The following is a 57,671-nucleotide window of genomic DNA, read 5'->3' on the forward strand; positions in this document are numbered from 1 at the left end:
AAAATTACTTCCCACCCACGATATACCGGTAGATTAGCCTTATTTTTGCAGCTTTAATACCGCACATGAACAATCAAGATACCATTATTGCTTTATCTACTCCTTCCGGTTCTGGCGCCATTGGCGTTATCCGTTTATCTGGTCCGGAGGCTATTTCCCTTACCAATACCGTTTTTGCAGGAAAAGATTTAGAAAAGCAGGCCTCGCATACTTTACACTTTGGCTTGGTTAAAGATGGCGATCATATTGTTGATGAAGTAGTGGCTGGTTTATTCGTAGCGCCTAAATCGTATACTAAAGAAAACGTGGTAGAAATTTCCTGTCATGGTTCTAACTATATTATCCAACAGATTATTAACCTGTTGATTAGCAAAGGTGCCCGTGCCGCCAAACCTGGCGAATTTACCTTACGCGCTTTTTTAAATGGCGCTTTCGATCTTAGTCAGGCAGAAGCAGTAGCTGATCTAATTGCCTCAAATTCCAAAGCCTCCCATGATGTAGCCATGCAACAGATGCGGGGTGGCTTTGCCAACGAATTAAAAGGATTACGCGAACAATTGATCCATTTCGCTTCGATGATCGAACTCGAACTTGATTTTGCAGAAGAGGATGTAGAGTTTGCCAATCGCGAACAGCTAAAAAACCTGGTGAACAAAATTAATTACGTTTTACAGCGTTTGATCTCTTCTTTCGAAATGGGAAATGTAATTAAAAATGGGGTTCCCATTGTTATTGCAGGTAAACCTAATGTGGGTAAATCTACCCTATTGAATGCCCTCCTTAACGAAGAACGTGCTATCGTTTCTGATATTGCGGGAACCACACGCGATACCATTGAAGATGAACTGACCATTGGTGGCATTGTTTTCCGTTTTATCGATACGGCCGGAATCCGCGATACAGCCGATATTATTGAAGCTTTAGGGGTAGAACGTACGCTAGAAAAAATGAAACAGGCCAAACTGATCATTTACATGGCCGATGCCGCTCAAAGTATTTCAGAAATCGAAGAACAGGTACGTGGCTTGGAACAGTTGGCTATCCCCTATTTAATTTTGGTAAACAAAGCCGACCTCATCGCTGATGCGCAGCGTAAAGCTTTCGAAGCTTTAAATGTTGTTTTTATTTCTGCTAAAGAAAAACAAGGTATCGACGAACTTAAAACTACGCTACTAGAGCAGGTTAACTTGCACCACATTAATACCAGCGAAACCCTGGTTACCAATATCCGCCATGTAGAAGCTTTAAAACAAACCGAACATGCCCTGCAAAGGGTTTTGGCTAATGTAGATAATCCGGTTACCTCTGATTTCTTAGCAATGGACATTAAACAGGCGCTACATTATCTTGGTGAGATTACGGGTACAGTTACTACTGATGATTTGTTGGAGAATATATTTACGAAGTTCTGTATCGGTAAATAGTTGTTTGTCAGGTTTTTAAATGTATTATCGTATATTGTGACGACCTAGGTTTTTAACTTTTTTTAGTTTCATTTAATATATTTATTCTCTAAATTTTCAGAGTATGAATTTTGAGTCGTTATCGGAAAATCCCCTGCCGGATAATGGCCTGAAATGAACTTCCTGCAACTCCTTGACAGTCCGTACCAAACAGCCGTTCATTACTTTGATCAATGCTTTTTTGGGCTTAAAATCTGTCTCTGAAATAGCCAGTATGGCAGATTTAGGAAGATAATGTAGATGATATTTAATCTCTCTTCGTTGTAAAAAAAATGCAAGCTAATCTTAACCACCAAATTTACGCACCCTATAAATCAATGATAACATGAAATACCTTCCCAATCGGTTAACTTGTTTATCTACAATTTCGTTATCGAATACATCTCTTGATATCCCTGAGTTCTGATCAAAAAGATCGAATCCTTCTACACGAATAGCAGCCATATCGTTCTTCATAAACTTATATTCCATTGATAAACGAAGCAATGTTGGATTTCGTACCGCACCGTTATCGAAACCTGAGTTAATCTGTTTAGTGAAATCGTAGCCTAGGGTAAGGTCTTTAAAGAAATAATTACGGCCTTCTATACCACACTCAAAACGGTTAGATTGGCGGTCGGTAAATGAATCATTCGAATACCTGGTCAGATTTTGGGAATAGGAGGTTTCTATTTCAAAGTTGACAATATCTTTCAGGTCTACCCTAAATTCGAGCTCCTGGCGCCAGGCCATATTGCGGGCTTCTATTCTGCTAGCATCGGTAAAAGTAATGTTATTGTTCAGCTGACCCGAGCCAGAATAGCCAATGGTAAACTTTCGTTCTGCCGAAAGCGGTTTGCTAATGTCGTAATCGCCTTGCAGGGTGTAGTATCCATCGGTGTTAATATAACTGGTAAGCTGATTAACCGTGCCAGGTACACGCTGTTTAGTGGTTACAATCCTATCGTTAGTACGTTCGTACTTGAAATTGGCTATGATCACTTTTCCTACACTCCAATCGGCTTGCTTGTAATGGGCATTGATACTGTGTATAAATTCAGGTTTAAGATTCGGGTTTCCGGTAACCACGTTCTGCAGGTTCGAATTGTCGGATATAGGTTGCAATTGTAAAAATCCAGGTTGGTTATTTCTTCCCCAATAATTAACATCTAACGATTGCTGGTTAGAAAATTTATAGGAAAACCGGCCAGAAGGGATGAGGTTAAAAGTTCGGTTAAGGGTTTCAACATTATTACTTAAATTCTGTCCCTGAAGCAATGCAGGCTGCGCGTTAATACCGAGGGTATAATTCAGTTTTTCGCCGATATAGCGGTAATTCAGGCCCACTTTATTGGTAATGAACTGATAATCATAAATATTGCTGAGTTTTGGGTTAAATACTTCATTGCCTTCAACTACGTTATAAGTATCTCTTAAATTATTTGTCGATGATCGGTTCCAACTGTAATTTACTTCTAAAAAGGTTTTTTTCCAAAGTGGCTCCATGTATGATGCTCCAATGTTAAGCCCTAAATTACGGCTATTCTGGTTGTTCAGCAGGTTTTGTGCCGAATCGACTCCTTTGCCCTCGAAATTGAAATACTTGTTATATACATTGCCAAAATTTCCGCCATTGGTATAATTGATGTTGCCCCAGGAGCTCAGGTTCCGTCCTTTCTTCTGAAATTTATGATTGTAAAATACATTGGTACGGGCATTCAGGTTATTGGAATTACTGAAATTATTGCTTTCTCTTCTGGTAGACAAGGTATCCTGGGTAATAAGCGAGCTACCCGTATTATTGCCACTATTGGTATTGTAAGAAAAGTTTGGAGAAATTTTAAGGTAATTCATCGTATCTATTTTATACTCCAAATTACCACCAAACCAATGGCTATAGTTGTCGCTCTTACTGTTGTTTCGGGCGTCCTCAAGTCTGTTCAATGGATTTTGCCCTGCATCTTGTAAAACACTCTGTGTATAGGTAGAACTAATGGTGTTATTTTTATTGTTGTTAAAATTATATCCCGCATCTGCAGAGAGTTTGCTGCTAAACTCATTTTTATAGTTAAGTCCGGCAACATTTCTCGTTGTAATGCCATCACCGCCGCCGCCGCGCATATTGGCATTGGCCGAAGTTCCATCGAATGAAATCTGTTGTTCACCTTTCATACTATTTCCCCGTATATTGGTATTGTAGCGATCGGAGTTACCCACACCTGCAGAGGCCCTGGCAAAATAACCCTTCTTTTTATCTTCTTCAATGGTAAGGTTCAGCACCTTTTCTGGCTCACCTGTTTTAATACCTGTAAGTTTGGCCTGATCGCCATAATCGTCGATAAACTGAAGGTTTTTTATAATATCGGCAGGAAGATTTTTGATGGCTGTGGCTACATCTGTTCCGAAGAAATCTTTACCGTTAACACGTATTTTGGTTACAGGCGAACCCTGACTGGTTACATTACCATCCTTATCTACCTTAATGCCCGGTAGTTTTTTCAGTACTTCATCAACGGCATCACCATCTCTAACCGGAAAGGCTTTGGCGCTAAAACTCACGGTATCTTCAGTTACCTTAACAGGGGGAACACCCGAAATCACTACGCCCTCTAGTGTGTTCGACGATGGTTTAAGTTTGATATTGGTAATGTTTAAGCTATTGCCTTTTTCGATCAGATACTGTTTAATAAAGGTGTCGTAGCCTATAAAAGCGGCAGATAAAGTAAATTGTTTAGCTTTAATTTTGTCTAATGCAAATGTACCATCAGGATTGGCAGAGGTGCCTATACTATCCGCGCCAAATTTAATCCTGACTACCGCACCAGGTAGCGGTAAGCCTGCAGTATCTAACACGATGCCCTTTACGGTATAATTTTGTGCATTACTGCTTGTAAAAATACCTGCAAAGAGCAGAAGTAGAAAAATCGATTTAGTAAAAGCCCTCATGAATTTATTTGTGTGTGGCATAAAAGTACGGAGCAGCATGTTAACCCAGTTCAGCGTAATCAACATGTTACCGATTTTGGTTGTTTTACCTATTAATGGGGTGTCTTTTTGCTTCCTTTCACTTGGGTATCAGGCCAAATGGCAGACCTAAGCTGGTGGCGGATGGTATTTAAGATTGAACTACCATCTTATTTCAGGTATTTTTATTTTGTATGCTCTTTTTGTACTACATTCCTGCAAAGGGTTTTAAACCTAACCGCATTGTCTTGTTCAACAGTAATGGTAATGTGACCTGTTTTACTGGTATTTATATCGCTTACCTTGCCAGACTTACCGATATGCGTTCCTTTAATCACAACGCAGTAGTCGCCATCTTTTAAACTTGTTGTCTCCATTTAGCTTTTTGCAGGCTTTAATTTATTTCCGAGCTGCGTAATTTTATTTCGGCATTGAGCTGATTTAATTTAATTGCTGCTGGTAACAAGGTTAATGCACAACCTGGAATAACGGCAAGAAGTACAAAGTTTTGTTTTTTAATAATGAGGAATAAAAGTGCACCAAACAAAAACAGCATTACCATAGTAAATCCAATTAACAGACCACTTAATTGCTTTTTCTGTTTATTTAATTCGGTTAGGGTAAGTTCGGATAGTTTGTTGTTTTTCATAGCGTGTAAATTAGGTATACTATTAAAATTATGAAATTATTAATGTTTTTAAAATCCTGAGGGATGAAAGATGTAAAATGATAGTTATTCAGTATTATCTAAGCACAAATTCCATTATCTTGTAAACGTTCGGTTTAATAAATCCAAAACCTTTATTGAGTGGTGGGAAATTGACGCTGTTTTTAATGCTAATACCAAATATATCATGATTAAAAGATTAATGCCGTTATTGTTGCTATTGGTTTCTTACGCGGGCTTTTCGCAAGAAACGACCAAGACCTATCTTTCCGGAACAGATAAAGATCATACCAAACAATGGGATTTTTATTGTACTGCCGGACGTAAAAGCGGTATATGGACTAAAATATCTGTACCATCTAACTGGGAATTACAAGGCTTTGGAAGCTACAATTATGGCCACGATAAAGTTAAAGCCAACGAACAGGGGATTTATCGATATGAATTTCTGATGGGTAAAATAACAGGAAAAAAAGTATTCCTGGTTTTTGAAGGCGCAATGACCGATACTAAGGTAAGCATTAATGGAAAGCTGGCCGGAGATCTGCACCAGGGCGGTTTTTATCGTTTTAAATATGATATTACCACGCTATTAAAACCTGGAGAGAAGAATTTACTGGAAGTTACGGTTGATAAAGTTTCGGCAAATGCCTCCATTAATAAAGCCGAAAGAACGAGCGATTTTTGGATTTTTGGTGGCATCTTCCGGCCGGTTTACCTGGAAACGGTTCCAAACAAATTTATAGAAAGAGTTGCTGTTAATGCAAAGGCCGATGGTACCTTTCAACTTGATGTTTATGGCCAAAATTTAGCTGCTGACGATATTCTTGAAGCCCAGGTAAAAAAAATAAATGGTGAAAACGTAGGCAAAGCATTTGCTATGAAAGTGAATTTAGAAAATGGCCTACAAACCCTGAAAGCTACTTTCTCAAAACCTTTATTATGGAGCAGCGAAATCCCCAACCTATATCAGGTGGTGGTGCGGATCAAAAATAAACAGAATGTTATTCATCAAGTGAAACAAAAGTTCGGTTTTAGAACCCTTGAACTGCGAAATGGCGACGGTTTTTACGTTAATGGGGCGAAAATGATTTTAAAAGGTGTTAACCGCCACAGCTTTTGGCCTGAAAGCGGGCGTACCTTAAGCCCTGAGGTACACTTAATGGACGTGAGGTTAATGAAAGAAATGAATATGAACGCCGTTCGCATGTCGCATTATCCACCAGATGCAGAATTTTTGGATGTTTGCGACTCATTAGGTTTATACGTGATTAATGAGTTAACTGGCTGGCAGGCAAAATACGATAACACCGTTGGGCACAGGCTAGTAAAAGAACTTGTGATCAGGGATGTAAACCATCCTTCTATTATTTTTTGGGCCAATGGTAACGAGGGAGGTTTTAACACCGATCTCGACAATGATTATGCCTTATACGATCCGCAGAAACGTACAGTAATCCATCCTTGGGAGAAGTTTAACGGAACCGATACCAAACATTATCCAGATTATAATTATATGGCTAAGGCAGCTACTTCAGGCAAGGAAGTTTTCTTTCCGACTGAATTTATGCACGCGCTTTATGATGGTGGTGCTGGTGCCGCTTTAGATGATTTCTGGAATCAAATGTTAGTTCATCCGCATGGTGCTGGTGGTTTCATTTGGGCCTTGGTTGATGAAAACGTAATCCGGACAGATAAAAATGGTATTTACGATGGTGATGGGAACCATGCACCTGATGGAATTGTTGGGCCACATCGCGAAAAGGAAGCCAGTTTTTACACCATAAAAGAGATATGGTCTCCTGTTTTTATCGATCTGCCAAAAATTGATAGCGATTTTACAGGTAAAGTATCTATTGAGAACCGTTTCAATTTTACCAATCTTGATCAATGCACTTTTAAATGGAAATTAGTTACTTTTCCATCGGCTAACGCTGAAGGAACAAAGGCTATAATAAATAGCAGTGGAGCAGCAATTGCTAAGCTTAAACCTGGTGCAAAAGGTACGCTAGATCTGGCTTTGCCAAAATTGTGGGCCCAAAGCGATGCCTTATGTTTAACTGCTTATGGGCCAGATAAAAAAGAAATATTTACCTGGAGCTGGCCGATAAAAGCTGCCCGTTTAATTGCTGAGAAGCAAGAAACTATCCTATCCAATTCAGGCATAAAAACCCAAGAAACTAACCAATCGCTCCTCATTAAACAGGATGATGTTACCTATTATTTTGAAAAGGTTACAGGTTATCTGGAGAAAGTGCTTAAAGGCAATACGGTTATTTCTTTGTCAAAAGGTCCGGCCTTAGCGGGTATAAATACCGAATTGAAAAATTTTAGTTATAGGGCAGAAGGTGCAAAGTATATTGTCGAGTCTGACTATCAGGGTGCTGGTAGTTTGCATGCCAAGTGGATATTTGAAACCGGAAAGCTGGTAAAACTCGAATACCAATTTAACCAACAGGGCGAGGCTGATTTTATGGGCATAACCTTTAATTACCCCGAGGATAAAACTACTGGAATGAAATACCTTGGCCGTGGTCCGTACAGGGTTTGGAAAAACAGATTAAAAGGGCAGCAGTTTGGGGTTTGGCATAAGGATTATAATAATTCGATCACTGGCGAAACCTGGGGATATCCTGAGTTTAAAGGTTATCATGCAGAAGTGAACTGGGTGACTGTAGAAAATAAGGAAGCCCCATTTACGGTTTATATACCCGATCAGGATACTTATTTGCAAATGTTCCGGCCTGCACGTGAAGCTGCGGCACTAAGTAATAACAATGTAGAACCTGCTTTTCCAGAAGGGAGCATTGGTTTCTTAAAAGGGATAAGTGCCATTGGTACCAAGTTCCAGTCGGCTTTATTATTAGGGCCTCAGAGCCACAAAAACAAAACAGATGGCAAAACTTTTAAGGGGACGCTATTATTTGATTTTGGGAATAAACATTAGGAACCATAAGTTAAAACAGCACATCAAAACCATATTTAATCCGTATTTTTAACGATATGAAGATTGTGTTTTTTTCTGCGAAGCCTTACGACCATGAATTTTTTGAAAGCTGTAACAAACGTTATGATTTTGAATTGGAATTTTGGGAAACCCATCTCGGTCCTCATATTGTCGACGCGATAAAAGTAGGTACCGATGTTGTTTGTGTATTTGTAAACGATAAACTAACTGCAGAGGTTATAGCCATATTGGCACAGAAAGGGGTGAAAATTATTGCTTTACGTTGTGCTGGCTTTAACAATGTGGATCTGAATGCAGCCAAACAATACGGGATTCGCGTTTGCCGTGTTCCGGCTTATTCGCCACAAGCAGTTGCAGAACACGCCGTGGCCATGTTGCTTACACTAAACCGTAAAACCCATAAAGCCTATAATCGCGTACGTGAACAGAATTTTTCGCTCTCTGGTTTAATGGGTTTCAACCTTTTTGGTAAAACAGTAGGGGTAATTGGCACAGGGAAAATTGGCGCTGCTTTCTGTAAAATTATGCTTGGTTTTGGCTGCAGTGTACTAGCTTCTGATCCTGTTGTGAATAAATCATTACAAAGTGCGGGAGTGAAGTATTTGCCTTTTCATGAAGTTATAAAAGAAGCTGATATTATTTCGCTGCATTGCCCACTTACACCAGAAAACCATTATCTTATTGGATCGAATAGCTTATTAACGATGAAAAAAGGTGTGACGTTAATAAATACAAGCAGAGGGGGATTGATTAATACACGTGAGGTAATTGAAGCACTAAAAACCGGGCAACTTGCTGCACTGGGAATTGATGTGTATGAGCAGGAAGAACAGCTCTTCTTTAAAGATCTTTCCGGAAGTATTATTGGTGATGATGATATCCAGCGACTAATCAGTTTTCCGAATGTTTTGCTTACCGGGCATCAGGCTTTTTTTACACAAGAGGCTTTAACAGAAATTGCAGAGTCTACCCTAAAAACGGTTAAAATATTGTTGGAAGATAATGCTGAAGAGATAGTTTCAGATGCAATATTGGTGTAACCAGGTAGGTTGTTTGATGCTTGAGAATAGAAATGTTCTATAATGAACGCAGGGAGTTTTAAGGAGATTTAATCACCACAAAATCTCCATGCGTTCGTTGTATGCTATTTAGTAATAAGAAGTATTGAGGTTGCTGTTCTGCTTTTCTGCGGCCTCGATAGGGGCATAATTCGAAAGAATAAGTGCTTCTCCTTTTTTAATGCATACATCATGTTCAAAATGCACAGATGGACTTCCATCCGCTGTTCTGATCGTCCAACCGTCTTCATCTAGAAAAACATCTTTTTTGCCCATATTTATCATAGGTTCTATGGCCAGCACCAGATTTTCTCTTAATAGTAAACCATTACCTTTCCTTCCATAATTCGGCACCTGCGGATCTTCGTGCATATCTTTACCTAAACCATGGCCTACCAGATCTCTCACTACGCCGTAACCCTGCTTTTCGTTATGACTTTGGATAGCTGCACCAATATCGCCAATGCGTTTGCCCACAACAGCCTCTTTAATTCCAAGAAAAAGTGATTCTTTAGTTGTTTTAACCAGGTTTAATACCGCTGCCGATACCTCGCCAATGATAAAGGTATAAGCATGATCGCCATGAAAACCGTTTTTTATGGTACCCACATCTACTGAAATAATATCGCCATCTTTCAACTCATCTTTAGTTGGAAAGCCATGTACTACCACATCGTTTACCGAGGTAATAATATGAAAAGGAAATCCATTGTAGTTGTGAAAGGAAGGTACAGCGCCATTATCAAGTATAAATTCGTTAGCTATCTTATCAATCTCGAGGGTTGTAATACCTGGCTTTAATATTTTAGCTACTTCTGCAAGGGTATCGCTCACCAGTAAGGCACTGATCTGCATCAGTTCTACTTCTTCGTTGGTTTTATATAAAATCATTACCGCAAATTTAGTAAAAGAAGCGGAAAGGAAAAAAGATGAAAGAATTGAGGAGGTAAAAGGATTGAATGTTAGAATGATTAAATGTTAAACGCTAAATTAAGAACACAACCTGTAATCGAGTGTTAAAACTTTATTTCTGATTCTACTCAGCGTTTCTAAACGCATGCCGAGGTAGCTGGCCAAATAACGCTGCGGTATTCTGTTGATATCCAAATTACTTTCTTGGAGTTTGCGGTACCTGCTCATTGCTTTTGGTATCCTGGCCAGGATTGATCTTTCTGACGCTGCGTAATAATGAAGCGCCAATAGTTTTCTACCAATGAGGTTGGCCTCCGGATAGTTTGCGTACATCGAATCGATTAAAGTATAAGGAATACAGATGAGTTGACATTCTTCCAGGGCCTGAAGATACTCTATAGAATGACCAAGCTGTTGATCGGGATGACGTATGGCACCGATTAATTCATTTCCAAAGCTAAACCAGGTGCTGATATCTTTTTTGCCATCGCGTACGAAGCCACGAACGAGCCCGTGTACCAAAAAATATAACGAGGCATTACTGTCTATTGGTGAAAGAATGTGTTTATTCTTTTTAACATGGATGAGTTTGCAAGATTTTTCATGTTCTGCCTTAAATGATTCAGATAAGGGGTAGAACTGCTCAAGGTAATCGAAAAGCGGGCGTAAAAATGATGTTGAATAGGGCATAGTTAAGGCTTGTTAGAATTTTTTAGAATGGTTTAAAGCATACTCATTTGCAACACCATACTCGTATAATTATCCTAGCCCAAAAATATCTGCTATTTCATTATTCAGTGAAATACAGGGCGGTTGTGGCCTCTAACGATACGATCGTTAGACTAAAAAATGTGTTATTAACAGGTTAACGGCTTAATTCCTGCGTAAAATAGGTGGTAGGCATTAAGCCTGTTTCTTTTTTAAATGCATTGTAAAACGTAGCCAGACTTTTAAAGCCAGCTTCAGAAGCGATAGCTTCGATGGTTATTTTATCCGATTTGAGGGGATACTGTTTTAAAAAATGATCTACCCGGTAGCTGTTTATCCAGTCGCGGAAATTTTTTCCGATGTGTTTGTTAATTACAAAAGAGCAGTGGTGTATCGGGATGTTTAGTTTTGCTGCCAGATCGATAATCTGAAAATCGTGAAGCAGGTAAAGTTGTTCTACTTCCATTATTTCTTTCATGGCAAGGGCATAGTCAGACAGCTGTGCATCCAAAAGATTAATTTTTTTGACTGTTGTAAGTGTGCGTTTTGAATCTTCTTCTGATAAGGGAAATGGTGTGGCATTAGTTTCCCGTTGATCGGTTTCTATTTTCTTAATTGAAGGTTTTTTAGTCCAATCTACAGCCACCAGCAAATAGCCATAAAAAATATAGGGTTTGTGGAGCGCGTACAATAAAATGATTAGTAGGGCCAAACAGTTGAGCACAATAAACGAAGCATTAACATAAGGGATGTGTAAGCTTCTTAAAATAATGGGCACCAAACTAAACAACTGAAAGAAGGTAGCAATCCGAAGAAAAAAGATGATCCATTTTCTGCCTTCACCTTCGATTATTTGTTGTGTGTTGTTTTTTAGGCGGAGTACGGCAATCCAGGTAAGGCATAAATAACCAAACACAAGCATCGGTCTAAATAGGTAGTGGAAATATGGTGGAAACAATCCGCTTTTTACTTTTAGTGAGTAATAACCATTTTCTGCAAGCTGGTTTCCTATCATATCCCAATCGGGTATTGTAGAGAAATGCCAGGGAATAACGTGAATAATAGCCAATAAAGCTGGTGCAAAATGAAGCCATTCTATTTTTTTTAAACTTTTACGGTCTTGAAGAAAGCCTGTAATGTAGAGATAAAAGCAGGCTGGGGCGGCATAATAAAACGGGGTAAAAGTTTGATGAAAAAAAGCTAAGGTATTGGGCTGATCTGATTTAAAGAGCAATGAAGTTAAGATCTGACCAAATCGGGCAAAAAATATAACCGAAAGCAGGATGTTAAGCAGTTTATTCCCTTTTTTTGCAAAAAAAAGATGCATAGAGAATAAAAGTAAGAATAAACAACTGGTACTAACGAGAAGGTTCAAAGACTGCATATTTCCAACCAAGATAAAACATAATTGTTAAATTAAATTACCCTAATTATAATTATTCTATTATTAAATGCATCATGCGCAAAATGCTAAAAATTAGACGTTATTTGGTTAAAATAAGGATAATATGGCTGCTATCGTTGTTATATTTTATTTGCATTTATACTATTTGCAATAATGATTTGCCATAAACGTTTGTATAATTTATAAAAAGCAATAGTTTTGCGGCCCGTTTATTGTAGAGCGGAAAGCAATATTATTTAATTGGTGGATGTTTCCATCCCTATAAAAGAAAAACTATGGACAAATTTAAAAAAGTACAAGACCTAATCTCTTCTGTTGAAGCAGATGTAACTAAGTTTTATGATGGTGGTAATGCTGCCGCAGGTACACGTGTACGTAAAGCAATGCAAGACCTAAAAGTTTTAGCCCAAGAAATTAGAGCTGAAGTAACTGATAAAAAAAATAGTGATAAATAATTAGTTATTGCTTTTAAAAAGTAAGCCCGCGTAAAAACGCGGGCTTACTTTTTATCGCCATTTTAGCTTGGCCACTGGATAATTGCGTATTTGTCTTTTCGTTATAGTCTTTGGCTTTTCCTCTTCTTAAACATTTACTTATTGCGTTTACTAGTAATGAGGTTATTGGTAAAGAAATCACGAAAATCATTGTAATAAAGATCGCCAACAGTAAAGCTGGTGTGGTTAGAAAGCGTTATTCTTGTTCCATCTACGTGTAAAATATGATTGATAGAAATAATATAACCCCTATGCAGCTGGATAAAGCCTTTTTTAATGTTCAGTTGTTCTTTAACATCTTTCAAACTTAAATAAGCAATAATTATTTTCTCTTTTGTATGTATTTTAATATAGTTGTGGAAACTTTCAAAAGCAATTATATCTGCATAACGCACTAAAACAGCCTTATGGTCTTCTGATTTATTTTTGACCAAAAAATAACTTTCCTGTGCTATATTTTCTGTTTCTTCTTCAAAAACACGGTTTACCGTTAAGGCAAATTTAGCATAGCCGTAAGGTTTAAGTAAATAGGCATCTGCTTCTGCTTCGAATGCTTCAAAGGCATATTCTTCATGAGAAGTGGTAAATATTAATTTCCTGGTTTTAGAGCGGATTGCTTTAGAAAGTTCAATGCCCGAAATCTGTGGCATTTGAATGTCCATAAATATCACATCTACCTGGTCAATCTTTTTAAGTTCGCTCAAGGCCACCATTGGATCGGTGTAACTCGCCAGAAGCTTCATATTCGGGGTATCCGCTATATATTTTTCAAGACCCGAAATCGAGTTTTGTTGGTCATCAATGGCTATACACTTAATCATTTGTAAATCTTCTTTGTATACATAACGAAATTACACCTTTTCATACCGAAAATAGAACGCTTTATCCTGTTTCGCCTAAAATTTTCTTTCTATTGACTAATTTGAGGTAAAAAAGTGCCTTATGATGTATACGGGAGTGATTAAATGGTATAATCCAATACGTGGTTTCGGATTTATTGCACCAGATGGTGGGAAAGAAATGGTTTATGCAGATAACCAGAAATTGATAGGGATTTACCGTCCTTCTTTAATTGTTGGCACAAAGGTTCGTTTTGATTTAGAACAAGGGCAGGTGGGATGCCAGGCTACTAATATTGTAGTTCTGAATATGGGCTTTGAATAACATTTGCACCGATCCATAACGAAAACAGACCGATCTGTGTAACTGAAAGCTTAAAAATAAATTGTAATGCGATCTTTATTCTCAATAAATGAAAGAATAGAGATTGATTCTTATTGCAATTTTTTAGCTGAACTGCACCTAAATTAATACCTACATCTACCTATTATCTATACCTAATTTAACCCTCTTCCTATCTAAATTGACGCCCTCTTTTAGATAGGATTTATTTTTTTCGGATAACGTTTTTGCTTAAATTCGTCATACTCTTTATGGTACGGATACATTTAAAGCAATTGTTTATGAATTTCAAAACCTTGGTTCTTTTGTTGAGCACAGTTTCTACTGCGCTTATTGGTGGTCTTTTTTATGCATATTCCTGTTCAGTTATCCCAGGCCTTACACGCCTTTCCGATGCTTCCTTTTTACAAGCCATGCAATCAATCAACCGGGCTATTTTAAATCCGTTATTTTTTATTTCCTTTATGGGTACGCTGGTTATATTACCATTAAGTGTCTGGTTTTTTAGAGAACAGCCTATGGTGTTTTATCTGCTTTTAGCAGCAACCTTATTATACTTTGGCGGTGTTTTTTTGGTTACCATAATTGGCAATGTACCCCTTAATAACCTGTTAGACGGGGCCGATCTTGGTAAACTCAGTGCAACAGAACTAAATGTATTGCGCGAAAAATTTGAGCCAGGCTGGAATTTATTTCATCGGATCAGAACCACCGCTTCATTTATATGTATTGTACTGGTCGCTTATGCTGCAATATTAAGCCGAAATGCTTAAAAGCATAATATTCATCGCCTTGTAGTTTTTGCGTTGAAAGATAAGTCTCAATTGACTGTATTGTTTTTTGTGTAAGCATTAGGTTTGTCCGTTTGTAGCCTTTTTCAATGGCAAAATCTTTAAAAAAAATGGCCGATTTCTATTTTTTAGACAAAAAATACACTAATTCTATGTAAAAATGCTGCAAATATCAAGAAATAAGTAAGATAAGTGCTGTTGTGATACAGTGAAACCGATTGTATTTATATTATCTTTGTGTTATCTCTATGCGTGTTTACGGTTCATATTCTGATAGCGAATTGGCATTCTTGTTAACTCAAGGTGATGAGCTGGCCTTTACCGAAATTTACAACCGCTTTTATGGCTTACTTTTTATCCATGCCAGCAAACGCTTAAATGATGATGAAGAAGCAAAAGATGTATTACACCAGTTGTTCGAATCGCTTTGGGTTAAACGTTTGCAGGTAGCACCTGATGGTAATTTATCGGCATATTTATATACAGCCGTGCGTAACCGTGTGCTGGATGTGTTTGCACATCAAAAAGTAGAAAGCAAATACGTTGATTCATTGCAGGATTATATAGATCAGGATCATGTGTTAACTGATTATATGGTTCGTGAAAAGCAAATGGCATTATTAATTGAGCAAGAAATTGATGCTTTGCCGCCTAGAATGCGCGAAATATTTATTTTAAGTCGCAAGGAGAATAAATCGCATAAAGAAATTGCGCTCGAACTTGGTCTTTCTGAATTAACCGTTAAAACACAGGTTAAAAAAGCATTAAGAATCCTTAAATCGAGGTTAGGAGTGGTTATTTATGTTGCTTTTCTTTTGAAAACCTATCGGTAATCAAATGTAATTCGGTTTAAATACATTTTTTATCTCTAAAATTAAGGTGTATTGAAAATATTTTAAAAAAAAATAATTTTCCGATACCCCCAATGCTATACCTTCGCCGTATATACATTAATCAACCAAACTAACTTCTTTTTTAATGGAGATAAATGCGAAAAAACTTTTAGATAAATACCTTGCGGGTAATTGTACGCCAGAAGAGATTGCCATTGTTGAAGATTGGTATCAACAATTCCCTTTTGAAAAAGAGACTCCTAAGCATTCACTTATAGAAACCAGCAAGGTAGAAGTTTGGAACAGGTTAAGTCCGCGCGGAAGGTCTATGAAGTTGGTCGCGACTAAGCGTTTGGCCATTGCGGCAAGTATTATTTTATGCTTTAGTTTAGGACTTTATTTTATTGTACAACGCAATGTAGTACCATTAACTGCCAAAACAGAATTAAAAGATATTCCTCCAGGTAGCCATAAAGCATTGCTAACACTAGCTGATGGTACTGTAGTTAACTTAGATGATGCCAAGAATGGTCAGATCGCCAATCAAAATGGTATTGTAATCCGTAAATCTAAAAACGGCCAGCTTGAATATGTAATCAATGAAGTACAAAATGCTTCACTTAAAGGATCGAATGCAATTAGCACACCGCGGGGCGGACAATATCAGGTGAGTTTGCCCGATGGCACAAAAGTTTGGCTTAATGCAGCCACTACCTTAAAATATCCATATGCCTTTGCTAAAAATGAAAGGGTAGTAGAACTCAATGGAGAAGCTTACTTTGAAGTTTCAAAAGACCATACCCGTCCTTTTAGGGTAAAAACAGAGGTACAAACTGTTGAAGTTTTGGGTACTCATTTTAATATTAATGCCTATAATGATGAAGCCGCTGTTAAAACCACGCTTTTAGAAGGTGCTGTTAAAGTGAGTGCTGCTTCTGGCAGTGTAAACTTACATCCTGGAGAACAATCGCAATTAAATACGAACAATGCCAGATTAATTGTTGATCAGCAGATTGATATTGATAAAGAAATGGCCTGGAAGAATAATATTTTCTCTTTCGATAACGACGACCTGCAAACCATTATGCGACAGATTTCGCGATGGTATGATGTGGATGTAGTTTATCAGGGTAAAATTACATCAGAGAAGTATATAGGCGAAATACCGAGGAACAGTAACCTGGCGGAGGTTTTTAAAATATTAGAACTTAACCATGTTCATATTGATGTAAAGGGCAAAGTACTTACCGTATCTGGAAATTAAATAAGAATGGCTTTTCTTTAAACAGCCGAAAATCAACAAACCAATTTACAAACAAACTAAACTTTATGATGAAAAAACTACCAGAAATTTAGCATTGTACCTTTAAAAAAACCGAAAGCGCGACAACGCTTCCGGTAGAAATTTGGACAAGCAGCTTGCTTCGAAACCCAGCTGCTATTTTTTAACCTCATTCATTACAAAGGTATGAAATTAACTACCCTTTACAACCCCGTGTGCGACATGCGGAGGGTAAAGATTAAATTTTTATTGGTCATGAAATTGACTACAATTTTATTATTGGTTGGTGCCCTACATGTATCGGCAGCCACCTTTTCTCAAACCGTAACCTTATCCCGTAGAAAAACTTCGCTTAAGCAGGTTTTTAAGGAGATAAAAAAGCAAACGGGCTATTTTTTCTTTTACAAAGGTCAGTTGCTTCAGGATAAACCTGATGTTACGGTCGAGTTTGTTAAGGCATCGTTAACAGATGCGTTGAATGCTTCTTTAAAAGATCAAAACCTGAGCTTTAATATCGTTAACAAAACCATCGTAATCAGTAACAAGGAAAATGTAGCTGTTACACCAGAACGTGCAGCTGTAAAAGTTGAAGTCAATGGAGTCGTGTTTGATAAAACCACGGGCGAAACCATTCCAGGCGTTACTATTTCCGTTAAAAATGGTGCAAGTGTAGGCATCACCAACGAAAAAGGCGAATTTAAAGTTAGCGTTGATGAAGGGAGCATGTTGGTTTTCAGTTACGTGGGTTATGAGCTATTTGAAACCAAAGTTACCGGAACGAAAATGCTCAATATTCAGCTGGTTTCTAAAATGACCCAGATGAACGATGTGGTGGTAACGGGTTATCAAACGATTAAAAAAGATAACTATACCGGTAATGCGATTACGATATCTGGCGATCAGCTGAGAAGGGTAAATCCACAAAATTTGCTTCAGAGTATTGGCACGTTCGATCCTTCATTTAAACTGATCGATAATAATCTTGCAGGCTCCAACCCTAACAGAATTCCTTCTATCAATGTTAGGGGAGCTTCTGCACTGCCAAGCGGTGATGGGCAGGTGCTAAGAAGAGATGAAATTCTTGGAACAGCAAATATGCCTGTTTTCATGCTTGACGGATATGAAGTAAGCGTGCAGAAAGTATTTGATTTGGATGTGAATAGGATTGCATCAGTTACCTCATTAAAAGATGCGGCTGCAACGGCAATCTATGGTTCGCGCGCAGCCAATGGTGTAATCGTGATTACCACTAAAACACCCTTAGAGGGGAAATTACGGATAGAATACAACTACGAATTGAATCTTACTGCTGCAGATCTAAGCGATTATCAGGTTTTAAATGCAGCTGAAAAACTAGATTATGAAGTTTTGGCAGGATTATATAATTCTGCGAAACAACAGGTATCTCAAGATCAGCTTGATGAAATTTATTACCACAAAAAAGCTAATGTTGTTGGTGGTGTTAACAGTTATTGGCTATCTCAACCCTTGCGTAATACCATAGGACATAAGCATGCTGTAAATCTGGATGGTGGTTCACAAGCATTTCGATACAATGTAAACCTTCGCTACCAAACAAGGCCCGGAGCAATGAAAGGGTCGGCAAGGGACCAATATTCGGGTGGAATGAGTTTCCAGTATAATGTGAAGAAAATTCAGTTCAGAAATGAACTATCCATAACACAGGTGGGCGCTACCGAATCTCCCTATGGCGATTTTTCTAATTATGTACGGATGAATCCCTATTACCCATTGAAAGATGCCAATGGCATGACGATGAGGATTTCGGATGTATACGAAAAACAAGATCGATCAAAAGAATATGTTTTTAATCCATTGTATGATGCCAGTTTAAGCAGTTTCAATAAATCTAAGTACACCGAAATTATTGATAACCTTTCTGCCGATGTAGAGGTGGCAAGCAACCTTAGGTTAAGGGCTCAAATGAGTGTAACCACGCGGTCAAATTCAGATGATATATTCACCTCTCCCCAGGCAAATAAATATTACCTGTACACCGCAGATAAAATAGATGAAAAGGGAGAATACATGAATAGGGAAATGAAAGAAACCTATTGGGATAGTAATATTAGGTTAACCTGGCTAAAGCAGATCGGGGGCAATTATTTTAATGCTTTAGTAGGTGTGAATGCCCGTACAGAGCTACGCGATCAAAAAGAATTTACGGCTATTGGCTTTGCCAATGATCGTTTTACCAGCATAGGATTTGCCAAGGGTTATGCTGAAGATGGAAAACCTCAAAGCAGGCTCGAAAAAGCACGACTTTTTGGCTCTTTCTTTACGATGAACTACTCATATAAAAACCGGTACCTGATGGATGGAACTGTTCGTATTGACGGTTCTTCAAAATTCGGAGTGAACAATAAACTGGCTCCTTTTTGGTCGTTCGGATTAGGATGGAATGTACACCAGGAGGAATTTCTTAAGGATAATCATGTGATTAGCCAGCTTAGAATAAAGGCCTCTACAGGCCTTACAGGTTCGGTAGAGTTTGATCCTTACTTATCAAAAACCATTTATAAGTATAATACCGGAAATTGGTATTCATCGGGTATTGGTGCGGGGGTAAACAGTTATGGAAATGAAAACCTTGGGTGGCAAAAAACGAGGATGACGGATATTGGTATCGACATCGGCCTGTTTAAAGATCGTATTATGATTACGCCCAGAATATATAAGAAGTTTACCAAAGACATTTTAGCCGATATTACATTGCCGCCATCAACAGGATTTCTATCCTATAAAGAAAACCTTGGAGATATGGAAAACAAAGGGGCTGAGTTGGGGCTGGTAATAGATGCTGTGAGAAGCAAAGACTGGTCGGTAAATCTAAACGCGAGTATGGTTTCCAACAGGAATAAGGTAGTAAGAATCTCAAACGCATTAAAGAAGTACAACGATAGGGCAGATGAACTGCAGTCATTGAAACCAGGAGAAGGTGGTTACCGGGGCATTCCCTTACTTAGATTTAGCGAAGGGCAGCCTTTCAATGCCATTTATGGCGTGCGTTCGTTAGGCATAGATCCGGAAAACGGACGTGAATTATACATCAAAAAAGATGGTACACTTACATACGACTACGATAAGAGAGACTATGTTGTAATTGGAGATCCCAATCCGAAAGTGAGCGGATACTTTGGTGGAACGGTTAACTACAAAAGATTTAGCCTTTATGTGCAGTTTCAAACTTTTTTCGGTGGCGACAAATATAACCTAACACTGGTAGAGCGTGTTGAAAATGCTGATCCAAGATATAACGTTGATAAGCGTGTATTCGAAGAAAAATGGAAGCAGTCTGGCGACCTCTCTTTTTATAAAAACATAGCAGATAATGGTGAGACCGATGTAAGCTCGAGATTTATACAGCCTGATAATCTGATCAACCTTCAATCAGTTAACTTTTCTTATGATATGAATAAAAAAATCGCATCTAAATTATCGATGTCGAGTCTCATATTTCAGATAACGGCCAACGATGTAGTGCATTGGTCATCAGTAAAAGAAGAAAGGGGAATTAATTATCCATTTACCAGGAGTTTAACCTTTTCCGTTCGAGCGGCCTTTTAAGCTATTCATTAACGGATTTAAAATATAAAAACATGAAAATTAGATTGTTAATCTGCCTCATCTTAATAACAGGGTTGTTTAGTTCCTGCAAGAAATGGCTGGAAGTTGAGCCGGAATCAGAAATAGCTGCTCCAATTTTATTCAGTACCGAAAATGGCTTTATGGAAGCAATAAACGGCGTGTATAACCGCAGTACAGAATCAGATCTGTACGGTAAAGAACTTACATTTGGTACAACAGAGGTACTGGCTCAAAATTTTTCTATGCGTGATGACGGACAGGATTATAGGCAGACTTCATTGTACAATTATAAACATGGTGAGTTTATTAAACGTAAGGATAAAATTTGGGCTGGCTTATATAATGCCATTGTAAACTGTAACCTGATCCTCGAAAATGTAGATGCAAAAAGGAACATTTTTAGTGGTAATAATTACACCATTATCAAAGGGGAAGCACTTGCATTGAGAGCCTATTTGCATTTCGACCTGTTGCGTCTTTTTGCGCCTTCTTATTTGAGAAACCCCGCTGCAAAAGGAATTCCCTATGCGAACAAATACACGAAAGATATTACTCCGGTTTCTACCGTTTCGGAAACCATTGATCTCATTACCAAAGATTTGGAGGAGTCGAAACAACTATTAGTGGTCGATCCGATTCGGAGTGCCAGTTATATGGTGAACTATCCCTTAGTTACTGATACGCTGAAAAATTCAGAAGAGAAGAGCTCAAGTCTTTTCTTGCAGAACAGAAGGCATCGCCTGAATTATTATGCTGTATGTGGAACGCTTGCCAGGGTTTACCTTTATAAAAATGATAAGGTTAAAGCCTTACTTAATGCTAAGGAGGTAATCGACTCAAAAAAATTCCCTTGGACAGCAAAAAGTGATTTTGAGGCATTCGAAGATTCCAAGAAAGACCGTATTCTTTATAAGGAACTTGTTTTTGGATGGTATATACCAGGTGCTGCAAAAGAAATAAAAGACAATTGGTTTCAAAGTGGCACCAGGGGCTTTTACCTGATTGAGGACGCTGCAGATTATATTTATGAAAAGGCAACCGCCGGAGCAAGTGATTCTCGTTATAAATACTGGTTATCTGCTACTTCAAGCCAATCATCAAGGTCTTACGACATCGTTAAATACCGTAGAAACCCTTTAAGCGCTGAAGTAAATGCAAATCTACATTACCTGATGGCTCCTGCAATCAGGCTTAGTGAGATGTATTACATCGCTGCCGAGTGTTCATATGCAAATAATCCTGCAACCGCAATCAATTACCTTAAGCAGGTTCGTGAAGCTAGGCAAATAGGCGATCCTTTGACCATAAATAACGAAGAAGATTTATTAAAAGAACTACTCAAAGATGCCCGTAAGGAATGGTTAGCAGAAGGCCAGTTGTTCTATATGTATAAAAGGCTTAATAGAGGTATAGTTGGGCAAACCGGGGTAATCATTCCTGCTTCCGATAATATTTTCGTACTCCCTCTTCCTAACGATGAGATTGTTTATGGCGGCAGGTAAAACAATTTGAAATTTAATAATAGCAAATTATGAAAATATATATATTAATATTCGCAATTATCTGTCTTGTTTCTTGCAAGAAAGCAGAAGAAATGCGGTTTGATCACAGTGCCAATGTCTATTTCGACATTTATAATGGTGATAAAGACAGTATAGTAAGAACCTTTGCCTATAATCCTACACGCGCTCAGGATACCGTATGGTTACCGGTACGTTTATCCGGAATCAGAACAGATGTAGAGCGAAAATTTAGTGCGCGGGTAGACCTTGATTCTTCTACTGCCACTCCTGGAATTCATTATGAAGCTTTGAAGGCACAATATTCAATTCTTCCAAATAGAGGGATAGGATACATTCCTGTTGTTATCTATAACAAGGATAAGGAACTTGAAAACAGATCGGTTTCAATACTGATCAAATTAACCGGTACATCCGATCTGGGCATCGAAAATCCTTATTTGATCAGGGCGAAAGTAGTATTCTCCTCCAAATTGGAAAAACCAGATTGGTGGGATGCCTGGCCTCTTCCTCCTTATTCGAGAACCAAACACGAGTTGTTTATTCTGGTAACCGCACAAACCTCCCTTTCTACCAGCGGACTGGATGCACCGAAAAATCTCTATTATATAGGCTTGTTAACCACTATGCTAAACAATCCATTTAATTGGGTAACTAAAAATCAAGCAAAAGGCTACGTAATTGAAGAGGTAACTGCAGGTAATACCAATAGCTATTATTTCTATAATAAAAGCAATCCGGCCAAAAAAACGCTTTTGAGAAAAAACATGCAGAATGGCAAATATTATTTTATAGATGAAAACGGCAATGAGGTTATTTAAATATAAAAACATGAATATTAAAAAATTAATCTTGTTAATAATGGCTGTGGTTTCTCTAGCCGCATGCCATAAAGACTTAGGTAATTACGATATCGATATGCCTATTGAGCCTAAACTGGCTAACCTCGATTCTGTTTATACTGCAAGTGTAGGAGACAGTTTGATCATCAAACCGAAAATAGAAGGTGCCGATGCTGCAAATGTAGAACTTCAATGGAAAATCAGTGTAATGGAAGGGAATGACGTCCTTTATACCGGTCCGGCCTTAAGGATCATATTCGGTTTGCAGGCTAAAAGATATGCTGCCCGTCTTACCGTCTTCAACAAGGCGAACGGCATGAAATATTTTCATAATTTTTACATAGACGGAGGAACCGAATTTGCCAGTGGTACAACGGTGTTAAGTGTTGAAAAAGGAATCACACAGTTTTCATTTGTAAAACCAGATGGTAGTGTACAGGCACGTTTGTACAGGGCCATGCAAGGGAAAGATCTGCCTCCAAACCCCACGAATTTATTTCTGCTTAGAAATACATTTACTGGTGGTACCTTATTGGGTTATTGGATTATTACAAAAAATGGCGGAACCAGGTTGGAACCAAATACCATGCAGGAAGATCCAAAGTATCCAAATACACTCAAAGATAACTTCTTTACACAGCCAGATGATCTCGAAGTTGGTTCACTGATCTCGCATCCTCAAGGGGTGATGATGGGCGTTGTAAATGGTAAGTTTTACGGTGGAACAACGAGCACATGGGATCAGGCAGCTACTTATGGAATGTTTGGTTTACCAGCTGATGGTGATTATGAACTGGCTCCTTCTTTTGTGATGAGTTTTACGCAGTCAGCTACTTATTTTATTGGCTTCGACAAAAACAGAAAGCAATTTGTCCGGATTAATCTTTATGGAGCGCCTGTTTATTTTGGTACCCAATACTCAGTTACCACAACAAATGCTTTCGATCCTACAAACGTAGGTATGGATCTTGTTCATTTGGAGCAGCTTAATAATGCTGATTGTTTTGCCTATTGTAAGGGAACCGATGGAAAAATTTATGAATTAAAGTTCAATGTTCAGTTTAACGGACCATTCACCTTTACACCTCAACATAAACGTCTTTTTGTGCGTCAGGAATTAATTAATGAAAATACAAAATGGAGCGGTGCTAAAAATGGCGTAATCTATATTGCCAATGGCAGTAAGGTATATCGATATAATCCCGTAAATGAAGAACTGAGAGAATTGGCCACCAGCTTTAGTGGAAAAACGATTACGATGCTAAAACTTACCGAAGATGAAGAAACGCTGATGGTCGCAACAGAAGAAACCGTTTCTTTTCTAAATATATCTACCGGAATGAATGGTGTATTCATTAAAAAGATTGAAGGAATCCCTGGTGCTCCTGTAGATATTGCCATCAGAAAATAACCTTATTCCATGCTTAGGCCGTCAAAAATCTTAAGCATGGATTTAATTAACTCATAAAGAAACATACACATGAAAATCATAAAATTAGCAGTATTGGCCTTTTTATTCCCGGTTTTATGCTGGGCACAAGCGCCAAATTTTAGTTTAACAGGTAAAATAGGCACATTGGGTGCTCCTGCAAAAGCCTATATCGATTATATGGATAATGGCGTTAGCCACGAAGATTCTGTAGCCTTGGTTAATGGAACTTTTAAATTTGCCGGACATATTTCAGGCAATGCCTATGCCCGTATGGCGCTCGATCATACCGGAGGCGGTAAAGGCAAGGCCGTTTATACCGGCGACGTGATTTACTTTTATTTTGGCAAGGAGCAGGTAAGCATTACTTCAAAAGATTCTTTAGAAAATGCAGTTTTTGCTGGCTCGAAAGTGTACCAGGAATATGATGCCTATAACAAAGCCATCGGCGGTACCATTATGGCCCTTACCAAAGCAGTGAATATCGATTTTAACAGCGGTACACCCGAACAGCAAAAAGATACTGCTTACATGAAAGCAGTAGATCTGCGGTACAGGAAAAATATCCAGAACAGGACCGACAAACAGTTTCAATTTGCGAAAGAACACCCAACTTCATACTTCGCGTTAGTGGCATTATCAGAAGCTGCTGGAAGTAAGGTTGATGTAGCTAAAGTTGAGCCGCTTTTTAATGCATTAAATAAAGCGTACCGCGAAACCGATATGGGTAAAGAACTCGCTCAACGTATTGCGGCAAGCGGCATTACTGCGGTCGGAAACATAGCGCCTCTTTTTACGCAGAATAATGTAGTAGGCAAGCCAGTTTCATTGGCTAGTTTAAAAGGAAAGGTTGTATTGGTTGAGTTTTGGGCAAGCTGGTGTGGACCATGCAGGTCAGAAAACCCCAACCTGGTAAAACAATACCAGACCTATAAAGATAAAGGCTTCGAAATTATTTCAGTTTCATTGGATAATGTAAAAGAACGCTGGTTAGAAGCCATTGAAAAAGATGGTTTAGATTGGATCCATGTATCTGATCTGAAAGGCTGGAATAACGAAGTGGGCCGTTTATATGGCGTACGTGCTGTACCTGCAAGTTTCCTGGTAGATGAACAGGGCAAAATCATCGGCAATGGTCTTCGCGGCGAACCTTTGAATAAAAAACTGGCTGAAATATTCAATTAGTGGTTTTCAATAAAATATAGATCATGAAAAAGATGTTAACCGCATGCCTGATGCTGGTTTCGCTGCTCACTTTCGGGAGTGCAAAATATCGGGATAAAATTGCATTAAAGGTTTTATATGTTGGGTATAATCCCGATAAAGCAATGCCGAAAAATGTAGTTTATTATTCAACCACCCCAGCTGTTGTCGAAAAAATATACAAAACCAGAATGGCCGATTTTAAAGCTTTTTTGGCGCAAAGATTTACTGAGGTTAAGGTAGTGGATGTAGCAGATTACAAAGTGGAAATGTCTGGTGAGGTAGATGTAACACTCATGGATGCCGGTCCGGTTAACATGCCGGCAAACTTTAACCGGCCGATGGTTTTAATGCATGCCATGGCACCAAATGTAGGTTTGCCTTTAGGTTTAAAATTCGATTGGTATTGCCAGTGTTTGGATAATGAAGCTTTAAATATTAAAACCAGTCACCCCATTTTTAATACGCCAAATGCTGTAAAACTGAGCATGGTGAAAAAACCGACTCCAGGTTCTTTTTTTAACGGTCATCAAGGAGCTGGTACACCAAAAGAAATGGATATGTGGCAGGTGGTAAAGCAAGGGTTTTCTTCAAAAGAGCCTTATTTAATTGGTATGGTTTCACATGGTGAAGGATTTAACGATTCGCCTGATGCTGAATCTATTTCAGGTGGTGTATGCCTTAAAAATGCTGAAGCTGTAGCGCTTGGTCGCCAGGGAAATTACTTTATGTGGGGTTTTGCAGGCTCGCCAGATTACATGACGGATGAAGCCAAAGATGTTTTTGTAAATACCATCTGTTACATCAAAAAATTCGATCGCCTTTCCGCTATCGTTAAAAAAGTACAGATCGAAACCCGTAGTGGTATAGATGAGCTGATTTATCGGTTAAGCAAAGATCTTTATAATCAGGCTATTGCTTCGCGACGGGAAGGCAATCTTCGCATGCTGAAAATGCAACAGGAATTAAAGGATAAAAAAGCAAAGGGCGAGGATATTGGTCATGGCAATGAGATGTTTCTCAAAATGCCGGTAACTAACGATACGCAGTCTTTTGAAGATTATGTAAAAGGTTACGCCGGAGATAGTTTGTTTGCCATTTACGGCACCAATATCAGTCTGTACCACAAATACTACCGTCAAAACTATGAGTATTTTTATCCTTCAGGTGTATATTCGCTTCAGCTGGATCGCGATGCACAAAAGCTTGGTATTTCTAACCGTAACGTGGTGCTTTTAGATAAATGTGTAAGTTTATTGGAAGCTAACAAAGAGGTAGCGATGGCCCAAAGATTGCTCGAACGTTATACGACCGAAAAGTTTAGTAAAGCTACCGATTGGAGAAAATGGCTCAATGAAAACCGCAATAACCTGTTTTACACCGAATCTGGCGGTTTTAAATTTATGGTGAATACCTATGGGAAAAATGTTCCTGTTGGAGAACAACAAAGCTATCAATTACCAAAATCAATTGTAAGCGGAGAACCCACCGCAGCTGATCCCGTGGCCGTTTCTGCAAGGTTTATTCCAGGTAATGGCAATAAAAAAGACAGTTTACTCATAGAAGCAAAAATTTTAAAAGGATGGCACATTTATGCCTATGTAGCTAAAGATAATCCATTTGTGGTTACCGAAACCCGTCTCGAGCTTCCAGAAGGGGCAGTGGCCGATCAGGAATGGAAAACAACAGCAGCAGTGCCATATCCGGGTAATGATGGGATGTTTATTTTCGAAGGAAAGGTAAACTTTAGGATAATGGTAGATTATAGCAAGGCAAAGGCTGGTACTAAAATTAAATGCGGCTTATACTATCAGGTGTGTGATGAAACAAAATGTTACCCACCCAAAGAGAAAATATTAGAAATACTCATTTAAGCTACTTATGCACACAGTATGGCCAGTAAAATGGCCTTGCTGTTTTACCCCTAAAAGAATATGAAATCTTTTTTCAGGCTCTGCCTATTGACTATGCTGAGTGTAGTCGCATGTACTTCGCTATGGGCGCAATTTCCAGCAAATAAAACCGATTCTCTTCATAACAAACTTCTGGCAGAAATGATTGCGGTGCCTGCACCCAATTTTACTTTAAAAGACCTCGACGGAAATATAGTATCGCTAAAAGACCTAAAAGGGAAGGTAATTGTGCTCGATTTGTGGTCGACATGGTGCGTACCCTGCAAAAAATCTTTTCCGGCTATGCAGGTTGCCGTTAACACCTATAAAAATGATCCTTCAGTAAAATTTTTATTTATCCATACCTGGGAAACCACCAAAACACCACTTGAAGACGTAAGAAAATACATCGCACAATCGGGCTTTAATTTTCAGGTGCTGATGGATCTGAAAGATGGGGCAGGACGTAATGCTGCGGTTGAAGATTATCGGGTGAGTGCTATCCCCGCAAAGTTCATCATCGATAAAACAGGCAATATTGTATTTAAACTCACTGGTTTCACTGGAACCGATGCTGATGCACTCAAAGAAATTTCTGAGCGGATTACATTGGCAAAAAATCATAAATAATAATGAATAACTATAAAAAGGCATTAACACTAACCTTGGTGATACTGCTTAATCTAAATGCCATCGCCCAGAAAAAGCAGGTAGCTAAATTTCAGCATACCATTGCCGAAGCAGTTAAAAAAGCATACCCCGCAAGCGTAAGGATGTGGGGTTTCGATGTGCGGCAGAACCAAAGAACCAGTGGCCAGTTTAGCGGCGTGGTAGTGAGTGCCGATGGCTACATCTTAACTGCTGCACATACCATTTTACCAGGTAAAAATTATAAAGTCTTTTTCCCTGATGGCCGTGAATGTATTGCCCTGGCTTTGGGGAAAATAGAAAACAAAGATACCCCTGGCATTCCTGATGTGGGTATGATGAAAATTACTGATAAAGGTATTTATCCCTTTGCAGAGATGGGTTATTCAGCAAGTTTGCTTAAAAACGAACCTTGTATCAGCATTTCTTATCCCGAAAGCTTAAATCAAACCCTGCCAACGTTAAGGTTAGGTAATGTTGCAGAAGTGAAAAATGAATATGGTTTTATCCGCTCCACTTGCAAAATGGAACCCGGCGATTCTGGTGGCCCTCTATTTGATTATTATGGGCGTGTAATCGGGTTGCACAGTGCCATTGATGTTTCTGAAGAAATGAATTTTGAAATTCCTGTTGACCTTTACCGGCGTTACTGGACAGCTTTAAACAAGGAAACACTTTATACGGCTTTTCCAGAGAAGGTAGATAGTGTTAAAACAGATCCTTTGTTTTTAGTTATTGAAAAAGAAAATAAACAAAAAGCATTACATCCTGATTTTGATGTGCCGACCGTTAAAAATAGCTGCTTTTCCGTTAAAAGTATGATAAAAGGCAAAAGCCAGGAAATTGAGGCTACTTTATTGAATGTTAAAACATCAAGTGGAGCTAAAAAACAGTTTCTTTTGAGCAAAAATACCATGGTAGGAGAAAATCCGCAATTAGCTAACAATGGATCATTCACTCCGCTTAAATTTGTTGGAAGAAATCAGGAAAATGATCTTGTTTTATTCCAGGTAGATCAGAAGCTAGCTGGCGGAATCGATATAAACGCTACTTCTACTGATACCACTAAAATAGAAATGGGAAGATTTTTATATACCCTTGGGCATGATGGCAAAGTGATTAGAAGCGTTTTAGGTAGCTCGTTATTTAATTTGCCAAAAATTAACAGTCAACCTTATTTGGGCGCAATGGTGGTTTACAATTCGAGTCCCGTTCAGTTTTCTTTAATCAAAGAGGGCAGTCCGGCAGAAAAAGCAGGTATAAAAGTAGGAGACGAACTGATCAGCATTAATGGAAAACCAATGAAAAAGGCAAGTGAATTTGCCTCTGAAATGATAAAATATTGGGCAGATGATGAGGTTGCTTTTGAATGGACAAACCCTTCTGGGAAAATGAACAAAACTTTAAAATTGGACGGACGAGGGCAATCGGTTTTTAATCACCCTGCCGAGAAATTTGAGGGTGGAAAGTCAGAACGAAGAGATGGTTTTAATGCCGTTTTTACTCACGATGCAGCTGTAAAGTCCAACGCATGTGGATCGCCGGTTTTCGATTGGGAAGGTAATTTTTATGGGATTAACATCGCCAGGTTTAGCCGGACTACTACGGTAGTGGTGCCAAAAAAGACAATCATCGATTTTGTTTTAAAGGCCATGTAGTAAATCAAAGTCTTTGTCACGGAGGCACGGAATTACTTTCACGATCTGTCATCCTGAGCCTGTCGAAGGACCTTACATTTAAATTAACATGTTGATTTCTATTGGTCGGTGTCTCACCGACCAATGCCTAAATTTATTGACAGATTCCCAAAGAAGGGTCGTCCTCTCGACTGAAGCATAGCGGAACGGAGAGATCTCGTTTCTATTGGTCGGTGTCGCACCGACCAATAACACAAAGATTCTTCACTGCGTTCAGAATGACAATTTCATTTATTTCTTGTTCCACTGCCTAGGTTAAATAAACCTTATTGTAGTGGCTATCCTTTTTGTTGCAAGACTGATCGTTTATACAATTACTTTCACAAAAAGATAGAAGCGGAAAGAAGGACTGTCTAAACCAAAGAGCGCTGCACCTGCTTTCCAAAAAACGATACATTATGCATTATTATTTGGAGCGGCTTGCCTGGGCAACTATTTATTCTTTTGGTCGGTGTCTGACCAGCCAATAAGGTAAAGGATTCTTCACTATGTTCAGAATGACAATTAAGGAATGATACTATAATTCTTATTTCTTCAACAACGCATCAATCTCCGTATTAAATTCTTTCACAAATTCATCATAAAATTTACCGGTTGCCGGGCCATTAAAACCAGTATGGATTTGTGCTACATTGCCTTGTTTATCGATAATTATCGTGGTTGGGAACGATAAAAAAGAATCGAGTGCAGGCAACGATTCAGATACGACCTGTTTATCGGCAGTACCTGCAATAACCTGGTCGTAATCAATTCCAAAACGTTCGCGGAAACGAGTCATCACCTTTTTTGCATATTCAGGTTCGGTTGAGCGTTCGTAATGTAAAGCTATAATTTCTACCCCGCGCTTCTTGTTTTCTTTGTACCAAGGCGCAATAAAAGTGGCTTCGTCAACACAATTCGGACACCAGCTTCCGGTTATGGTTAAAATCACCACCTTGTTTTTGTATTTTTCATCTTTTAACGAAATCTTTTTGCCGTTTACGTCAGGAAAACTAAAATCAAGTGTTTTATATCCTTTTTTCAAGTAGGTCAGTTTGTAAGGATCAGGCAGGGCAGCATCTTTATTTTTGGTCCCGGTAAAAGGCTGACTTCCCCTTGCACCTAAAATTTCGCCTGTTAAGGAGCCATCTGCCTGGAAAGTTCCTTTGTAATAGGCAGGAGAGGAGCCAATAAAGCTGGAAAGTTGAAATTCATTTCCTTCTACAACACCTTCAAGATAGCGCGAATCGCCGGTTACGCGTAAAAAAGTACCGGTGATCTTGTTGCCGGTTTGTTTAAATAAACCAACTGTTTTTTCTTCTTTACCATTTGGTGATTTAAAAACCACATCATAACTGCCAGAATAGTCTGCCTTAGCAGGTTTATCTGTTGTTTTAAAACGGTAATTTTTCCGTTCGGCAATAATTACCAAAGGTTTGCCTGCTTTATCTTGTTTTCTTAAAGTACCCGTTAATTGGTCGCCATCTATAGCAAATGCAAGTTCGTTATCAAACTGATCCAGCTTTACGAAAAGCGAATCGGCTGTTTGTTTAACCAGACCACCTTCGAAACTTTCATCAGCATTGCGGAAATATAATTTCTGCTGACCGCTTTTTTCGCTGATTTCGAAATTGAAAGGGATTTCTAATCCTTCCTTTACTTTAGCAATTCCACGCCAGTTACCAAGCGCAACAAAGGCTTTAGCTTTTTTCGCTTTAGACTTTATCGTTTGATTATTTGCTAGTGTGGTATGTTCCTGAGCGTAGGTTAGGGATGTTGATATGGCCAATACGGCTATTAAGAGGGATTTTAATTTCATTGGGATTTGAATTTGTCGACTAAACTAGTAGACAAATATATGGATGTAATTGCCAAAGAAAAAATATTTGAATAAAAATCTACAAAAACTATAGGATAAATGGAATAAATTATACCTTTGCCCCAGTTATTTTAAAATACTTATCAAGAAAGGCGGAGGGAATGGCCCTGTGAAGCCTTAGCAACCATCTAATTTTTAGAAATGGTGCTAATTCCATCCCAGATGAATCTGGGGTAGTTAAGTCAGTTGTTTGCATTATCCTTATCAAAAATATATGGAGCACTTCTGATTTAAGAGGTGCTTTTTTTTTGCTCCGATGCGCTCTTGATAGGTAAATACATATTAAATGAAATCATTCAAATGAAAAAAACAGACGAGCTAAAATCACCTTATGTAAACCCTAATGCATACTTCCGAATGCGTGGGCCCTGTTAGAACGGCTCCATTTTAACAGGCTTTTTTAGGTTTAATTCCTTTAATTCTCTTTGTAAACAAGCGTGGTTTTGGCTACGGTGGAATTGTTTTGCCAAAATTTTATCCTTTAACTAATTATTAAAACATACACATGATCAAAATTTTTAAATCAATAGCGTTTATCTTACTGCTCTTTATTACGCAGCAGTTATTTGCGCAAAATGCCACGGTTACCGGAACGGTGAAGTCGGCAGATGGTGAAACACTCCCTGGTGTTTCCATTTTAATAAAAGAAACCAAACAAGCAACCATTTCTGATGCAAAGGGTGCTTTTTCTATCAATGCACCTGATCGGGGCATATTGGTGTTTTCTTATATTGGTTTTAAAACCCAGGAAGTACAGATCAGTAAGAATGGTCCGATCTCAGTAATCCTTCAGTCAAGTGATAATGCGCTGGATGAGGTAGTGGTTACGGCCCTGGGTATATCCCGACAGAAGAAATCGCTTGGTTATGCTGTTCAGGAATTAAAAGGACAGGATTTGGCTGAAGCTAAAGAATCCAACCTGGTAAATGCACTGGCTGGAAAAATAGCAGGTGTACGGGTAACCAATAGTCAAGGAAGTATGGGTTCGTCTCGTGTGGTAATCAGGGGTGAAACATCTATTGCCGGAAATAACCAGCCTTTATTTGTGGTTGACGGGATTCCGGTAGATAACTCACAGTTAAATTCGGCTGGGGCAAGAGATTATGCCAATACCATTTCGGATATCAATCCTGAAGATATAGAATCGATAAGTGTACTAAAAGGACCAAATGCTGCTGCACTATATGGCTCAAGGGCTGCGGCAGGGGTTATCCTCATTAAAACCAAAACGGGTAAATCGAAAAAAGGGTTGGGCATTGCCATCAACTCAAACGCAGTTTTAGAAACCTTGCTTACACTACCTGTGTATCAAAATGCCTTTGGCCAGGGTTCAGAAGGGAAATTTAGCTATGTAGATGGTGCAGGTAAAGGATTAAATGATGGGGTAGATGAGAGTTGGGGACCAAAATTAGATGGTAGATTAATCCCTCAGTTTTATTCGAAAGGTGTTGCGGTTCCATTTGTGGCACACCCTGATAATGTTCGTGATTTTTTTCAAACTGGTTATTCATTAAATAATGGCGTATCTGTTGCAGACGCCGGCGAAAAATATGATTACCGGATCTCGTACAACAACTTAAAACAAGTGGGTATTGTGCCTAACTCGGGCCAGGGCAAAAATTCATTTGTACTGAATACCACCTTAAAAATTACACCTAAATTAAGTTTAACCGCAAACGCAAATTACAGTAAACTTAATTCTGATAATTTACCCGGTACAGGCGGTTCAAGATCAACCAGTACCATGTTGCAGTTTACCTGGTTCGGCCGTCAGGTTGATATTAACCAGTTAAAAAACTATTTGGATGAAAATGGAAAAACGTTTAACTGGAACAATAGCTATTACAGCAATCCATATTGGGTAGCTTACGAAAATACGGTATCGCAAAACCGTAGTCGCATTATTGGAAGTTTAGCCCTTAATTATAAAATTATTGATGGACTTGATTTCAATTTCCGATCAGGTACGGATTATTACAACGATAGGCGTAAAGTGAGAATTGCTTATGGTACCAATGGAACACCTTTTGGTTCTTACACCGAAAGTGCCTTTACCGTAAGTGAAAATAATACCGATGCAACCTTGAATTTTAACAAACAGTTAAATGATGATTTTAGCTTAGCGTTATTGGGTGGTGGTAATATCCGCAGGCAATATATCGAGCAAAACGACCAGAGTGCGCCTAAATTGGCCATTGCAGGGCTTTATAACCTTAAAAACTCCCGCGATCCATTGGTTTCATCCAATAATTTATCGCGTTTAAAATCGTATAGTGTTTATGCTTCCGGACAGATTGGTTTCAGGAATTACCTTTTTGCAAACATCACTGCCCGTAACGATTGGTCATCTACCTTACCAGCACAAAACAGGTCTTATTTTTACCCATCATTTAATGGAAGTTTTGTAGCAACCGAAGCATTTGATATCAAAAGCGAAGCCCTTAACTATTTAAAAATACGTGGAGGCTGGTCTAAAGTGGGAAAAGATGCAGATCCTTACCGTTTAATCAACACTTATGTATTTAGTGCGCCGTTTTATGGTAATCCTCAGCTTACAACAGGCGCTATTGATCTAAATCCTAACTTAAAGCCAGAAACCACCACGTCTACAGAGCTTGGGCTTGAAGCGGTTTTCTTTAATAAAAGATTCCGTTTCGATTTAAGTGCATACAATACCAATAGTTACAACCAGATTTTAGCGGCCGATGTAAGTCAGAGTACAGGTTTCAGCTCGAAATTGCTTAATGCCGGAAAAATCAATAACAAAGGGATAGAGGCACAATTGGGTATTACACCAGTTAAGAAGGCCTTTACATGGGATGTTGATGTGAACTTTGCTGCGAACAGAAGCAAGGTGATAGAATTGGATGCAGAAAAATTATTGACCAATTATGTTGTAGCTTCTAATTCGGCACAGGTTATTGCTACTGTAGGGCAACCTTACGGATCGTTGTTTGGTACCGCATTTTTGAGAGATGGAAATGGAAACATTATTGTAAATGCTACAGGGGCACCAACCACAAATCCAACCAAACAAGTTTTAGGGAAATATACACCAGATTGGATTGGTGGCGTATATAATACCTTCGCTTATAAGGGGATAAGTTTAGGCGTATTGGTTGATGCAAGTTTTGGTGGTTCTATTTATAATGGTACCTATGCAACAGGCACATATACAGGAGTATTGGCTTCTACACTCCCTGGAAGAGCAGCAGAATATGGCGGAATCTCCTATTACTATCCGGGTAATAAAAAGGAAAATGGTACGGTAAGGGTAAACGTGACGGCTCCGGCAGGTGTAACGGTTTACGATGACGGGATTGTTTTTGATGGCGTAACAGCCGATGGCAAACGCAATGAAAAAGTATTACCTGCTCAACAATATTATAAATCGTTCAGGAATATTGATGAAGCAAATATTTTCGATGCTTCTTATGTTAAACTCCGTGAAGTAAAATTAAGCTATAATTTACCCGCAAAATGGCTCCGCCCGTTAAGTTTACAAGGTGTTTCGGTATCGCTTGTTGGCCGTAACCTTTGGATTATCCACCGTAACACAGTAGATATAGATCCTGAAGTGGCTTTTAACACTGGTAACGGACAAGGTTTAGAGAGTTTATCTAACCCAAGTACACGCAGTTACGGTATAAACCTGAATGTTAAATTTTAAATCTTACCATCATGAAAAATAAGAAACTATATATATTAGCCATTTTGGCAATTGCATTTTCATCTTGCAATAAAGAATTGGATGAGGTGAACATTAACCCAAATGCACCTGAAATTCCACAACCTGATTATTTGCTTACAGGAACCACAAAAGCTACAGTCGACTCGTATTGGGGGGTAACCAACAATATGAACTCGAGCCTGCTTTTTGCACAGCACTGGGCCAAAGTGCAATACACAGAAGAAGACCGTTTTATTTATTCGAATAGCAGTTTTACCGCTTTATGGTCTACAGGTTATGCCCAGAGTATTGCCGGTTTTAATAAAATTATCGAACTGAGCGATGCACAGGGCAATTCTAACTATAAAGGTGTTGCGCTCGTATTAAGATCTTGGACATTTTTATTGCTTACCGATGCTTATGGCGATATTCCGTATTCGCAGGCAGGAAAAATTAAACAGTTTGTTACCCCGGCTTACGACAAACAAAAAGATGTTTATTATGGTATTCTGAATGATTTAAAATCAGCCCAGGCAGCTTTAGATCCTGCAGGACCGGTGATCGTTGGTGATGTAATTTATAACAATAAGATTGCTTCATGGAAAAAGTTCGCCAATGCTTTACGCCTCCGCATCGCTTTGCGTATTGCAGATAGAGATCCCGCCAAAGCTAAACAAGTGATTGATGAGGTACAGGCAGAAGGTGGCGCTTATATCAGCAGTAATTCAGAAAATGCAATACTGAAATATGATGTTTCGCCACAGCAAAACCCGGTAGCGGCTTCATTCGAAACCAGAAATGATTATCGGATCAGCAAAACCATTGTTGATAAACTTATTTCATTAAACGATCCAAGGTTACCTATTTATGCAAGTAAAACAGAAAATGCACCACAAGGTTATGTGGGTATTCCAAATGGTTCTACCAACTCTGAAGCCAGTGCGATAGGTTTGGCAAATTCTTCAAAACCAGGTGCTTACTTTTTAGATGCTAAGGCACCAGCTGTAATTTTTAGTTACGCCGAATTGCTTTTTGATAGGGCTGAAGCAGCAGCACGTGGTTTTACGACAGAAGATGCTGAGGATTTATATAAACAGGCCATACGGGCATCTTTTTTACAATATAACATCGGTGGAACTGCTGTTGAAGACTATATCAAGCAGTCTGGTGTAGTTTATAATGCGGCCAATTATAAAAAATCAATCGGTGAGCAGAAATGGATTGCCTTATTTGGTCAGGGCTTAGAAGCCTGGACAGAAAGAAGAAGGTTAGATTACCCGCAGTTAACCGCTTCAGTAAACACTGTACTGAACGGACAGATTCCGGTACGTTTTATTTATCCAGGTACCGAACAATCGTTAAACGGACAGAATTATAAAAATGCGGTAAGCAATCAAGGTGCAGATTTATTAACCACCAAACTATGGTTCGATGCTTTTTAGTTTTGAAAATGAGGTCGTATTCCTAATGTAGAATTGTCATCCTGAGCCTGTCGAAGGACTATTTTGAATATATTCAAAACATTTCGACAGGCTCAATGTGACATTCTTTTATCTGGCGCAAAAGAAACGTTCCGATTTTATATCGGGACGTTTTTTGTTTTTTACCATTAAAGAAAAAGATAAACCTGTTCAGGCTCCTTCCTTTTAATTGGTATTCATCTGGTTAAATCTTCGGCTGCATTGCTTGCCTTAGTCTTCAGCTCTTCGGTATAGCCTTTTGCTTTCTCTACCCATTCTGGAGCCTTATCCATTAATTCGTCAACTATCGATTGTCCGGTAATTGGATCTTTCTTAGTGATATATTTTACGCCAGCATAAACTGCGGCGCCAATAATTGCTGTTTTTAAAATTCCCATGTTCTTTTCTTTTTTCTTAGTTAAACATTTTGATATCGTTAAAAGTTTTAGACGATTTCCAACACTTTTTGTTACAGCTATTTCTATGCTTGATCTATTTACTATGGTATCAGATTGAAATTAACTAAAGTTTAAGAGCGCCAGACGGTCACATCTGGCATCACACTGAAAAAAGAATTTGGGTCGTTTCTGAATTCCAAGTTTGGTGCTTTTTAAGCTAGTTATTGCGGGGCTGGCAGTGCCTCGTCATGATTGATTTTTTGATTGCTGTCGATAAACATCAGGTGCTGTGTTAAAAATTTTACAGATAATCACTATTAAATTTATATATTTCGAACAAAATTACCTTAAAATAAATCGAATATATACTAAATGGAGCTGCATGAATAAGGAAAAGCTGTTCAATGAAATCAAGGATTTGAGCATCATAAATTCTTTCTCGAAGCACGAACAGCTTGTACAGGGAATCATCAATGGCTTAAATCATAAATTGATTGCCAAGGGAGATATTCTACCTTCGGTTAATGAGATGATGAGGGAAACCGGCTTTGCTAAAGAAACCATTGGCAAAGCTTATAAAGAATTAATAAGTCGCGGGATTTTAGAGTCGAAAAACAGAAGGGGCTATTTTGTAGCTACTGATGATACCGAACAGCACCTTAAAGTTTGTTTATTAATTTATGCTTTTGATACTTTTCAGGAAACCTTTTATCAGAATTTCCGCGATCATTTGGGCGAGAATATCCAGGTTGATGTGTATTTCCACCACAATAATTTCAATGTTTTCGAATCGATCATCAACAGCAATAAAGGCCAATATGGTTTGTATGTTATTGCACCGATAGAAAGTAACGAAGCCAAAGAAATATTAGAGCAGTTGCCAAAAGAAAAACTACTCATTGTGGATCGCTACGTAGCTTTGAAAGGCGAATATTCATACATTGTTCAGGAGTTTGAGAAAGCTTCATACAATGCTTTTTTGCAGTTGGCACCCCGGATAAAAGAATTTTCTGAGTTTGTTTTCTTTTTTAAACCATCGTCTGCTGAACCTAACGAAGTGCTGGTTTCGTTTAAACGTTTCGTAAAAGAGTTTAAGGTTAATGGCATAATTAAAAACAGTTATGAATCTGGTAGTATTGCACCTGGTAAAGTTTATTTTACAATCCACAACCTCGAACTTTGGGAAATGTTAAAAGATGCCAAGGTTAAAGGCTTAAAGGTGGGTAAAGATTTAGGTATTCTTTCGCATAACGATGATAACGTTAAAGAGATCATATTTGACGGGATTACCACATTTTCAATCGATTTTGCGCATATGGGCCGTTTGGCTGCAGAATTTGTACTCAGCTTAAAACCCATTAAACATATCATGGAGAATAAACTAATCAGAAGGAATTCACTTTAGTGCAAACTTTATAACAACAGCTATTCTCAAATTCAAGCTGTTCATGGTTCTTAGTGATACATTACTTACTCAAAAACTTAGAAGCGATCTAAATTTACATTAAGAGCTATTTTTGATTTGAAAACGAACGTGCTGTAGTTCTTGGCCTTTGTAGCCCTGCCATCCACTTTAGCTCCGATAGAAGAAATCGGAGGCTGCCGTTCCTGTCAGGTTTATAACCTAGTGGCTTGTTCCTGATATGTTGCTAAAGCATACAAACTTTGTTAATAAACCAGTTCGCAGTGGTTCCTCCCGATTTTATATCAGGATTCATCGGAAGGAACGATGAGCGGGACTGAAGACCTCCAAGATAGCTGAACCGTTCATTTCCAAAACATTAAGAATCCAGCTAAATTACATTAAAATTAATTGTCCTTTTTAGGCAGCTTCTTAGCTTAAAGTATTTTCCTTGATAAATACTGAGGATGCAGGTTCTTTTCCATGCTGCTCGTATGTCTGCGTAATCCTACTAATTATTCTTAAATGATTTATTTTTAGAAAGTTGGAATATTAAATTTTTTGTTTATAATTGTATTTGAAAATAGTAGGATAGGGTAGGATAGGATAAAATGCTGATTTACTTGCTTACCAGCGCTTAGTTTCTCTTAATAAAATGTGAAACAAAGTAAATGAGTTGATACTGGCTCCAACCCCGATTACATTTTCACTAACCAAATAACCCAACAATATGAGAAATTTTACAAATTACTTTATGGGAAAGCAATTTCCTTCTTTTATGATCGCTAAATGGCGACCAGCAGATCTACGAGATCATCATGGGCATTAACAAGCTGTCTAAACATCTATCTTAAATAGTTTTAATTCACTCATTTAAAAGCTAATTAGCAAATGAAGCAATTATTTTTGTTTTGTGGACACTTATCGGTGTCCAACAGGTTAAGAAATGCAATGGTATTGACGGGTTCGATTCTTGTATTTTTCCTGATTTTTATGCCCAACAAAGGTTTTTCTCAAACGGGAAAGAAAACCATTACGGGTAAGGTTACAGATACACTTGGGGTAGGGCTGCCGGGCGTAACTGTAGCAGTTATAAATAAGGTTAATGTAGGTACGCAGACCGATAATAACGGAAAGTTTGTACTTGATGTAACAGCAGGAGAAATACTTAGATTTTCTTATGTAGGATACAGAGAGCAAAGGGCAACAGTTGGTGCAGCTAATGTGCTTAACATTAAATTAACTGAAGAAAATATGCTATCTGAAGAGATCGTTATTACCGCTTTAGGACAAAAACAACGTAAGGAAGCATTGGTAGGTTCGGTTACAACTGTAAAAGTAGGTAACCTTAAAATACCATCGAGTAACCTTACCAATGCCCTTTCGGGCCAAATAGCAGGTGTAATCGGTTACCAGCGTAGCGGACAGCCTGGGCAGGATAACTCGCAGTTTTTTATCCGAGGGGTAACTACTTTTGGCTATAAACAAGACCCACTTATTTTAATCGATAACGTAGAGCTTACTGCATCTGATCTGGCTCGCTTACAAGTTGATGATATTGAAAGCTTTTCTATCTTGAAAGATGCAAGTGCTACCGCATTATATGGCGCGAGGGGTGCAAATGGAGTAATTTTAGTCAGCACTAAATCCGGTAAAGAAGGCAAAGCCAAAATAAGCTTCCGATTAGAGAATTCTGCTTCTCAATCGGTAAAGAGCCTGCAACTTGCTGATCCAATTACCTACATGAGGCTTTTTAACGAAGCTTCGATTGGCAGAGGCATGGACCCCATGTTTACACCTAACCAGATTATTAATACTCAGGCTACAATAAACAAAAGTCCTGGTTATAATGAATACGTTTATCCTGCTGTAGATTGGCTAGATATGTTGTTTAAAAAACGTACCAGTACACAACGGGCTAATATCGGCATTAGTGGTGGTGGCGGCGTTGCCCGCTATTATATTGCAGGTTCTTACAATTTAGATAATGGTATACTTAAAGAGGATGAACGGAATAACAACGATAATAATGTGAAATTCCGCAATTACCAATTACGCTCTAACATTAATATCGATTTAAGTAAAACAACCGAAATGGTAGTTCGCCTGTCGGGTAATTTTAGTGAATATAATGGCCCTTTGGCAACAGATGGTGGTTTTTCGACCGACTTATATAATATTGCTGTACATACCAGTCCGGTTTCCTTTCCTGCGTTTTATCCAGCCGATGCCGCCAATCAAAATGCGCAACATATTCTCTTTGGAAATAGAGGTGGAGCAGGTGTAAACAGTATTTTGGATAACAACCCTTACGCTGCGATGTTACGAGGACATAAAAATTCATCTGAATCGCGCATGTCGGCACAGTTTGAAGTAAATCAAAAGTTAGATTTCTTTACCGAAGGCCTTTCATTTAAATCTATTTTTAGCACCAACAGGTACTCTTATTTCGATTCGCAAAGGGCATATTCTCCATTTTATTATAATATTGGTTCTTACGATAAGCAAAGCAATACTTATGTTTTAAACTGGCTTAATTCATCGGTAACGGGTGGCGCACCAAATATTGCGCAAGAATACCTGTCGTATAATCCAGGTAATACCAATATCAATACTTTTTTATATGCACAGGCATCAGTTAATTACGATAAAGCTTTCGGTAATCACAATGTTAGCGGAACATTAATTGGTACGGCACAACAAACCGTTTACAGTAACGCTAGTTCGTTGCAGAATTCGCTCCCTTACCGGAATTTGGGTTTAGCCGGACGATTAACCTATTCGTATAAAAGCAGGTACTTTTTAGAATCTAATTTCGGCTATAATGGATCTGAAAGGTTTTCGGAAGACCATCGTTTTGGCTTTTTTCCAACCATTGGTGCCGGATGGGTACTTTCTAATGAGAAATTTTGGACTGGTGGAATCGCCAATGTGGTTAATCGCTTAAAATTAAGAGGTAGCTACGGTATTGTGGGTAACGATGCCATTGGTGCACAACGTTTCTTCTATATCTCAGAAGTGAATTTAAACGGAGGCGGAAATTATGCGCAATTTGGGTTTAATGGCGCTTCTAACCGCAGTGGAGTATTCATAAATAACTATGAAAATAAAGATGTTACCTGGGAAACATCACAACAAACCAATTTAGCACTTGAAGCTACACTTTTCAAAAACTTAAATTTAATTGCCGAAGTATATAATAATTATCGCTACGACATTTATATGGGCCGTGCCAACCTGCCTACCACACTTGGTTTAGAAGCCAATGTAGGGGCAAATGTTGGTGAAGCCAGATCGAGAGGAATTGATTTATCGTTAGATTATAAGTTTAATGTGAATGCATTTTCTTTCGCTGTACGCTCTAATTTAACTTTCGCCAAAAACAAATACATTAACTACGAAGAACCCCAATGGGCCGAGTCTTACCGTTACACCACAGGCCAACCCATCAGCAGAAACTTTGGTTACATTGCCGAGCGCTTGTTTGTTGATGATAAAGAAGTACAAAACTCGCCAACACAGATTTTCTCTGCAAATGGTAAAGCACCACGGGCTGGCGATATTAAGTACCGCGATTTAAATAACGATGGTAGAATTGATGATGCTGATAAGGCTTATATCGGTTTCCCGCAATCTCCTGAAGTGGTATATGGCTTTGGTTTCAGTTCATCATACAAAGGTTTCGATCTTTCTGCCTTTTTTACCGGACAGGATAGGATGACCTTCTTTATCGATCCAACCAAGGTAAGTCCTTTTGTTCCTAGTAATCAGCAATATATTTTAGGCAATACTCAATTGCTGAAAGATTTTGCAGATAATCACTGGTCGCCAGAAAACCAGAATTTGTATGCACTTTATCCAAGGCTTGCTGTTAATGCTGCGGATTTAGAAAATAATGCACAAACCAGTACCTGGTGGATGAGAAATGGACGTTTGATGCGGTTGAAATCTGTAGAATTTGGATATACCCTGCCTCAGCGCATTTCTACTAAAATAAAGCTGAACTCTTGCAGAATTTATTTCAACGGGCTAAATCTGCTTACCTGGAGCCCTTTTAAAATGTGGGACCCAGAGCAAGGTGGAAACGGCTTTGCCTATCCAATACAAAAGGTATTCAATGTTGGTCTTAACGTAACCTTATAATGAAAACGATAAAAAAATATTTCAAATACAGTTGCATTGTTTTAATGCTTTGCAGCTTTGTATCCTGTAAAAAGTATCTGGATGTAACGCCTGATGATATTGGTACGCTTGATTATGCATTTAGAAACAGAAATGAGGCCGAAAACTACCTGTACTCGTGTTATGCCTATCTGCAACGGATGAATGATATGGCCTCAAATCCAAGTTTTACCACATCATCAGAGCTGATTTACTCGAATACACTTGATAATTTTCAAGGTTTTAACCGAACAGGCTTTAATTTATTAAGGGGAACACAAACTGCTGCAAAACCAGGGTTAAACACTTGGGATGGCGAAGAAGGAAGTTATAGTCTTTGGCGCTCCATCAGGATCTGTAACATTATGCTCGAAAATATCGATAAGCCTATTGATTTAGGTGCTACAGAAAAGAAACGCTGGACAGCAGAAACTAAATTTTTAAAGGCCTATTATCATTATGTGTTATTTAAAATGTATGGCCCAATACCGCTGATTAAAACCAATTTAGCCATAAACAGTACCACTGATGAGGTAAGAATAAAAAGAGCCCCGGTAAATGAAACGGTAGATTATATCATTTCCCTATTAGATGAGGCGATTCCCGATTTACCTGCAATTATTACAAGTCAGGCAACTGAATTAGGTAGGGTAACCAGTGTGATTGCGTTATCGGTAAAGGCTGAGGTATTAACCACGGCGGCAAGCCCACTTTTTAACGGTAATCCTGATTATGTGAGTTTTAAAGATAAAGATGGTGTTAGCCTTTTTCCTGCGGCTTACGATGCGCAAAAATGGAATAAAGCTGCTGAGGCCGCAAAAATTGCCATTACCGCTGCCGAGGCACAAGGGATTAAATTGTATACTTTCAATTCGCCATCAACAGTTGGCAAATTATCCGATTCGTTAAAAAGAGAATTAGATGTACAGAATGCTGTAACAGAAAGGTGGGAATTGAATTCGGAAATCATATGGGCATCAAATCCTGAATTTAACTATCAAGGGTTTGCAACGCCAAGACTTACTGCAAAATCTGCCGTTAATAATTTTTCCAATCCTTCTACTTTTTCTGCTCCAATAAGTACACAAGAGCTTTTTTATACGGTTAATGGTGTGCCCATTAGTGAAGATAAAACCTGGGATTATGCCGGCAGGAATACCATTAAAGTTGGCGACAATGCAAGCAGGTATTACATTCAGCAAGGGTACGAAACAATAAAAGGCCATTTTGCCCGCGAAACCCGTTTTTATGCAGATATTGCTTTTGATGGAGGTATTTGGTTTGGAAATGGAAGAAATAATCAGGACGACCCGGCCAATCCTTTGTATTACGTATCAGCAAGGGGTAGTGGATTTGCGGCGCCAAGTGATAATATCAGGTTAAATATTACAGGTTATTGGCCTAAGAAACTGGTGAGTTATGCATCTGTTTATGATGATGGTTTTCAACCATCAGCCTTCCGTTTGCCACTGATCAGATTGGCAGGTTTATACCTACTATATGCAGAAGCATTAAATGAAGTGAATGGACCTACTGCAGAAGTGTTTACTTATGTAGATAAAGTAAGGCAAAGAGCTGGTTTACAGGGTGTACAAGCCTCGTGGACAAATTTCGCCAAAAATCCGAATAAATTTAATACTAAAGAAGGGTTACGACAGATTATTCACCAGGAAAGAAGAATTGAGCTTTGTTTTGAAGGCCAGAGCGGTTGGGATTTAAGAAGATGGAAAGAACTTCAGGCGGTTTTAAATAATCCGATACAAGGCTGGAGTATAAACAATGCAGAAGCAGTGAATTACTACCGTCCAACTACACAATTTATTCCAGTGTTTGGTTTAAAAGATTATTTATGGCCAATTAAAAGCTACGATCTGGTTGTAAATCCAAACTTAGTTCAAAATCCTTATTGGTAGTTTAAAATATTTAAGAAATGAAACCATGATGCGTGGCATAAGCAATAATTTTTATTCACCTGCATCATCGCTTCATCACCATTGAAAATAAATTCAAAATGATGAAAAATATTAAAAATAGTATTTACCTAATCTTTATCGTTTCTGTTTTGGTGAGCCTGGCTGCCTGCAAAAAAATGGAAACCTATAACGATCCAGCTTCTTCAGATATGACCAAGCCTGGGGTGGTAACCAATATTAAAGTTGATAATTTTAATGGCGGCGCATATATTACCTATTCTTTGCCAAACTCAAAAAATCTTTTGTATGTATTGGCACAATATAAAATAAACGGGGTAACTACAAGAGAAACGAAATCGAGTTATTATTCCGATTCTATTATGGTAGATGGCTTTGCAAAGAAACAGGGTTATGATGTTACTTTGTATGCTGTAAGCAGGGCAGAGGTTAAGTCTGATCCTGTTACCGTAAAAGTAAATCCGGATACGCCACCATACCTGCTATTAAAGCCAACCATTAATGCTGAAGCTGATTTTGGAGGTATAAAAATTACAGGGACGAATCCTTTAAAAAACAATCTGGGTATAATTCTTTTAAATGTTGGCGATAACAATACTTCTGATGTAATTGATCAGCATTACGGCAAAACCGAAATCTTCGATTATTCAGTTAGGGGCTATGCGCCAGTTGCTAAAAAGATCGGTTATTATGTAACTGATAATTTTGGAAATATTTCTGATACGACCTATAAAACCGTTACCCCATTTTTTGAAACCCTATTGGATAGAGGTAAGTTTTTTCAGTACAGGCTTCCATCTGATGGGATAATTGCCTATGGCTGGGATCTTCCTTATTTATGGGATGGCAAAACAGACGGTAACTCGAACGGATGGCACACTGCTCCAGGTGGTGCAATGCCTGCAATAGCAACATTTGGTTTGGGGATTAGTGCAAAGTTAAGCCGGTTTATTCTATGGGAAAGGCCCGATGGCTCCGATAAGTTTGCTTACGGGCATGGAAATCCAAAGGTATTCTCCATATGGGGTTCCGATGTAGCTGTTCCACGCGATGCGCAACTGCCATTATCTGCACCGGTTGGTACTGTTATAGGCGATTGGATAAACATGGGTAATTATAATTATCCAAATCCACCTTCGGGCTTAGCACCGGTAGCGCATACCACTGCAGATAACGACTTTGTAAAGGCTGGTGTAAGTTTCAATTTTCCGCTAACAAATCCTAAAGTTCGCTACATCCGTTTGTCGGTAAGCACCACATGGTCTAACGGTACATTTGCCCACGCCATGGAAATGGCTTTTTACGGCGACCCGAAGTAATAGGTAAGATTAATAAAAAAGATAAATTTTCAAATATGAAAAGTATATATAAAATTGGTGGTCTGCTATTGCTGTTGGTTACCGTAATTATTAGCTGTACCAAAGACGATCTTGCTTTTAAAGATTATTTAAAGGATGGCGAGATTGTTTATCCTGGCCGTGTAGCCAATATTGTAACCAAACCGGGCAATCTAAGAACCGCTTTGTGGTGGAATCCAAGTCCAGATCCAAGCGTAAGCAAATATGTGGTTTATTGGAATAACAACGCCGATTCGGTTGTAGTTACCGCTAGCAGTCATAATCCTACAGATACGATAAAAGTGGTTATTCCGAATTTGAGCGAATATACCTACACTTTTACCATTTATTCGTACGATGCTCAGGGGCATAAATCTATCCCGATAGAGGCTAGAAACGTGCGGGTTTTTGGCCCTTTGTATCAATCTGGATTATTGAACAGGCCTTACAATGCCACCACACCATATGTAGTAAACAGCAATGGTTCTGTTCAGCTAAATTTTAAAACTCCCGATACCATCAACGTAAATACGGTAATCAGGTATACCAATACAGCAGGTACAAGTGTAGATAAAATACTTTTACCAGCAGATACGGCTATTACACTTACAAATTATAAAGCAGGAACCGATATTGGCTATAAATCTTCTTATATTCCGGGTAAAGGATCGCTGGATGTATTTTCGGTAGCCGATTTTTCTACCTTCCCAAAAATTTTTACTTATGTGCTTTGCGATCGTTCGCTTTTTAGCGAAGTGCGTTTGCCAGGCGATGCACCAACCTACGAATCGGGTACCAGTATCAGTAAACTTTGGGATGGAAGCGTGGGACCACAGGGTTATCCAAATATTTTTCACAGTGCAGGCGACAGCGGAATGCCACATGTAATAACCTTCGATTTAGGTAAAGTATATACCAATTTATCACGTATTGAAGAAACAGGTAGAGACTGTTGTAATAATCCAGATCGTTTTGAAGTTTGGGGAACAGCCGATTTAACCAATGCCACAACTACCTTATCAGCAAGTAATAATGGTTGGCCAGCTGAAGCAACAAGCAAAGGATGGGCACTTTTAAAAGATGTAACCAGAACTGATGATGGCAAGAATGCAATCACTGCTGAACTGGACAATGCAGGAAAACCAATTCGTTATATTCGCATTCGGATTAAACATGTAACTACTGGTGATGGAAATTATAGCAATATGAGCGAAATCAGATTCTGGAATAAACAGTAATCTTTTTGATGTAATTGGATTCGATTAATATGGAGATGAAAAGCCGCACGCGATCGTCATTTCGAGCGGAGTGCAGCGCAGCCGAGAACCACGAAGTGCTCAGCGAAGCTAAATCTATCGAGATAGATCTCTCCATTCCACTACGTTCCAGTCGAGATGACGACACTATAATAATTGAATTCAATTTATATAGTACAACAACACACAAATGAAACTATGTATATTAAGCACATAATCACTATTATTCTATTTTCTTTCTTTTTCAGTAAAAATACCGCTGCCCAGCAAAAGCCTTTAACATTGTGGTACGATAAACCTGCCAAAATTTGGGAAGAAACCCTTCCCTTAGGTAATGGTAAACTGGGCATGACGCCAGATGGTGGCATTAGCAGGGAGAATATTGTACTGAACGATATCACTTTATGGAGCGGTGGGAAACAAGATGCCAACAATTACGAGGCGCATAAAAGTTTACCTAAAATTAGGCAGCTCATATTGGAGGGTAAAAACGATGAAGCACAGGAGTTGGTTAACCGCGATTTTGTTTGTAAAGGGCAGGGATCGGGTGGTGCAAATTGGGGCAAATACCAAACATTAGGAAATCTGCAGTTAGATTTTGATTATCCAGGTGTAAAAGATTTGAGTACACAGGCCTATAAAAGATCCTTATCACTGGATAGAGCCGTTGCTCTTGCAGAATTTACGCTCAATGGAGTAAAGTACAAAAGAGAGTATTTCTGCAGTTTTGATGATGATGTAAATATCATCCGCATCACCGCCGATCAACCTAAAAAGTTGAATTGTAATATTTCCATCAGCCGATCAGAAAAAGTAACATTAGCTAGCGAAGGCAATGAACTGTTGATGTTTGGTCAATTGGATAACGGAACTGATGGTAAAGGAATGAAATACCAGAGCCGTGTGAGCACTAAACTCACCGATGGTACGGTTACCAGTGAAGGAAATGTGCTTAAAGTTAAAAATGCAACAGAAATTATTATTTACGTTGCTGCAGAAACCGATTTTAAATATGCCGATTTTGAAGCCAGGGTAAAACGGACCTTACAAGAAGCAAAAAAGAAGGCCTATAGTTTGGAACTTGCAAATCACACCTCAAACTTTGGTAAACTTTTTAATAGGTTAAAAATCAATTTAGGAGAAGGCGAAGCTGCCAAATTGCCTACAGATGTAAGGTTAGACCGTTTCTATAAAGATTACAAAAATGATGTTTCATTAAGTGCCTTGTTTTTTCAGTTCGGTCGATATTTAAGCATTAGCAGTACTAGGGTTGGGCTATTGCCGCCAAATCTTCAGGGTTTATGGGCAAACCAGATCAATACCCCATGGAATGGCGATTACCATTTAGATGTAAATGTACAGATGAACCATTGGGCTATTGAGCCTGCTAACCTTTCGGAGTTAAACCTTCCACTGGCTGAATTGGTAAGAAATTTAACTGGGCCGGGTGCAAAAACGGCAAAAGCATATTATAATGCCGATGGATGGATTGCCCACGTCATTACAAATGTTTGGGGGTTTACTGAGCCTGGCGAAAGTGCTTCATGGGGAGCATCAAATGCAGGATCCGGCTGGTTATGCAGCAATCTATGGGATCATTTTGCCTACAGTCGTGATTTAAAATACCTGAAAAGCATTTATCCGATCTTGAAAGGATCAGCCGCATTTTATCAAAGTGTGTTAATTAAAGATCCAAAAACGGGTTGGTTGGTTACTTCGCCGTCGGTATCGCCAGAGAATACTTTCTACCTTCAAAACGGAAAAACAGCCAGTATTTCGATGGGGCCAACTATCGATAACCAGATTGTGAGAGAACTTTTTAACAATGTAATTATAGCTGCTAAACTGCTTAAAACTGATGCTGCGTTTAGCGTATCAATACAGGAGAAATTAAAGTCTATTCCTCCAGTGGGCGTAATCAGTAAAGACGGCCGTATACAGGAATGGCTGGAAGATTATAAAGAAACCGATCCACAGCACCGCCACATCTCACATTTATATGGGGTTTATCCTGCCGGATTAATTACGCCAACATCTACTCCCGCACTTGCGGAGGCAGCAAAGAAAACCCTTGAAGTAAGGGGAGATGATGGCCCAAGTTGGTCAATTGCTTATAAACAGTTATTTTGGGCAAGGCTACAGGATGGAAATAGGGCTTTTAAACTGTTTAGAGAGATTTTAAAACCTACCCTAAGAACTGATATTAATTATGGCGCTGGTGGAGGTGTTTATCCGAATATGTTATCAGCTGGGCCACCGTTTCAGATTGATGGTAATTTTGGCGCATCCGCAGCTATTGCAGAAATGCTGATCCAAAGTCATGATGGTTTTATCGAACTGCTACCTGCTATTCCTGATGCCTGGAAGGCTTTTGGCGAAATTAAAGGTTTAAAAGCAAGAGGTAACTTTACAGTTGATATGAACTGGAAAGATGGCAAAATTATAAATTACAGAATTGCTTCGGCCATACCACAAAAGGTGAAGCTAAAAATAAATGGAAAATTAACCGAAATAATGTCGACTAAACTTTAATAAATACATGGTTTTTAAATTTTTATTCAGGTATAAGTTATTCTTTATTTTGCTCATCCTCTTATTTGCAGAGCGGTCTGCATCAGCAATTATAATCAATTATGGTAAAGCGGGGAAAATAGATTATAACCTTAATATGGGCACCTTTAATGTCTCCGATGGAGCCGTCCAACTGTTATTGAATGGTTTTTCGCAGGCCGAATTCCAGAAAAAACTGTTCAGTTCGAAAGATTATAAACAGATTAGCTACACCAAATCAGCAATTAAAGATGGTTTTGGGAATGGTTTTAAACATGTTTTCCTATTAAAAAAAGATGGTTTGCCGAATATGCAACAAGTATTTTATACCTACTCGGGTAAAGATTATTTTATGGTGGGGATTACGCTGAAAGGTGCTAATTTATCCATTAACCACATGGTGCCTTTAAACGGAAACCTAATCGACTATGAGACTTCAGAAACACCCACCAGTTTGTTCGTTCCCTTTGATAACGATACCTTTATTTCTTACAATGCTGTTCCTTTAAATGCCAACACAAGCAATCCAAGCGCAGAGGTTACGGCTTTATATCATGATCAATCCAGAAATGGTTTTGTAATCGGATCTATAGAACACAGTAACTGGAAAACAGGCATCATTACCGCCATGGATGGCGAGAAAAAAATAGGTATACAGGCCATTTGTGGTTATACTAAAGAAAGCATTACCCGCGATAAAATTGAACATGGTTATTTAAAGGGAAATACGATCAATTCTGCTAAAGTGTTTTTTGGTGCTTTTGACGATTGGCGTTCGGGTATGGAAAGCTATGCACGGGCCAACCGGATAGCAGAACCGCCTATTATTTTTAAATGGACAGCCGGAACTCCAGTGGGCTGGAATAGCTGGGGGGTGATGCAGGATAAAATTACGCTCGAAAAAGCAAACCAGGTAACTGATTTTTTCGCAGATAGCTTAAAAAGTTTCAGAAGTGGAGGCGTAGCTTTTATTGATCTCGATTCTTACTGGGATAACCTGTTAAATGGTGGTTTGCATGGCGACTATTCCAAACTAAAAGCCTTTGCCGATCATGCGAAATCAAAAGGATTAAAACCTGGCATCTATTGGGCACCTTTTGTTGATTGGGGTTTTGCGGCTGGCGGAAAGCGTGTAGCAGATGGTAGTTTTTATACCTTTGGTACAATGTGGACAAAAGTCGGTTCAGGATACCATGATATAGATGGAGCAAGGGCTTTAGACCCAACACATCCAGGTACACAGCAGCGCATTACCACGGTAATCAAAAAGTTTAAAGAATGCGGTTTCGAAATGATTAAAATAGATTTCTTAGGTCACGCAGCGATAGAATCTGATCACTTTTGCGACCCAAAGATCACAACAGGGATGCAAGCTTATAAGGCTGGCATGGAGTTTTTATTAAAACAGCTCGATGGTAAAATGTTGGTTTATGCGGCCATCTCGCCAAGTTTAGCTTCTGGACGGTATGTACACATGCGCAGAATAGCCTGCGATGCATTTAAATCGATAAAAGATACAGAGTATACCTTAAACAGCGTAAGTAATGGCTGGTGGCAAACCTACCTTTACGATTATATTGATGCCGATCATGTGGTATTCTCTGATCAATCCGACCAGGAAAATACATCAAGGTTTCTATCGGCAATCGTTACGGGTAGCTGCATCAGTGGCGATGATTTTTCCCGTCATGGCAAATGGAGTAGCACTGCTCAGCGTTTACTGAATAATACCGAAATGCTTAAGGTTTTGCAGGATGGCAAAGCATTCGCTCCTGTAGAAGGGAATAAGGGTAAACTGGCCTCACAACTCTTCGTAAAACAGGTAGGAAGTGTAAAATATCTCGCCATATTTAATTATAGCGATGAAGCAAAATCTTTTACGCTCGACTTTTCGAGGATCGGTTTAAATAAAGAAGAAGTGTACAACTGTCAAAATTTACTCAGCCAGAAAATAGAAAATTTAAAAAATAACCAGGCTTTAAATTTAGCAGGAAAAGATGCCACTATGATTAAAATAACACTTAAAAAATAAATTTAAATCAACCGATACCTATAAACATTACCCGATTAACATTGAAAACACAAATGAACAAATCAGATCAAATTGGAGGCTACATCAGGCAGGGGGCATTAACCTTTGCTATTTCACTTTTTACCATTGGAAATATTAAGGCCCAAGCCATTATTCCTATTGAAACAGCACACAATGCGCTAGTATTACAGGCCGATGTGAAGAAAGATGTAAACACCATTTTTTTTGGAAAAAAGCTTGCCAATAAACAGGAATACGCACAGGTTAGCAGTCAGTACAAACAGACTGAAGATTACACCGGACAGCTAAATTCGGTGTATACACCGTCTGGATCAAGAAACCTGGTAGAGCCAGCTATTAGCGTTACCCATACCGATGGCAATAACTCGTTAGATCTGAAATATGTTGACCATACGGTTACGGCTATTGATGATAATGTGAGTTTACTTAAAATCAGGTTAAAAGATCCCGTTTATAATTTTGAGGTAACCCTGTTCTATAAGTCTTTTTATAAGCAGGATGTAATAGAGCAATGGACTGAAATTAAACATGCTGAAAAGGGGACGGTGGTATTACATAAATATGCATCAGCCAATCTGCACTTAAAATCGCCACGGTTTTGGTTAAACCAATACCATGGCGATTGGGCGAAGGAAATGCAGCCTGAACAAAGTGAAATTACCCATGGCATTAAAACTTTGGATAGCAAATTGGGTACGAGGGCAAATTTGTTTCAACCTTCTGTTTTTATGATTTCGTTAGATAAACCTGCTGAAGAAAATGAAGGCAATGTTTTGTATGGAGCGATGGAATGGAGTGGTAATTTTAAGATCGATCTGGAGCTGGATTACCAGGATAACCTCCGCATTATTGCCGGAATGAACAATTATACTTCGCCCTATAGCTTAAAAGCAGGTGAAATTTTTACAACCCCTGCTTTTTTGTACACCTTTTCTGACCAGGGAAAAGGCGATGCCAGTAGAAAATTGCAAGATTGGGCACGCAACTATAAAATATTAGATGGTAAAGGCAGTAGGTTAACCCTCTTGAATAACTGGGAGGCAACTTATTTCGATTTTAATGAGCAAAAGCTGGCCGATTTATTAAAAGATACCAAAAAACTGGGTGTCGATTTATTTTTGCTTGATGATGGTTGGTTCGGGAACAAATATCCGCGTAACGATGATCATGCCGGGCTTGGCGATTGGCAGGAGAATAAGAAGAAATTGCCAAACGGAATATCCTCTTTGGTAAAAGAGGCCGATAAAGTAGGAACCAGATTCGGCATATGGATAGAACCGGAAATGGTTAGCCCGAAAAGTGAACTTTATGAAAAACATCCTGATTGGGTGGTGAAACAGCCAAACAGGCCCGAGTACTATTTTAGAAACCAATTGGAACTCGATCTGAGTAATCCAAAAGTACAGGATTTTGTTTTCGGTGTGGTGGATGGTCTGTTTACTAAAAATCCGAAACTGGCTTATATTAAATGGGACTGTAATGCTGTAATTTACAATGCATACTCTGCGCATCTAAAAAATCAATCTCATTTTTACATCGATTATGTAAGGGGATTGTATAGTGTATTGCAAAGAATCCGTGCAAAATATCCAACGGTGCCAATGATGTTATGTTCTGGTGGCGGTGGTAGGGTAGATTATGCTGCTTTACAGTATTTTACAGAGTTTTGGCCGAGTGATAATACCGATCCCTTAGAACGCATATTTATGCAATGGGAGTATTCATACTTTTATCCGGCCATTAGCAGTTCTAACCATGTAACGGATTGGGGCAAACAGCCCATAAAATTCCGCACTGATGTAGCCATGATGGGCAAGCTGGGTTTTGATATTGTGGTAAGCAAGCTACCGGAAAAGGAACTTCAGTTCTGTCAGGAAGCCATTAAAAATTATAATGATGTAAAACAGATTATCTGGCAAGGCGAACAATACCGTTTGGCCGATCCGCGTACCGGTAGCATCGCATCGATGTTATATGTAAATGAACAAAAAACAGAAGGCGTAATATTTAATTATCTGGTGAATTACCGTTATGACGAAAAGAGTAAGTATCCGATTAAATTGAATGGTTTAGATGCAACAAAGAAATACCAGATTAAAGAAATCAACCTTTATCCAGGTACAAAATCATCGATAGAGGGTACTAAAACTTACACTGGTGATTTCTTGAAGAAGGTGGGCTTTAATCCTAATCTTAATACCACGAGAACCAGTGTGGTGCTAAAATTAGAAGAGGTGAAATAGTACGCTTTGCCATTAAATATAGTCCATCATTGCGAGGAGTAACGACGAAGCAATCTTAAAGCGATTGTTATTAATCTATCTTTTAGATTGCTTCCCAGAAAGTCGGGGCAGGCTGTCAGCTGAAGGCTTCTCCTTATCTTCGTTAAGTTTGGGGCTGCATCGTCATTCCCAACTCGATTGGGAATCTGTAAAGCGTGTTAAGATTCCCGTTTTCACGGGAATGACGCCTGTGGTTTGAGACGCTGACTTATTTCGAGCAGAATTCGGCCTTAAAAATCCTTCGACTCCGCTCAGGATGACAAATGAGCCTATAGACAACCCATTGATTGATCGACTTTGGACTACTGACTTCCGACTAAGGACTCTTTACCAAACTAATACTCATCTTCACTTCCGCTCATAAACGCCCGCGGACTTTTCCCAAACTGTTTTTTAAACTCCCTGCTAAAATATTTTGGGTCGTTAAAACCAACCTGATAGGCCACTTCATAAATAGTAAACCTATTTTGTTTAAACAATTCCATCGCTTTCTTTAAACGGATCGATTTAACGAAGTCATTTACGGAAAGGTTGGTTAGCTTTCTGATTTTTTTATACAAAATAGGTCTGCTCATACCCACCATCGAAGCCAGTTCAGATACTCCAAAATCTTCATCGGCGATATGTTCGTCAATGTATTTCAAGAGCTTTAGCATAAAAGCTTCATCAATGGCATTGATGGTGAGCTCTTTCGGCTGTAAATGGATGTGTTTCAGGAATTTTTGACGCATTACCTGTCTCGACATCAGTAAATTACGAACATTCAGCAAAAGCAATTCAGGACTGAAAGGTTTGGTGATATAGGCATCAGCACCAGTTTCCAAACCACTAACCTGGTGGATATGAGAAGAGCGGGCAGTAAGGATAATAACAGGGATGTGGCTGGTCCGTTCATCCTCCTTAAGCCTGCGGCAAAGCTCAATGCCATCCATTATTGGCATCATTATATCGCAGATAATCAGATCGGGCAGTGTTTCTATGGCAGTTTCCCAACCCATTAATCCGTTTTCACTTTCTGCTACCTGGTAATGTTTGCCAACCAGTGATGCAATTAGTAGTCTGATTTCACTATTGTCTTCCACCACCAATATGGTTTCGGTAGAAATATCAGTTTCTTTTTCAGATTTTGAAATTGTGAACTCTTTTTCGGGCTGTTGCGTGTAGATATCAGGATGGCTTGGATAATCTTTTACACCATCAAAAAGAGCTGTTTTAAAATGTGATTTTCCTTTCTTTAACCTTACAGTGAAATTGGTGAAACCACGCTCATCATTTTCAGCAGGGGTACTTTCTACGGCAATATGTCCTTTATGTTCCTCAACTATTGCTTTAGAAAGTGCCAAACCTATTCCTGAACCGATTTGGTTGGAGTGTTGCTCATCTACCTGGAAATAATCGCTAAAAAGATTCTTTAAACTTTCTGCAGGTATACCCAGTCCATTATCCGAAATGCTAATCGCTACTTCATTATCCATTTCCAGTACAGAGACCGAAATTTTACCATCTTTATCGCAGAATTTAAATGCATTTGATAATAGATTGAACAATACTTTTTCCAACTGCCGTTTATCAAAAAACAGACTGATATTTTCCTGCTTGTTTACAAATTCATATTGTATGCCGTTTGTTTGGGCAAGATGAGAGAAGGAAATGAAAATTTCGTTGATAAAATTGACGATATTATTTTCTGTAACATGTAGGGTAAGATGCCCGGTTTCAGCCTTTCTAAAATCCATTAATTCGGTAATAAGCCGCATTAACCTGTTGGCATTATTCTTTATGGGGATAATTTGTCGATTTAATTCGGTATCAGTTTGATATTGTTTGGAAAGGTTTTCTAAAGGGCCTAGAATTAAGGTAAGCGGCGTTCTGATTTCGTGGGCTACATAAGTGAAGAAATTCAGTTTCATTTTCTGAATGTCTTCTGTACGTTTAAGTAAAGCACGAACAAAAAGGTAACGTACTATTAAAAACAGTAAGCCCGAAAAGAAGGCCAAATAAATAAGATAGGCCCACCAGGTAGCCCAGAAGGGTGGAAGCACGGTGATTTTAAGGGTTGCAGGTTTTGCCCCAGGATTTCCATCATTATTATTTCCTGTTACCATAAAGGTATAATTGCCAGCAGGAAGATCGGTATAGGTAACACTGGGTACATCGGTTTTTACCCAATCTTTACTATGGCCCTTAAGGATATAACTGTAACTGTTTTTTTCTGGTTTAATGTAGTTTAATAAGGCGAAATCGAGGGTGAAATTGTTGTTGTCGTGTTTAAAGGTAATTTGTTTAGTGCTTTTGATATCTTCTTTTAACAATTCATCAGGAGCATTTACCGCCACGGGTTGATCGAATAGTTTGAGTTCGGTAAAAGTGATTGGCGCAACATTTTTATTAATATCAATCTGGTTGGGATAAAAGGCTGTTAAACCATCGTAACCGCCAAAAAATAACTCGCCTCTACTATCTTCTAAAAATGATCTAATATTAAAATCATTGCCTGCAAGTCCATCGCTTTTGGTATAATTAATAAATTTTCCCGTTTTGATAACCAATTTGGATAGCCCCTTATCTGTACTAATCCACAGGTTATTTTCCTCATCTTCAATTATTCCCAATACATTACTATTTGGCAGGCCATCCTTTTCACTGTAGTTCCTGAATTTCCTGCTTTTATGATCGAAAACGCTCAAACCCCCAAAAGAAGTTCCAATGCAAATATTTCCATTTCGTATTTGAATGATGCAATTAATATGATCGGAATTTAAACTGCCTGCACTGTTTTTTTTCTGATAATAGGCTGTGATACTTTTAGTGGCTGGGTGGTAAGCATATAAGCCAGCCATGGTTCCGATCCATAGATTTTTGGATTTATCTTCAAATATAACCTGGATATACTTATTCCTCAGGTTCTGTTCTAATGGGCTTTTAACCGTTATAGAGGCATAATGGCCATTTGTTTTTTTTAATGTAGATAATCCATCTCTAGAGCCTACCCAAACCGTACCATCGCTATCTTCAGTTATTGCAATTACTTCTGAACCCCCCGGGCTATTTTTTACATTTTTAACATTGATTATTTTCTTGAAATTTTGTCCCGAAGGATTAAATAGGTATAAACCACCGCGGTGTGTACCCACCAATAGCTGCCCCGTTTTATCGAGGCACAAGGTTTTAATTAAATTAGAGTTGAGTCTATTGCTATTGTTTGGTTCTGATTTATAGTAGGTAAAGGTATTGTTGCTTCTGTTCACGTAATTTAAACCACCACCTTCGGTACCAATCCACAGGTTATGGTATTCATCTTCGGCCATAGCACTCACAATATCGCTGCTCAAACCTTGCTGTTTTTTCGAATTTTTAAAAACATTAAAAGGTGTAGCAGATGGATAAACAACATTTACCCCTTTGTAAAAAGTCCCCACGTAAACTGAGCCGTTAAGATCTTGAAAAATACTATGAATAGAATTCTGGCTCAATCCGCTTGTTTGCTCCGGGTCGTAACGGTAATTACTAAATTTTCGGGTAATTGGATCGAGGATACTCAATCCTTCCTGTGTGCCAATCCAAATGTCGCCCGCTTTATCGCAGCTTAGTTTTCTAATGTCGTTATTGATAATCGAATTTGGATCTGTAGCGCTGGTTTGGTACCGTTTAAATGTTTTGTGTTCGTAATCGAATAGATTTAAGCCGTTGTAGGTACCTAACCAAAGCCGCTTTTGTTTATCGATTACAATACTTTTTACGGCATTAGAACTGATGCTGTTCTCATT

36 protein-coding genes and 1 riboswitch (1 of these 37 only partly in view) are annotated in these 57,671 nt (G+C 38.7%); of the genes, 26 read left to right on the forward strand and 10 right to left on the reverse strand.

Annotation, left to right across the window (positions count from 1 at the left end; all coding sequences use genetic code 11):
- The first annotated feature begins 65 nt into the window (after positions 1-65).
- Entirely contained in the window at positions 66-1,424 is a 1,359-nt protein-coding gene (gene mnmE, locus EZ456_RS10580) for a tRNA uridine-5-carboxymethylaminomethyl(34) synthesis GTPase MnmE (RefSeq protein WP_131529928.1), read from the forward strand.
- Between the two features lie 324 nt (positions 1,425-1,748).
- Here the strand turns inward: mnmE and EZ456_RS10585 are convergent, their stop codons facing one another.
- From EZ456_RS10585 to EZ456_RS10595, 3 genes are all read right to left on the reverse strand, one after another.
- Positions 1,749-4,454: a TonB-dependent receptor gene (locus tag EZ456_RS10585; RefSeq protein WP_131529930.1), complete on the reverse strand. Its 2,706-nt coding sequence runs from the start codon at positions 4,452-4,454 to the stop codon at positions 1,749-1,751.
- Between the two features lie 137 nt (positions 4,455-4,591).
- A complete protein-coding gene (locus EZ456_RS10590) occupies positions 4,592-4,783 on the reverse strand; it encodes a KOW motif-containing protein (protein WP_131529932.1) in 192 nt (63 codons plus the stop codon).
- Positions 4,784-4,800: 17 nt separating this feature from the next.
- Positions 4,801-5,055 (reverse strand): hypothetical protein, encoded by a 255-nt coding sequence (locus EZ456_RS10595; RefSeq protein ID WP_131529933.1) that lies wholly within the window; start codon positions 5,053-5,055, stop codon positions 4,801-4,803.
- A gap of 205 nt (positions 5,056-5,260) precedes the next feature.
- On the opposite strand from EZ456_RS10595, the gene EZ456_RS10600 reads away from it, so the two are divergent.
- The gene (locus tag EZ456_RS10600) at positions 5,261-8,020 is read left to right on the forward strand and encodes a glycoside hydrolase family 2 TIM barrel-domain containing protein (RefSeq protein WP_131529935.1); all 2,760 of its coding nucleotides are present in this window, start codon (positions 5,261-5,263) and stop codon (positions 8,018-8,020) included.
- A gap of 56 nt (positions 8,021-8,076) precedes the next feature.
- On the forward strand, positions 8,077-9,081 hold the full coding sequence (locus tag EZ456_RS10605) for a 2-hydroxyacid dehydrogenase (protein ID WP_131529937.1): 1,005 nt from the start codon (positions 8,077-8,079) through the stop codon (positions 9,079-9,081).
- A gap of 108 nt (positions 9,082-9,189) precedes the next feature.
- Here EZ456_RS10605 and map read toward each other — a convergent pair whose 3' ends face one another.
- The 3 genes from map to EZ456_RS10620 all read right to left on the reverse strand — a co-directional run bounded on the left by map (position 9,190) and on the right by EZ456_RS10620 (position 12,046).
- Entirely contained in the window at positions 9,190-9,990 is an 801-nt protein-coding gene (gene map, locus EZ456_RS10610) for a type I methionyl aminopeptidase (protein WP_131529939.1), read from the reverse strand.
- A 99-nt stretch (positions 9,991-10,089) separates the two neighbouring features.
- Complete coding sequence (locus EZ456_RS10615; RefSeq protein ID WP_131529942.1) at positions 10,090-10,701, reverse strand: Crp/Fnr family transcriptional regulator; 612 nt, start codon at positions 10,699-10,701, stop codon at positions 10,090-10,092.
- A gap of 175 nt (positions 10,702-10,876) precedes the next feature.
- Positions 10,877-12,046, reverse strand: coding sequence for a helix-turn-helix domain-containing protein (locus tag EZ456_RS10620; protein WP_165501295.1), 1,170 nt, complete (start codon positions 12,044-12,046; stop codon positions 10,877-10,879).
- 353 nt (positions 12,047-12,399) lie between these two features.
- Between EZ456_RS10620 and EZ456_RS10625 the strand changes: the two genes are divergently transcribed.
- A complete protein-coding gene (locus tag EZ456_RS10625) occupies positions 12,400-12,579 on the forward strand; it encodes a histone H1 (RefSeq protein WP_121285044.1) in 180 nt (59 codons plus the stop codon).
- A 134-nt stretch (positions 12,580-12,713) separates the two neighbouring features.
- Here the strand turns inward: EZ456_RS10625 and EZ456_RS10630 are convergent, their stop codons facing one another.
- Positions 12,714-13,439 carry a LytR/AlgR family response regulator transcription factor gene (locus EZ456_RS10630; RefSeq protein ID WP_131529947.1) on the reverse strand — a complete coding sequence of 242 codons (726 nt, stop codon included), beginning with the start codon at positions 13,437-13,439 and terminating at the stop codon, positions 12,714-12,716.
- A 121-nt stretch (positions 13,440-13,560) separates the two neighbouring features.
- On the opposite strand from EZ456_RS10630, the gene EZ456_RS10635 reads away from it, so the two are divergent.
- From EZ456_RS10635 to EZ456_RS10690, 12 genes are all read left to right on the forward strand, one after another.
- On the forward strand, positions 13,561-13,782 hold the full coding sequence (locus tag EZ456_RS10635; RefSeq protein ID WP_205945069.1) for a cold-shock protein: 222 nt from the start codon (positions 13,561-13,563) through the stop codon (positions 13,780-13,782).
- Between the two features lie 299 nt (positions 13,783-14,081).
- Entirely contained in the window at positions 14,082-14,573 is a 492-nt protein-coding gene (locus EZ456_RS10640; protein ID WP_131529949.1) for an anthrone oxygenase family protein, read from the forward strand.
- A gap of 266 nt (positions 14,574-14,839) precedes the next feature.
- Positions 14,840-15,424, forward strand: coding sequence for an RNA polymerase sigma factor (locus EZ456_RS10645; RefSeq protein ID WP_131529951.1), 585 nt, complete (start codon positions 14,840-14,842; stop codon positions 15,422-15,424).
- A 145-nt stretch (positions 15,425-15,569) separates the two neighbouring features.
- Positions 15,570-16,688, forward strand: coding sequence for a FecR family protein (locus EZ456_RS10650; protein ID WP_131529953.1), 1,119 nt, complete (start codon positions 15,570-15,572; stop codon positions 16,686-16,688).
- Between the two features lie 273 nt (positions 16,689-16,961).
- Positions 16,962-20,294, forward strand: a complete 3,333-nt coding sequence (locus EZ456_RS10655) for a SusC/RagA family TonB-linked outer membrane protein (protein ID WP_131529955.1) — start codon at positions 16,962-16,964, stop codon at positions 20,292-20,294.
- Positions 20,295-20,326: 32 nt separating this feature from the next.
- Positions 20,327-21,817, forward strand: coding sequence for a RagB/SusD family nutrient uptake outer membrane protein (locus EZ456_RS10660; RefSeq protein WP_131529957.1), 1,491 nt, complete (start codon positions 20,327-20,329; stop codon positions 21,815-21,817).
- Between the two features lie 29 nt (positions 21,818-21,846).
- Positions 21,847-22,656, forward strand: a complete 810-nt coding sequence (locus tag EZ456_RS10665) for a DUF4843 domain-containing protein (protein ID WP_131529959.1) — start codon at positions 21,847-21,849, stop codon at positions 22,654-22,656.
- Between the two features lie 10 nt (positions 22,657-22,666).
- Positions 22,667-24,088 (forward strand): PKD-like family lipoprotein, encoded by a 1,422-nt coding sequence (locus EZ456_RS10670; protein WP_165501296.1) that lies wholly within the window; start codon positions 22,667-22,669, stop codon positions 24,086-24,088.
- Between the two features lie 69 nt (positions 24,089-24,157).
- A complete protein-coding gene (locus EZ456_RS10675; RefSeq protein WP_131529963.1) occupies positions 24,158-25,291 on the forward strand; it encodes a TlpA disulfide reductase family protein in 1,134 nt (377 codons plus the stop codon).
- 23 nt (positions 25,292-25,314) lie between these two features.
- Positions 25,315-27,183, forward strand: coding sequence for a protein-disulfide reductase DsbD domain-containing protein (locus tag EZ456_RS10680; RefSeq protein ID WP_131529965.1), 1,869 nt, complete (start codon positions 25,315-25,317; stop codon positions 27,181-27,183).
- 60 nt (positions 27,184-27,243) lie between these two features.
- The gene (locus tag EZ456_RS10685) at positions 27,244-27,831 is read left to right on the forward strand and encodes a TlpA family protein disulfide reductase (RefSeq protein WP_131529967.1); all 588 of its coding nucleotides are present in this window, start codon (positions 27,244-27,246) and stop codon (positions 27,829-27,831) included.
- 2 nt (positions 27,832-27,833) lie between these two features.
- Positions 27,834-29,507 carry a trypsin-like peptidase domain-containing protein gene (locus EZ456_RS10690; protein ID WP_131529969.1) on the forward strand — a complete coding sequence of 558 codons (1,674 nt, stop codon included), beginning with the start codon at positions 27,834-27,836 and terminating at the stop codon, positions 29,505-29,507.
- A gap of 565 nt (positions 29,508-30,072) precedes the next feature.
- Here the strand turns inward: EZ456_RS10690 and EZ456_RS10695 are convergent.
- Entirely contained in the window at positions 30,073-31,344 is a 1,272-nt protein-coding gene (locus EZ456_RS10695; protein ID WP_131529971.1) for a peroxiredoxin family protein, read from the reverse strand.
- A 137-nt stretch (positions 31,345-31,481) separates the two neighbouring features.
- Positions 31,482-31,588, forward strand: a riboswitch (SAM riboswitch).
- A gap of 321 nt (positions 31,589-31,909) precedes the next feature.
- Between EZ456_RS10695 and EZ456_RS10700 the strand changes: the two genes are divergently transcribed.
- On the forward strand, positions 31,910-35,074 hold the full coding sequence (locus EZ456_RS10700; RefSeq protein WP_131529972.1) for a SusC/RagA family TonB-linked outer membrane protein: 3,165 nt from the start codon (positions 31,910-31,912) through the stop codon (positions 35,072-35,074).
- Between the two features lie 11 nt (positions 35,075-35,085).
- Positions 35,086-36,516, forward strand: a complete 1,431-nt coding sequence (locus EZ456_RS10705) for a SusD/RagB family nutrient-binding outer membrane lipoprotein (protein ID WP_131529973.1) — start codon at positions 35,086-35,088, stop codon at positions 36,514-36,516.
- Positions 36,517-36,731: 215 nt separating this feature from the next.
- Here the strand turns inward: EZ456_RS10705 and EZ456_RS10710 are convergent, their stop codons facing one another.
- Positions 36,732-36,932, reverse strand: a complete 201-nt coding sequence (locus EZ456_RS10710) for a YtxH domain-containing protein (RefSeq protein WP_131529974.1) — start codon at positions 36,930-36,932, stop codon at positions 36,732-36,734.
- A gap of 382 nt (positions 36,933-37,314) precedes the next feature.
- Here EZ456_RS10710 and EZ456_RS10715 point away from each other — a divergent pair, with 382 nt between their 5' ends.
- From EZ456_RS10715 to EZ456_RS10750, 8 genes are all read left to right on the forward strand, one after another.
- A complete protein-coding gene (locus tag EZ456_RS10715) occupies positions 37,315-38,337 on the forward strand; it encodes a winged helix-turn-helix domain-containing protein (protein ID WP_131529975.1) in 1,023 nt (340 codons plus the stop codon).
- A gap of 888 nt (positions 38,338-39,225) precedes the next feature.
- The gene (locus tag EZ456_RS10720; RefSeq protein ID WP_225876516.1) at positions 39,226-42,477 is read left to right on the forward strand and encodes a SusC/RagA family TonB-linked outer membrane protein; all 3,252 of its coding nucleotides are present in this window, start codon (positions 39,226-39,228) and stop codon (positions 42,475-42,477) included.
- Positions 42,477-44,408: a RagB/SusD family nutrient uptake outer membrane protein gene (locus EZ456_RS10725; RefSeq protein WP_165501297.1), complete on the forward strand. Its 1,932-nt coding sequence runs from the start codon at positions 42,477-42,479 to the stop codon at positions 44,406-44,408. Before EZ456_RS10720 ends, EZ456_RS10725 begins: the two co-directional genes overlap by 1 nt.
- A 101-nt stretch (positions 44,409-44,509) precedes the next feature.
- Complete coding sequence (locus EZ456_RS10730) at positions 44,510-45,745, forward strand: DUF5000 domain-containing lipoprotein (RefSeq protein ID WP_225876517.1); 1,236 nt, start codon at positions 44,510-44,512, stop codon at positions 45,743-45,745.
- 35 nt (positions 45,746-45,780) lie between these two features.
- Positions 45,781-47,001 carry a DUF4998 domain-containing protein gene (locus tag EZ456_RS10735; RefSeq protein ID WP_131529977.1) on the forward strand — a complete coding sequence of 407 codons (1,221 nt, stop codon included), beginning with the start codon at positions 45,781-45,783 and terminating at the stop codon, positions 46,999-47,001.
- 216 nt (positions 47,002-47,217) lie between these two features.
- The gene (locus tag EZ456_RS10740) at positions 47,218-49,551 is read left to right on the forward strand and encodes a glycoside hydrolase family 95 protein (protein WP_131529979.1); all 2,334 of its coding nucleotides are present in this window, start codon (positions 47,218-47,220) and stop codon (positions 49,549-49,551) included.
- Positions 49,552-49,558: 7 nt separating this feature from the next.
- Entirely contained in the window at positions 49,559-51,601 is a 2,043-nt protein-coding gene (locus tag EZ456_RS10745) for an alpha-amylase family protein (RefSeq protein WP_131529981.1), read from the forward strand.
- A gap of 53 nt (positions 51,602-51,654) precedes the next feature.
- A complete protein-coding gene (locus tag EZ456_RS10750; RefSeq protein ID WP_131529983.1) occupies positions 51,655-53,865 on the forward strand; it encodes an alpha-galactosidase in 2,211 nt (736 codons plus the stop codon).
- A gap of 374 nt (positions 53,866-54,239) precedes the next feature.
- Here EZ456_RS10750 and EZ456_RS10755 read toward each other — a convergent pair whose 3' ends face one another.
- On the reverse strand, positions 54,240-57,671 hold the 3' portion of the coding sequence (locus EZ456_RS10755) for a hybrid sensor histidine kinase/response regulator transcription factor (RefSeq protein ID WP_165501298.1). 561 nt of this gene lie beyond the right edge of the window; 3,432 of the gene's 3,993 nt are visible here — the last part of the coding sequence; its start codon lies off the right edge, out of view; its stop codon occupies positions 54,240-54,242.

This window comes from Pedobacter psychrodurus (genome assembly GCF_004331735.1).
Taxonomy (GTDB): domain Bacteria; phylum Bacteroidota; class Bacteroidia; order Sphingobacteriales; family Sphingobacteriaceae; genus Pedobacter; species Pedobacter psychrodurus.

Excerpts from the sequence above, each read along its gene's own strand:
- EZ456_RS10665 (WP_131529959.1), top strand. The coding sequence starts at position 21,847 with ATGAAAATATATATATTAATATTCGCAATTATCTGTCTTGTTTCTTGC.
- EZ456_RS10600 (WP_131529935.1), top strand. The coding sequence starts at position 5,261 with ATGATTAAAAGATTAATGCCGTTATTGTTGCTATTGGTTTCTTACGCG.
- EZ456_RS10705 (WP_131529973.1), top strand. The coding sequence starts at position 35,086 with ATGAAAAATAAGAAACTATATATATTAGCCATTTTGGCAATTGCATTT.
- EZ456_RS10675 (WP_131529963.1), top strand. The coding sequence starts at position 24,158 with ATGAAAATCATAAAATTAGCAGTATTGGCCTTTTTATTCCCGGTTTTA.
- EZ456_RS10595 (WP_131529933.1), bottom strand. The coding sequence starts at position 5,055 with ATGAAAAACAACAAACTATCCGAACTTACCCTAACCGAATTAAATAAA.
- EZ456_RS10715 (WP_131529975.1), top strand. The coding sequence starts at position 37,315 with ATGAATAAGGAAAAGCTGTTCAATGAAATCAAGGATTTGAGCATCATA.
- EZ456_RS10670 (WP_165501296.1), top strand. The coding sequence starts at position 22,667 with ATGAATATTAAAAAATTAATCTTGTTAATAATGGCTGTGGTTTCTCTA.
- EZ456_RS10695 (WP_131529971.1), bottom strand. The coding sequence starts at position 31,344 with ATGAAATTAAAATCCCTCTTAATAGCCGTATTGGCCATATCAACATCC.
- EZ456_RS10650 (WP_131529953.1), top strand. The coding sequence starts at position 15,570 with ATGGAGATAAATGCGAAAAAACTTTTAGATAAATACCTTGCGGGTAAT.
- map (WP_131529939.1), bottom strand. The coding sequence starts at position 9,990 with ATGATTTTATATAAAACCAACGAAGAAGTAGAACTGATGCAGATCAGT.
- EZ456_RS10735 (WP_131529977.1), top strand. The coding sequence starts at position 45,781 with ATGAAAAGTATATATAAAATTGGTGGTCTGCTATTGCTGTTGGTTACC.
- EZ456_RS10730 (WP_225876517.1), top strand. The coding sequence starts at position 44,510 with ATGAAAAATATTAAAAATAGTATTTACCTAATCTTTATCGTTTCTGTT.
- EZ456_RS10690 (WP_131529969.1), top strand. The coding sequence starts at position 27,834 with ATGAATAACTATAAAAAGGCATTAACACTAACCTTGGTGATACTGCTT.
- EZ456_RS10590 (WP_131529932.1), bottom strand. The coding sequence starts at position 4,783 with ATGGAGACAACAAGTTTAAAAGATGGCGACTACTGCGTTGTGATTAAA.
- EZ456_RS10625 (WP_121285044.1), top strand. The coding sequence starts at position 12,400 with ATGGACAAATTTAAAAAAGTACAAGACCTAATCTCTTCTGTTGAAGCA.
- EZ456_RS10745 (WP_131529981.1), top strand. The coding sequence starts at position 49,559 with ATGGTTTTTAAATTTTTATTCAGGTATAAGTTATTCTTTATTTTGCTC.
- EZ456_RS10655 (WP_131529955.1), top strand. The coding sequence starts at position 16,962 with ATGAAATTGACTACAATTTTATTATTGGTTGGTGCCCTACATGTATCG.
- EZ456_RS10710 (WP_131529974.1), bottom strand. The coding sequence starts at position 36,932 with ATGGGAATTTTAAAAACAGCAATTATTGGCGCCGCAGTTTATGCTGGC.
- EZ456_RS10605 (WP_131529937.1), top strand. The coding sequence starts at position 8,077 with ATGAAGATTGTGTTTTTTTCTGCGAAGCCTTACGACCATGAATTTTTT.
- EZ456_RS10615 (WP_131529942.1), bottom strand. The coding sequence starts at position 10,701 with ATGCCCTATTCAACATCATTTTTACGCCCGCTTTTCGATTACCTTGAG.
- EZ456_RS10685 (WP_131529967.1), top strand. The coding sequence starts at position 27,244 with ATGAAATCTTTTTTCAGGCTCTGCCTATTGACTATGCTGAGTGTAGTC.
- EZ456_RS10680 (WP_131529965.1), top strand. The coding sequence starts at position 25,315 with ATGAAAAAGATGTTAACCGCATGCCTGATGCTGGTTTCGCTGCTCACT.
- EZ456_RS10725 (WP_165501297.1), top strand. The coding sequence starts at position 42,477 with ATGAAAACGATAAAAAAATATTTCAAATACAGTTGCATTGTTTTAATG.
- EZ456_RS10620 (WP_165501295.1), bottom strand. The coding sequence starts at position 12,046 with ATGCATCTTTTTTTTGCAAAAAAAGGGAATAAACTGCTTAACATCCTG.
- EZ456_RS10660 (WP_131529957.1), top strand. The coding sequence starts at position 20,327 with ATGAAAATTAGATTGTTAATCTGCCTCATCTTAATAACAGGGTTGTTT.
- EZ456_RS10700 (WP_131529972.1), top strand. The coding sequence starts at position 31,910 with ATGATCAAAATTTTTAAATCAATAGCGTTTATCTTACTGCTCTTTATT.
- EZ456_RS10640 (WP_131529949.1), top strand. The coding sequence starts at position 14,082 with ATGAATTTCAAAACCTTGGTTCTTTTGTTGAGCACAGTTTCTACTGCG.
- EZ456_RS10630 (WP_131529947.1), bottom strand. The coding sequence starts at position 13,439 with ATGATTAAGTGTATAGCCATTGATGACCAACAAAACTCGATTTCGGGT.
- EZ456_RS10585 (WP_131529930.1), bottom strand. The coding sequence starts at position 4,454 with ATGTTGATTACGCTGAACTGGGTTAACATGCTGCTCCGTACTTTTATG.
- EZ456_RS10645 (WP_131529951.1), top strand. The coding sequence starts at position 14,840 with ATGCGTGTTTACGGTTCATATTCTGATAGCGAATTGGCATTCTTGTTA.
- EZ456_RS10635 (WP_205945069.1), top strand. The coding sequence starts at position 13,561 with ATGATGTATACGGGAGTGATTAAATGGTATAATCCAATACGTGGTTTC.
- EZ456_RS10720 (WP_225876516.1), top strand. The coding sequence starts at position 39,226 with ATGAAGCAATTATTTTTGTTTTGTGGACACTTATCGGTGTCCAACAGG.
- EZ456_RS10740 (WP_131529979.1), top strand. The coding sequence starts at position 47,218 with ATGTATATTAAGCACATAATCACTATTATTCTATTTTCTTTCTTTTTC.
- mnmE (WP_131529928.1), top strand. The coding sequence starts at position 66 with ATGAACAATCAAGATACCATTATTGCTTTATCTACTCCTTCCGGTTCT.
- EZ456_RS10750 (WP_131529983.1), top strand. The coding sequence starts at position 51,655 with ATGAACAAATCAGATCAAATTGGAGGCTACATCAGGCAGGGGGCATTA.